General features: G+C 38.7%; 58 protein-coding genes, 1 tRNA gene and 1 rRNA gene (1 of these 60 only partly in view). 37 read left to right on the forward strand and 23 right to left on the reverse strand.

The window, feature by feature from the left end; all coding sequences use genetic code 11:
- Positions 1–555 precede the first annotated feature (555 nt).
- Both hepT and NSR00_RS16165 read left to right on the forward strand, forming a co-directional pair.
- A complete protein-coding gene (gene hepT / locus NSR00_RS16160; protein WP_063387088.1) occupies positions 556–993 on the forward strand; it encodes a type VII toxin-antitoxin system HepT family RNase toxin in 438 nt (145 codons plus the stop codon).
- 27 nt (positions 994–1,020) lie between these two features.
- Positions 1,021–1,788 (forward strand): TIGR01457 family HAD-type hydrolase, encoded by a 768-nt coding sequence (locus NSR00_RS16165; RefSeq protein ID WP_063387087.1) that lies wholly within the window; start codon positions 1,021–1,023, stop codon positions 1,786–1,788.
- A gap of 50 nt (positions 1,789–1,838) precedes the next feature.
- Here NSR00_RS16165 and NSR00_RS16170 read toward each other — a convergent pair whose 3' ends face one another.
- Positions 1,839–2,321, reverse strand: a complete 483-nt coding sequence (locus NSR00_RS16170) for a phosphatidylglycerophosphatase A family protein (protein ID WP_063387086.1) — start codon at positions 2,319–2,321, stop codon at positions 1,839–1,841.
- Positions 2,322–2,534: 213 nt separating this feature from the next.
- Here NSR00_RS16170 and yutH point away from each other — a divergent pair, with 213 nt between their 5' ends.
- The 5 genes from yutH (at position 2,535) to thrB (ending at position 8,037) form a co-directional block, all read left to right on the forward strand.
- Positions 2,535–3,518, forward strand: coding sequence for a spore coat putative kinase YutH (gene yutH / locus NSR00_RS16175; protein ID WP_066249218.1), 984 nt, complete (start codon positions 2,535–2,537; stop codon positions 3,516–3,518).
- A gap of 138 nt (positions 3,519–3,656) precedes the next feature.
- Complete coding sequence (locus NSR00_RS16180; protein WP_066249221.1) at positions 3,657–4,616, forward strand: 2-hydroxyacid dehydrogenase; 960 nt, start codon at positions 3,657–3,659, stop codon at positions 4,614–4,616.
- 147 nt (positions 4,617–4,763) lie between these two features.
- On the forward strand, positions 4,764–6,062 hold the full coding sequence (locus NSR00_RS16185) for a homoserine dehydrogenase (protein WP_186439305.1): 1,299 nt from the start codon (positions 4,764–4,766) through the stop codon (positions 6,060–6,062).
- Positions 6,059–7,120, forward strand: coding sequence for a threonine synthase (thrC, locus tag NSR00_RS16190; protein WP_063387082.1), 1,062 nt, complete (start codon positions 6,059–6,061; stop codon positions 7,118–7,120). Before NSR00_RS16185 ends, thrC begins: the two co-directional genes overlap by 4 nt.
- Positions 7,117–8,037 (forward strand): homoserine kinase, encoded by a 921-nt coding sequence (gene thrB, locus NSR00_RS16195; protein WP_063387081.1) that lies wholly within the window; start codon positions 7,117–7,119, stop codon positions 8,035–8,037. The genes thrC and thrB overlap by 4 nt, the downstream gene beginning before the upstream one ends.
- Before the next feature lie 33 nt (positions 8,038–8,070).
- On the opposite strand, the gene NSR00_RS16200 is transcribed toward thrB, so the two are convergent.
- Positions 8,071–8,334, reverse strand: coding sequence for a NifU family protein (locus NSR00_RS16200; RefSeq protein ID WP_375338782.1), 264 nt, complete (start codon positions 8,332–8,334; stop codon positions 8,071–8,073).
- Between the two features lie 121 nt (positions 8,335–8,455).
- On the opposite strand from NSR00_RS16200, the gene NSR00_RS16205 reads away from it, so the two are divergent.
- On the forward strand, positions 8,456–8,779 hold the full coding sequence (locus NSR00_RS16205) for a YuzD family protein (protein WP_340789787.1): 324 nt from the start codon (positions 8,456–8,458) through the stop codon (positions 8,777–8,779).
- A gap of 209 nt (positions 8,780–8,988) precedes the next feature.
- On the opposite strand, the gene NSR00_RS16210 is transcribed toward NSR00_RS16205, so the two are convergent.
- Positions 8,989–10,059 carry an NAD(P)/FAD-dependent oxidoreductase gene (locus NSR00_RS16210; protein ID WP_340789788.1) on the reverse strand — a complete coding sequence of 357 codons (1,071 nt, stop codon included), beginning with the start codon at positions 10,057–10,059 and terminating at the stop codon, positions 8,989–8,991.
- A gap of 223 nt (positions 10,060–10,282) precedes the next feature.
- Between NSR00_RS16210 and NSR00_RS16215 the strand changes: the two genes are divergently transcribed.
- Both NSR00_RS16215 and dapF read left to right on the forward strand, forming a co-directional pair.
- Positions 10,283–10,519 carry a YuzB family protein gene (locus NSR00_RS16215; protein WP_063387077.1) on the forward strand — a complete coding sequence of 79 codons (237 nt, stop codon included), beginning with the start codon at positions 10,283–10,285 and terminating at the stop codon, positions 10,517–10,519.
- A 350-nt stretch (positions 10,520–10,869) separates the two neighbouring features.
- Positions 10,870–11,742 (forward strand): diaminopimelate epimerase, encoded by an 873-nt coding sequence (gene dapF, locus NSR00_RS16220; protein ID WP_340789789.1) that lies wholly within the window; start codon positions 10,870–10,872, stop codon positions 11,740–11,742.
- A 203-nt stretch (positions 11,743–11,945) separates the two neighbouring features.
- Here the strand turns inward: dapF and NSR00_RS16225 are convergent, their stop codons facing one another.
- Positions 11,946–13,175 carry an IS110 family transposase gene (locus tag NSR00_RS16225; RefSeq protein ID WP_094244838.1) on the reverse strand — a complete coding sequence of 410 codons (1,230 nt, stop codon included), beginning with the start codon at positions 13,173–13,175 and terminating at the stop codon, positions 11,946–11,948.
- Positions 13,176–13,607: 432 nt separating this feature from the next.
- Between NSR00_RS16225 and NSR00_RS16230 the strand changes: the two genes are divergently transcribed.
- Both NSR00_RS16230 and ltrA read left to right on the forward strand, forming a co-directional pair.
- On the forward strand, positions 13,608–13,970 hold the full coding sequence (locus NSR00_RS16230; RefSeq protein WP_063387075.1) for a HesB/IscA family protein: 363 nt from the start codon (positions 13,608–13,610) through the stop codon (positions 13,968–13,970).
- A gap of 1,124 nt (positions 13,971–15,094) precedes the next feature.
- Positions 15,095–16,354, forward strand: coding sequence for a group II intron reverse transcriptase/maturase (gene ltrA / locus NSR00_RS16235; RefSeq protein WP_340786724.1), 1,260 nt, complete (start codon positions 15,095–15,097; stop codon positions 16,352–16,354).
- Between the two features lie 248 nt (positions 16,355–16,602).
- On the opposite strand, the gene NSR00_RS16240 is transcribed toward ltrA, so the two are convergent.
- Positions 16,603–17,595: an NAD(P)/FAD-dependent oxidoreductase gene (locus tag NSR00_RS16240; protein ID WP_340789790.1), complete on the reverse strand. Its 993-nt coding sequence runs from the start codon at positions 17,593–17,595 to the stop codon at positions 16,603–16,605.
- 285 nt (positions 17,596–17,880) lie between these two features.
- Here NSR00_RS16240 and NSR00_RS16245 point away from each other — a divergent pair, with 285 nt between their 5' ends.
- From NSR00_RS16245 to NSR00_RS16260, 4 genes are all read left to right on the forward strand, one after another.
- On the forward strand, positions 17,881–19,104 hold the full coding sequence (locus NSR00_RS16245) for an NAD(P)/FAD-dependent oxidoreductase (protein ID WP_327856005.1): 1,224 nt from the start codon (positions 17,881–17,883) through the stop codon (positions 19,102–19,104).
- 826 nt (positions 19,105–19,930) lie between these two features.
- The gene (locus NSR00_RS16250; protein WP_063387105.1) at positions 19,931–20,248 is read left to right on the forward strand and encodes a YuiB family protein; all 318 of its coding nucleotides are present in this window, start codon (positions 19,931–19,933) and stop codon (positions 20,246–20,248) included.
- Positions 20,249–20,467: 219 nt separating this feature from the next.
- Positions 20,468–21,085 (forward strand): 3D domain-containing protein, encoded by a 618-nt coding sequence (locus tag NSR00_RS16255; RefSeq protein WP_063387072.1) that lies wholly within the window; start codon positions 20,468–20,470, stop codon positions 21,083–21,085.
- Positions 21,086–21,175: 90 nt separating this feature from the next.
- Entirely contained in the window at positions 21,176–22,669 is a 1,494-nt protein-coding gene (locus NSR00_RS16260) for a leucyl aminopeptidase (protein WP_340789791.1), read from the forward strand.
- A 425-nt stretch (positions 22,670–23,094) separates the two neighbouring features.
- On the opposite strand, the gene ald is transcribed toward NSR00_RS16260, so the two are convergent.
- Positions 23,095–24,237, reverse strand: coding sequence for an alanine dehydrogenase (gene ald, locus NSR00_RS16265; RefSeq protein WP_340789792.1), 1,143 nt, complete (start codon positions 24,235–24,237; stop codon positions 23,095–23,097).
- A 278-nt stretch (positions 24,238–24,515) separates the two neighbouring features.
- Between ald and NSR00_RS16270 the strand changes: the two genes are divergently transcribed.
- The 3 genes from NSR00_RS16270 to NSR00_RS16280 all read left to right on the forward strand — a co-directional run bounded on the left by NSR00_RS16270 (position 24,516) and on the right by NSR00_RS16280 (position 25,655).
- The gene (locus tag NSR00_RS16270; protein ID WP_063387069.1) at positions 24,516–25,046 is read left to right on the forward strand and encodes an HD domain-containing protein; all 531 of its coding nucleotides are present in this window, start codon (positions 24,516–24,518) and stop codon (positions 25,044–25,046) included.
- Between the two features lie 63 nt (positions 25,047–25,109).
- Entirely contained in the window at positions 25,110–25,328 is a 219-nt protein-coding gene (locus tag NSR00_RS16275; RefSeq protein WP_340789793.1) for a spore germination protein, read from the forward strand.
- Positions 25,329–25,406: 78 nt separating this feature from the next.
- On the forward strand, positions 25,407–25,655 hold the full coding sequence (locus NSR00_RS16280; RefSeq protein ID WP_066249236.1) for a YueH family protein: 249 nt from the start codon (positions 25,407–25,409) through the stop codon (positions 25,653–25,655).
- A gap of 49 nt (positions 25,656–25,704) precedes the next feature.
- Here NSR00_RS16280 and NSR00_RS16285 read toward each other — a convergent pair whose 3' ends face one another.
- On the reverse strand, positions 25,705–25,944 hold the full coding sequence (locus NSR00_RS16285; protein ID WP_232515690.1) for a helix-turn-helix domain-containing protein: 240 nt from the start codon (positions 25,942–25,944) through the stop codon (positions 25,705–25,707).
- Positions 25,945–26,282: 338 nt separating this feature from the next.
- Here NSR00_RS16285 and NSR00_RS16290 point away from each other — a divergent pair, with 338 nt between their 5' ends.
- The 5 genes from NSR00_RS16290 (at position 26,283) to NSR00_RS16310 (ending at position 30,679) form a co-directional block, all read left to right on the forward strand.
- Positions 26,283–26,423, forward strand: coding sequence for a DegQ family regulator (locus NSR00_RS16290; RefSeq protein ID WP_340789795.1), 141 nt, complete (start codon positions 26,283–26,285; stop codon positions 26,421–26,423).
- A 115-nt stretch (positions 26,424–26,538) separates the two neighbouring features.
- Entirely contained in the window at positions 26,539–27,471 is a 933-nt protein-coding gene (locus NSR00_RS16295; RefSeq protein ID WP_340789796.1) for a polyprenyl synthetase family protein, read from the forward strand.
- A 16-nt stretch (positions 27,472–27,487) separates the two neighbouring features.
- On the forward strand, positions 27,488–27,649 hold the full coding sequence (gene comX, locus NSR00_RS16300; RefSeq protein ID WP_340789797.1) for a competence pheromone ComX: 162 nt from the start codon (positions 27,488–27,490) through the stop codon (positions 27,647–27,649).
- A 27-nt stretch (positions 27,650–27,676) separates the two neighbouring features.
- Entirely contained in the window at positions 27,677–29,974 is a 2,298-nt protein-coding gene (locus NSR00_RS16305) for a histidine kinase (RefSeq protein ID WP_340789800.1), read from the forward strand.
- 66 nt (positions 29,975–30,040) lie between these two features.
- Positions 30,041–30,679, forward strand: a complete 639-nt coding sequence (locus tag NSR00_RS16310) for a response regulator transcription factor (RefSeq protein ID WP_066249242.1) — start codon at positions 30,041–30,043, stop codon at positions 30,677–30,679.
- A gap of 42 nt (positions 30,680–30,721) precedes the next feature.
- Here NSR00_RS16310 and mnhG read toward each other — a convergent pair whose 3' ends face one another.
- From mnhG to NSR00_RS16345, 7 genes are read right to left on the reverse strand one after another with little or no spacing between them, the layout of a single operon-like run.
- On the reverse strand, positions 30,722–31,087 hold the full coding sequence (gene mnhG, locus NSR00_RS16315; protein ID WP_063387064.1) for a monovalent cation/H(+) antiporter subunit G: 366 nt from the start codon (positions 31,085–31,087) through the stop codon (positions 30,722–30,724).
- Positions 31,068–31,355, reverse strand: coding sequence for a Na(+)/H(+) antiporter subunit F1 (locus NSR00_RS16320; protein ID WP_063387063.1), 288 nt, complete (start codon positions 31,353–31,355; stop codon positions 31,068–31,070). The genes mnhG and NSR00_RS16320 overlap by 20 nt, the downstream gene beginning before the upstream one ends.
- Complete coding sequence (locus tag NSR00_RS16325) at positions 31,355–31,831, reverse strand: Na+/H+ antiporter subunit E (RefSeq protein WP_340789804.1); 477 nt, start codon at positions 31,829–31,831, stop codon at positions 31,355–31,357. Before NSR00_RS16325 ends, NSR00_RS16320 begins: the two co-directional genes overlap by 1 nt.
- A gap of 5 nt (positions 31,832–31,836) precedes the next feature.
- Positions 31,837–33,321, reverse strand: a complete 1,485-nt coding sequence (locus NSR00_RS16330) for a Na+/H+ antiporter subunit D (protein ID WP_340789806.1) — start codon at positions 33,319–33,321, stop codon at positions 31,837–31,839.
- 6 nt (positions 33,322–33,327) lie between these two features.
- On the reverse strand, positions 33,328–33,666 hold the full coding sequence (locus NSR00_RS16335) for a Na(+)/H(+) antiporter subunit C (RefSeq protein ID WP_340789808.1): 339 nt from the start codon (positions 33,664–33,666) through the stop codon (positions 33,328–33,330).
- On the reverse strand, positions 33,666–34,103 hold the full coding sequence (locus NSR00_RS16340; protein ID WP_340789809.1) for a Na(+)/H(+) antiporter subunit B: 438 nt from the start codon (positions 34,101–34,103) through the stop codon (positions 33,666–33,668). The genes NSR00_RS16335 and NSR00_RS16340 overlap by 1 nt, the downstream gene beginning before the upstream one ends.
- Positions 34,075–36,495: a Na+/H+ antiporter subunit A gene (locus NSR00_RS16345; RefSeq protein WP_340789810.1), complete on the reverse strand. Its 2,421-nt coding sequence runs from the start codon at positions 36,493–36,495 to the stop codon at positions 34,075–34,077. Before NSR00_RS16345 ends, NSR00_RS16340 begins: the two co-directional genes overlap by 29 nt.
- Positions 36,496–36,666: 171 nt before the next feature.
- Between NSR00_RS16345 and NSR00_RS16350 the strand changes: the two genes are divergently transcribed.
- On the forward strand, positions 36,667–36,858 hold the full coding sequence (locus NSR00_RS16350; protein WP_340789813.1) for a hypothetical protein: 192 nt from the start codon (positions 36,667–36,669) through the stop codon (positions 36,856–36,858).
- A 240-nt stretch (positions 36,859–37,098) separates the two neighbouring features.
- Here NSR00_RS16350 and NSR00_RS16355 read toward each other — a convergent pair whose 3' ends face one another.
- Complete coding sequence (locus tag NSR00_RS16355; RefSeq protein WP_340789814.1) at positions 37,099–37,497, reverse strand: thiol-disulfide oxidoreductase DCC family protein; 399 nt, start codon at positions 37,495–37,497, stop codon at positions 37,099–37,101.
- 145 nt (positions 37,498–37,642) lie between these two features.
- On the opposite strand from NSR00_RS16355, the gene kapD reads away from it, so the two are divergent.
- Positions 37,643–38,263 (forward strand): 3'-5' exonuclease KapD, encoded by a 621-nt coding sequence (kapD, locus tag NSR00_RS16360; RefSeq protein WP_340789816.1) that lies wholly within the window; start codon positions 37,643–37,645, stop codon positions 38,261–38,263.
- 31 nt (positions 38,264–38,294) lie between these two features.
- Here the strand turns inward: kapD and NSR00_RS16365 are convergent, their stop codons facing one another.
- Positions 38,295–38,675 (reverse strand): kinase-associated lipoprotein B, encoded by a 381-nt coding sequence (locus tag NSR00_RS16365; RefSeq protein WP_340789818.1) that lies wholly within the window; start codon positions 38,673–38,675, stop codon positions 38,295–38,297.
- Between the two features lie 128 nt (positions 38,676–38,803).
- On the opposite strand from NSR00_RS16365, the gene NSR00_RS16370 reads away from it, so the two are divergent.
- Positions 38,804–39,001, forward strand: a complete 198-nt coding sequence (locus tag NSR00_RS16370) for a hypothetical protein (protein ID WP_340789820.1) — start codon at positions 38,804–38,806, stop codon at positions 38,999–39,001.
- A 29-nt stretch (positions 39,002–39,030) separates the two neighbouring features.
- Here NSR00_RS16370 and NSR00_RS16375 read toward each other — a convergent pair whose 3' ends face one another.
- Positions 39,031–40,197, reverse strand: coding sequence for a MalY/PatB family protein (locus NSR00_RS16375; protein WP_340789821.1), 1,167 nt, complete (start codon positions 40,195–40,197; stop codon positions 39,031–39,033).
- 75 nt (positions 40,198–40,272) lie between these two features.
- On the opposite strand from NSR00_RS16375, the gene NSR00_RS16380 reads away from it, so the two are divergent.
- A complete protein-coding gene (locus NSR00_RS16380; protein WP_340789823.1) occupies positions 40,273–40,536 on the forward strand; it encodes a DUF1871 family protein in 264 nt (87 codons plus the stop codon).
- Between the two features lie 14 nt (positions 40,537–40,550).
- Here the strand turns inward: NSR00_RS16380 and NSR00_RS16385 are convergent, their stop codons facing one another.
- Positions 40,551–41,351: an alpha/beta fold hydrolase gene (locus NSR00_RS16385; protein ID WP_340789886.1), complete on the reverse strand. Its 801-nt coding sequence runs from the start codon at positions 41,349–41,351 to the stop codon at positions 40,551–40,553.
- A 159-nt stretch (positions 41,352–41,510) separates the two neighbouring features.
- Here NSR00_RS16385 and NSR00_RS16390 point away from each other — a divergent pair, with 159 nt between their 5' ends.
- The 3 genes from NSR00_RS16390 (at position 41,511) to yugI (ending at position 43,671) form a co-directional block, all read left to right on the forward strand.
- Positions 41,511–42,011 (forward strand): Lrp/AsnC family transcriptional regulator, encoded by a 501-nt coding sequence (locus NSR00_RS16390; RefSeq protein ID WP_063387051.1) that lies wholly within the window; start codon positions 41,511–41,513, stop codon positions 42,009–42,011.
- Complete coding sequence (locus tag NSR00_RS16395; RefSeq protein ID WP_340789825.1) at positions 42,008–43,177, forward strand: aminotransferase; 1,170 nt, start codon at positions 42,008–42,010, stop codon at positions 43,175–43,177. The genes NSR00_RS16390 and NSR00_RS16395 overlap by 4 nt, the downstream gene beginning before the upstream one ends.
- A 128-nt stretch (positions 43,178–43,305) precedes the next feature.
- Positions 43,306–43,671 (forward strand): S1 domain-containing post-transcriptional regulator GSP13, encoded by a 366-nt coding sequence (gene yugI, locus NSR00_RS16400; protein WP_340789827.1) that lies wholly within the window; start codon positions 43,306–43,308, stop codon positions 43,669–43,671.
- A gap of 337 nt (positions 43,672–44,008) precedes the next feature.
- On the opposite strand, the gene NSR00_RS16405 is transcribed toward yugI, so the two are convergent.
- Positions 44,009–44,242 (reverse strand): DUF378 domain-containing protein, encoded by a 234-nt coding sequence (locus NSR00_RS16405; RefSeq protein WP_063387049.1) that lies wholly within the window; start codon positions 44,240–44,242, stop codon positions 44,009–44,011.
- A gap of 179 nt (positions 44,243–44,421) precedes the next feature.
- On the opposite strand from NSR00_RS16405, the gene NSR00_RS16410 reads away from it, so the two are divergent.
- Positions 44,422–45,771 (forward strand): glucose-6-phosphate isomerase, encoded by a 1,350-nt coding sequence (locus NSR00_RS16410; RefSeq protein ID WP_063387048.1) that lies wholly within the window; start codon positions 44,422–44,424, stop codon positions 45,769–45,771.
- Positions 45,772–46,279: 508 nt separating this feature from the next.
- Positions 46,280–46,681: a YugN-like family protein gene (locus NSR00_RS16415; RefSeq protein ID WP_340789829.1), complete on the forward strand. Its 402-nt coding sequence runs from the start codon at positions 46,280–46,282 to the stop codon at positions 46,679–46,681.
- Here the strand turns inward: NSR00_RS16415 and NSR00_RS16420 are convergent.
- Both NSR00_RS16420 and NSR00_RS16425 read right to left on the reverse strand, forming a co-directional pair.
- Positions 46,678–47,673 (reverse strand): potassium channel family protein, encoded by a 996-nt coding sequence (locus tag NSR00_RS16420; RefSeq protein WP_340789830.1) that lies wholly within the window; start codon positions 47,671–47,673, stop codon positions 46,678–46,680. The genes NSR00_RS16415 and NSR00_RS16420 overlap by 4 nt on opposite strands.
- Entirely contained in the window at positions 47,670–47,924 is a 255-nt protein-coding gene (locus NSR00_RS16425; RefSeq protein WP_063387045.1) for a hypothetical protein, read from the reverse strand. The genes NSR00_RS16420 and NSR00_RS16425 overlap by 4 nt, the downstream gene beginning before the upstream one ends.
- A 263-nt stretch (positions 47,925–48,187) precedes the next feature.
- Between NSR00_RS16425 and NSR00_RS16430 the strand changes: the two genes are divergently transcribed.
- Together NSR00_RS16430 and NSR00_RS16435 are read left to right on the forward strand one after the other, a co-directional pair.
- Positions 48,188–48,871 (forward strand): zinc metallopeptidase, encoded by a 684-nt coding sequence (locus NSR00_RS16430; RefSeq protein WP_340789832.1) that lies wholly within the window; start codon positions 48,188–48,190, stop codon positions 48,869–48,871.
- A gap of 80 nt (positions 48,872–48,951) precedes the next feature.
- Positions 48,952–49,353, forward strand: a complete 402-nt coding sequence (locus NSR00_RS16435; RefSeq protein ID WP_340789834.1) for a secondary thiamine-phosphate synthase enzyme YjbQ — start codon at positions 48,952–48,954, stop codon at positions 49,351–49,353.
- A 7-nt stretch (positions 49,354–49,360) separates the two neighbouring features.
- Here the strand turns inward: NSR00_RS16435 and NSR00_RS16440 are convergent, their stop codons facing one another.
- Positions 49,361–50,164 carry a protein-glutamine gamma-glutamyltransferase gene (locus NSR00_RS16440; protein ID WP_340789836.1) on the reverse strand — a complete coding sequence of 268 codons (804 nt, stop codon included), beginning with the start codon at positions 50,162–50,164 and terminating at the stop codon, positions 49,361–49,363.
- Positions 50,165–50,367: 203 nt separating this feature from the next.
- Between NSR00_RS16440 and NSR00_RS16445 the strand changes: the two genes are divergently transcribed.
- Positions 50,368–50,440 (forward strand) — tRNA-Ala (locus NSR00_RS16445).
- Between the two features lie 136 nt (positions 50,441–50,576).
- On the opposite strand, the gene NSR00_RS16450 is transcribed toward NSR00_RS16445, so the two are convergent.
- Positions 50,577–50,765 (reverse strand): hypothetical protein, encoded by a 189-nt coding sequence (locus NSR00_RS16450; RefSeq protein WP_063387041.1) that lies wholly within the window; start codon positions 50,763–50,765, stop codon positions 50,577–50,579.
- Positions 50,766–51,421: 656 nt separating this feature from the next.
- Here NSR00_RS16450 and NSR00_RS16455 point away from each other — a divergent pair.
- A 16S ribosomal RNA gene (locus tag NSR00_RS16455) occupies positions 51,422–51,956 on the forward strand; it runs 1,019 nt beyond the window's last position.

Consider the following 51,956-nt stretch of genomic DNA (forward strand, 5'->3'; position numbering starts at 1 on the left):
CATTGTAGCATAAGATGATGCATTCACAACGATTTATCGCAAATTTGTGAGAAAACTTACCTCTGTTTCGATTCGCATAGCGATTTTTCTGTTGAAATAGAAGCAAAATAACACAATTTTTTTATCAGCTCGCACATCTGCTGCCAATCAGCCATGATTTCTGTATCGAATGGGAAGTTAATTGGAGAAACATATCATGAATCGGCACGAAAGTCATATTCAAAATCCTCCTCTGCTTGTCATGAAAAATCGTCATCTGTAAAAGCAATTTTTTGTGCGCGTTTAGGAATTTCTTTACTAAATTGAAAAAATCTAAGCGGATCCTACCCGGCATGCAAGATGTATCAAACCGCGGAAAGCTTGCGCCTGCTCAATCACGAAATCCAAATTTCAGAAACATCAGCTCTGTTTGCCAAAATCGATCCGTCTAACGAGAGGATTTTAGTGCTCTACTTTAAAAAACTTAAAAGTGTGTAAAGTAGTAGGTAGTTCAAATGGTCGAGTATGGTAAAATAAAAAACGGATACAAAAACCTTAAGAAAGGAAAGAAATCATATGTATTTTGTGGACAGAAAAAAGATTGAAGATACTGTAAAATTTGTAGAAGATCTTGTATCCATGTTTGAAGGACATCAACAGTGGGAGTCTGATGTTGAAAAAAAAGCGTTGGAGCGGATTGCCCAATTGTTGATTGAGGCGATTTTAGATATCGGAAACGGAATTATTGACGGTTTTATTATGCGGGATCCGGGAAGCTATGAAGACATTATTGACATTTTAGAAGATGAATCTGTCGTTGACAGCAGGGATGCGGAAGGATTAAAAAAATTAATTTCCTACAGAAAAATGCTCGTTCAAGATTATTTAAACATACGGCATGAAGAACTGTATGATTCAGTATCAACCCATTTACAAGTTTTGAGAAATTTTTGCCATCGTGTTCGAACCTACTTGGAAGATGAACTTGGACCAGTTACAGCTTTTAAGCCGTAATGGATTGATTGAAGGAGTGAAAAAAAATTGAAGAAATATAAAGGATATTTCATCGATTTAGACGGCACCATGTATCGGGGTACAGAAAAAATTGAAGAAGCTGAAGAATTTGTTAAAAAACTGAAGGAAAAAGGAATTTCGTACTTATTTATGACAAACAATTCTTCTAAAACCCCGAAGCAAGTAGCTGAAAAACTAATCAGTCTCGGCATTCCGGCGGAAGAGCATCAAATTTTAACTTCAAGCATTGCCACAGCCAATTTTATTTGGGAAAGAAAACAAAATGCTTCTATATATGTAATCGGTGAAGAGGGGCTGCGAAAGGCCTTGGAGGAAAAAGGTTTTCGCTTCGTCGATGAAAATCCGGATTTTGTCGTTGTGGGTATTGACCGAAACATCAATTATGAAAAGCTTGCCAAGGCCTGTTTAGCGGTTCGTGCAGGTGCAACATTTATTTCAACAAACGGGGATACTGCTCTGCCGACTGAGCGAGGACTGCTTCCAGGCAATGGCGCCATTACATCGGTCATTTCAGTATCTACAAATGTTCAGCCGATTTTTATCGGAAAACCTGAAAAAATTATTGTAGAGCAAGGGCTGAAAATGCTGAAAACGAAAAAAGAAGAAACGCTTCTTGTCGGAGATAATTACGAGACGGATATTAAGGCAGGTATCCAATCAGGGATGGACACCCTTCTTGTGCATACAGGCGTAACAACGAAAGAACACTTAAAACACAAAGAAATACAACCGACTTATACAGTGAATAACCTTTCGGAATGGCATGTGCTATGATGAAGCCTTTTTCTTTTCCAGCTGATTTCACAATAGGTGCTCCGCTGCCCCTACTGTGAATCAGTGGATCGATGGGCGAGCCGGCTTGAAGCTGCCGCTGCAATGGCTCCGACAATATCATCTAGAAAAGTATGACACTTACCTGTGCTTTTATCGTTTAAATGAGCAAGTATACCAGGCTTTTGTTTATCGATATAGCCATAGTTCGTAAACCCGATTGATCCGTAAATATTCACAATGGAAAATGCAAGAATTTCATCAATTCCATATAATCCTTCATCCGATTGGATGATCGATTGAAGAGGCTCCTGTAAACCCCCCTTTTCTGCTAGAACATCTAATTGAATTCCGGTTAAAATGGCATTTTGAACCTCTCTTTTCGAAAGAACTCTTTCCACGTTTTGTAAACAGTCTTCTTTTGTTAAGTTCGGATAATATTGCTGCTGTAAAAAATAGACGAGCTCTGCGATGTCATCCGGTGTAACTCCTCTATCTTTCAGCCATTTTCTTGCAGTTTGCTCTATTTTATCCATGTCGTTCACCCTATCTTTTACAAGTATATGAAAGTGCTGAAATCGGCTGTGACGCCGATTTCAATAAATTCTTGCTTAAATTTTCAAAAAGCATCAACATCTTTTTTATATTGTATACACAAAAGCTTTTCTACATGTTATAGTTTATGGCATTTTTTCATTATTTATATTGGGGTGTTTTTTTGAACAATGGATTTATAGGGGGAATTAGGAATGAAAGAGCTTTTAAAAAAGCATTATGGAATAGATGTACTCGACTTTTTTTCAATTGGTCAATGGCAGGGGTTTAAAACAAAAAGAAATATCGGTTTTATTGCTGCTGTTTCACATATTGACCATAAGGAGCTTTATGAACTGTATGAAATGAGTCGTTATCTCCTTATGACTAACGAGAGAAAAGCTGCTTCGTTTTTATTAACTGTAAATGGAGATCTTACGGCAGAACATAATGGAACGCGCTACGCTGTGTTTCAAATACCTCAACAAACAAAGCGGCTTAATATAACTTCTCTCGGAAAAGAGCTGTCATTTTTTCACGAAGTTGGCAGAAGGCTGCCTTTTACTCCCGTTCATTCGAATCGAATTGGGCAATGGAGAAATTTATGGGCAAGGCGGATCGATCAAATGGAGCAATTTTGGAGTATTCAAATTGCTTCAAAGCCTCATCACGCCTTTGACAAGCTATTTATTGAATCCTTTCCATATTATTTAGGCTTAGGCGAAAATGCCATCCAATATTTAGCGGATACTGAGCTTGATGATCGACCATTGCCGGTTGATTCCGGCACCATATGTCATCAACGTTTTACGAGAGAAACATGGGAAAACGCATTTTCATTGCCTGTTGATTTCGTTTTTGATCATGGAGGAAGAGATATTGCTGAATGTTTAAGGTATGATTTTCTGACAGGAAGGCAAACAATTGATGAGCTTTTTTTGGCAGAATACGACCGAGCGTCTCCGTTATCCTCTTTTTTTTGGCGGTTAGTTTTTAGCAGGCTTTTGTTTCCTGTTCATTATTTTGAATGTGTTGAAAACTATTATCTTGCAGAGGAAGAAGAAAGGGATTCTCTGCAATTTCAAATGGAAAAAATTTTGCAAACATCTTCGCAGTATGAGCAATTTTTATCTTCGTTTTCATCTATGATATATTTGAGGAAAAAGCAAATTGTATTGCCGGCTTTGACATGGTTATAAAAGGTTCAGTCGCATTTTGTTGTGGTATCATAAAAAAGAAAGCAGCTAAAATCTTGCAGCTGTTTCGAACAAAGCATTGATTTTGTCATATCAATTCAAAACAATAGCTATTTATTAGAAGAAGGAGAAGATGAATCAGTGACCCAATATATTTTTGTAACAAGAAAACTGCCAGAAAACCTATTGGATCCTCTTCGTTCCATCGGAGTTGTCGACATGTGGGAGCAGGATTCTCCATGTCCGAGGTCTGTATTATTGGAAAAGGCCAAAAAAGCTGATGCTCTGCTTACAATGCTGTCAGACCGGGTGGATGAAGAACTGCTTCAAAAAGCCAAAAAATTAAAAATCGTTGCTAATTTAGCAGTCGGGTATGACAATATCGATCTCGAAGCGTCGAAAAAGTACGGCGTGACTGTAACTAATACACCGGATGTACTAACAGATACGACTGCCGATTTAACCTTTGCTTTGTTAATGGCAGCGGCAAGAAGATTGGTTGAAGCTGCGGAGTATGTAAAAGAAGGAAAATGGACAGGGTGGTCTCCATTTTTGTTGGCAGGAAGCGATATCCATCATAAAACGATTGGGATCGTTGGCATGGGGAAAATTGGAGAAGCTGTTGCGAGACGGGCAAAAGGATTTGATATGGAAATTTTGTATCATAATCGTTCAAAGAAACCGGAAGTGGAAAAAGAGCTTGGAGCGAAATACTGCACATTTGATGAATTGCTAGAGAAAGCCGATTTTGTCGTTAATTTAACACCATTAACAAATGAAACGAAAAACTTGTTTGACGAGGAAGCCTTTAAAAAAATGAAAACAAGTGCAATATTTGTTAATGCTGGCAGAGGAGCATCTGTTGATGAAAACGCTTTGTATAATGCTCTAAAAACTGGTGAAATCGCTGGTTGTGGATTGGATGTGTTTAAAGAAGAACCGATTGATTCCAATCATCCGCTTTTATCATTGAAACAAGTTGTAGCACTTCCGCATATCGGCAGCGCGAGTCGGGAAACCCGCATAAAAATGATCGAACTTTGCGTCGAAAATATTCAACGTGTGTTAACGGGCGAGAAACCGAAAACAGCCGTTGTTTAAACGCCCAAAAAGCGTTTACATATGCGGATGATGAAAATTTCTCTTGTAAAATCAGTCATTGAAATTTATAATGTCTTATAAAACAGTTAATGTCTTTTTACGGCAGACAATTGTCTATTATAAATAAACATAAGGGAGATGAATTGGTTGGAATCAATCTCAGTAGGACTGCTCGGTTTAGGCACCGTTGGTAGCGGAGTAGTAAAAATCATTGAAGACCACCAGGATAAGCTCATTCATTTAATCGGGTGCCCGGTGAAAGTAAAAAAAATTCTTGTTCAAAATACAAATAAAAAAAGAGACGTTCATGTAGAACCTTCCCAATTAACGACAAATGTTCATGAGGTAATAGAAGATCCGGATATTGACGTCATTATTGAGGTCATGGGGGGAATTGAGCAGACACGGGAATATTTGCTTGAAGCATTAAATCGGAAGAAGCATGTTGTGACGGCAAATAAAGATTTGATGGCCGTGTACGGAACTGAGTTGCTCAAAAAAGCGACGGATAACGGCTGCGATCTTTTTTATGAAGCAAGTGTCGCAGGCGGCATCCCGATTCTGCGTACATTGGTAGATGGATTGGCGTCAGACCGGATTACAAAAATGATGGGGATTGTTAACGGAACGACAAACTTTATTTTAACGAAAATGTCAAAATACGGAACCCCTTATGAAGAAGTGCTGAAGGAAGCGCAAAGATTAGGATATGCAGAAGCTGATCCGACTTCTGATGTAGAAGGCTTGGATGCAGCGAGAAAGATGGCGATTTTGGCAAGACTTGGATTTTCTATGGAAGTAGATTTAGAAGATGTGGAAGTAAAAGGGATAACGGATATTACACAAGAGGATATTGATTACAGTAAACGGCTCGGCTATACGATGAAATTAATCGGCATCGCCCATCGAAGCGGTGATAAAATTGAAGTTAGTGTACAGCCTGCACTGCTGCCCGATCATCATCCGTTAGCTTCCGTCCAAGATGAATATAATGCGGTTTATGTGTACGGCGAAGCAGTAGGGGAAACAATGTTTTACGGTCCTGGCGCAGGAAGCTTGCCAACTGCAACCGCTGTTGTTTCGGATTTAGTAGGCGTATTGAAAAACATGCGTCTAGGTGTAAATGGAAGAAGCGCCGTAGCCCCGCAATATCAGAAACAATTGAAGGCACCTGAAGAAATTTTTGCCCAATACTTTTTACGAATTCACGTAGAAGATCAAGTTGGAGCTTTTTCAAAAATTACATCCCTCTTTTCAGACAGAGGTGTAAGCTTTGAGAAAATTCTCCAATTACCTCTGAAAAATAAAGATTTAGCGGAAATTGTCATCGTTACCCATAAAGCATCGAAAAAAGATTTTGAGGAAATTTTAATGGAGCTCCGAGATTTGCAAGTTGTTAAGGAAGTTAAAAGTACGTATCGAGTAGAAGGGAACGGCTTATTATGAAATGGAATGGACTAATTGCAAAATATAAAGAATTTTTGCCAGTAACGGACAAAACACCGATGCTGACATTGAACGAAGGTAATACTCCTCTCATTCATTTAGAAAAATTATCTGAAAAATTAGGCGTTGAGCTGTATGTGAAAACAGAAGGAGCGAATCCTACCGGTTCATTTAAAGACCGCGGTATGGTGATGGCAGTTGCAAAAGCGGTGGAAGAAGGAAGCACAACTATAATGTGCGCTTCAACTGGAAATACGTCTGCAGCTGCTTCCGCCTATGCGGCACGTGCAGGATTGCGTTCCATTGTTGTTATACCGAACGGAAAAATCGCTTTTGGAAAGCTTGCCCAAGCAGTTATGTACGGCGCAGAAATTTTTGCAATTGAAGGAAACTTCGATGATGCCTTAAAAATGGTTCGTGAAATTTGTGAAGAGCTGCCAATTACTCTTGTCAATTCTGTAAATCCTTACCGAATTGAAGGGCAAAAAACAGCGGCGTTTGAAATTTGTGAACAGCTGGGAAAAGCTCCGGATTATTTGGCGATTCCGGTTGGAAATGCTGGAAACATTACAGCATATTGGAAAGGATTTAAAGAGTTTAATGAGCGGCACCAAACAGGGCTTCCAAAAATGCACGGTTTTGAAGCGGAAGGCGCCGCAGCCATTGTAAAAAATCAAGTGATTGAAAATCCGGAAACAGTGGCAACTGCCATTCGAATTGGAAACCCAGCAAGCTGGGAATTTGCTGTCAATGCTGCCAATGAATCAGGCGGAAAGATCGATATGGTAACAGATGAAGAAATTTTGGATGCTTATCAATTAATTGCAAGAACGGAAGGCGTTTTTGCTGAACCTGCTTCAAGTGCATCTATTGCAGGAGTGATGAAAGATGTAAATTCGGGGAAAATCCCGAAAGGAAGCACAGTTGTAGCAGTATTGACCGGAAACGGATTAAAAGATCCGAATACTGCGATCGATGTGTCATCCATCCAGCCGATCGTGCTGCCTAATGAAAAGAAAGCTGTGATGGACCATCTCAAGGGAGATGGGCATGTATGAAAGAAGGAGACATGTTAAAAATTCAAGTTCCCGGAAGTACAGCCAATCTTGGCCCCGGTTTTGATTCTGTAGGGCTCGCTTTAAACCGCTATTTAACACTAGCCGTTACATTTGCGGAAAATTGGACATTTAAGCCGGTAAGTGAAGAAGTAGCAAACGTACCGGAAGGGAAAGAGAATTTAATTTATAAAGTCGCTTCCAAGCTAGCAGAAAAACATAGTGTTAATCTTCCTGCATGTTATGTGGAAATTTCAAGTGATATTCCGATGACAAGAGGACTCGGAAGCAGCGCGGCCGCCATTGCAGCAGGGATTGAGCTTTGCGATCGTGTTTGTAAACTGAATTTGAGCGATGAAGAAAAAATTCATTTTGCCAGCAAGTTTGAGGGACATCCGGATAATGCCGGAGCTTCTATAGTAGGCGGTCTAGTGGTCGGCTATTTAACAGATGACCACACATATTTTGTAAAAGTGGATAATCTGGATGTGGATATTATCGCGGTTATTCCGCCATATTATTTATATACGAAGGATTCTAGAGGCGTTTTGCCGAAGACATTTAAATTTCAGCAGTCGGTGAAAGCCAGTGCGATCAGCAATGTGCTTGTTGGGAGCATCATGAATAATAATTGGGAATTGGCAGGCCAAATGATGGAAATGGACATATTCCATCAACCGTATAGGGAAAGTCTAGTTCCTGAACTGTCAGCTGTTCGAAAGATCGGAAAAGAGCACGGTGTGTACGGGACTGTATTGAGCGGTGCAGGTCCAACGATATTGTGTTTTGCTCCAAAAGGCATGAGACACTCATTGCGTCCTAAACTAAAAGAGGCTTTTCCTCATTGTGAAGTAACACAGCTAGAAATTGATTATGAAGGGACTAAGTCTTGGTTTACTCATATTGAAAGCTTGATATAATGAAACAAACCGGCTTTTCGCCGGTTTGTTTCATTAAAATACTTGTTCTACTTCTACGATGCCTGGAACTTCTTCCAGCAGAGCCCGCTCAATACCTGCTTTCAAAGTAATGGTAGAACTTGGGCAGCTCCCGCACGCACCTAAAAGGCGCAATTTCACAATGCCCTCTTCAACATCAACTAATTCGCAGTCTCCGCCGTCACGAAGCAAAAACGGGCGCAGCTTATCTAAAACTTCCTGTACTTGTTCTTTTATTTGAACATCTGACATACTATCGACTCCTTTCTTATCCATCATTATATTCAAAATGAGCGATAAAATCTATTTGTAAGTTTCAAATTCATTGTATCACATTTTTTTTAAATCTAATATGGATAATCTAGGAGATCATCATTTTATTATATAGGAGAGAACAAACATGAGAAAACCGGTAGAAATTTGTGTTTATGGTGCAGAAACCTTATGTCCAAGCTGTGTAAATTCGCCTTCAGCAAAAGATACATTTGAATGGCTGGAAGCAGCACTGACTAGAAAATATCCAGATCAGCCATTTGACATCACATATATTGATATATATTGTCCTCCGGAAGATGAAGAGAAAAAGAAAATAGCCGATCAAATCGTGAAGGAAGAATATTTTTATCCCCTTGTGGTCATAAATGGAGTGGTAGTAGGAGAAGGTAATCCAAAGCTAAAAAGGATTTTTCAAGAGATGGAAAAACATGGTTACCAGCCTGTGTAAGAAAGAGTTTACTCGTCAATCCAGAACTGTGAAAGAAAAAGTGCATTGTCGATTTCTTCAAGCCAAAAGAACAGATCCGCTAAAAAAAACGCTGCTTCGTTTTTTTACATGCAAAATAATAGACAACTGTATTTCTCTTGATTTATATTTTCCAGTGAAAGAGTTCCGGAAAAAGAGAAGCCGGACGTACAAATGAACGCCCGGTTTTCTCATGCTCCACTATGATATTTATAAATCCAAAGAATTCCTGATTTTAAAAGACGTGGCACACGTCCAGTGAGTGCGCGATCTCCTACCATCCCAAAACCTGATTTTTTTCCGAGAGAACCGAGAACGCCTTTTAATTTGAACGGCGGCAGTTCCTCTGGAAGAGGTTCGTTGTTCCATTTTTTGAGCAATACTTGTACAATTTGTTCAGCCTGCGCTTCGGCAAGTTGAGCACTTGGTGCGTAAGGAAGGCTTGCACAGTCTCCAACAACATACACATGTTCATCTTGAGGAAGATGATGGTATTTTGTTAAAATAACCCGTCCTTGCCGGTCTTTTTCAACATTCAATTTCCTTACGACATAATTCGGTTGAATTCCTGCGGTCCAAACGACAACATCACAAGGAATCGGTTCATCATGGTTATAAACCATATTTGGCTCAACTTTTGTAATATTGGCGCTGTTGATTACTTCAACCCCGTGCTCTTCAAACCATGTTTGGACATATTTGCTTAATCGTTCCGGGAAGTTTGATAAGATCACTTTTCCGCGGTCAAACAGCTTGATTTTTAAATCGGATCTGCTTTCACGCAGTTCGCTTGCCAATTCAACGCCGCTCAATCCGGCTCCAACTATGCAGACTGTTGCACCTGCTCCTAAATTGTTCAGCTTTTGATACGTTTCACGTGATTGATCGATTGTTTGAATGCTGCAAGTATATTTATCAGCACCCGGAACATTATGATACTTGTCTTCACATCCTAATCCGATGACAAGATCGTCATACGTGATTGGAGATTGATCTTTTAAATGTACAAGCTTTTGTTCAAGGTCAATGTCCGTGACTTCACCGTAATGAACGTTCAATTTCGGGTGTTCTGGAAAGGCCACGCGCACATGCTGATCTGAAATCGTTCCCGCAGCCAAAGCATAGTATTCCGTTTTTAAACAATGATAAGGGTTTTTATCCACTAATGTTATTTCGACACCGTCCGGCAAGTTATTGGGAAGCAGCTTGTGAAGAATTCTCATGCCGCCATAGCCGCCTCCGAGGAGCAGTAACTTTCTCATCGCGATTCCCCTTTTCCCTGCAAATGTTTACCCCAAAACTGTGACAATCGTAACAAATGCCACTAAAAGTATAACGAATTTATGTATAAATCACAACATACTTAAGGAAAAATAGCACAATTGTTATGGCAAAATGTTAAATGAACCTTGAAGTTCAATGCTTTGACAATGAAGAAAAAAAGCATTATGATAGGCTACTGAGTATAGAAGGAGGACAATTCACATGAAACCCATTATAGAGTTTTGTGTCAGCAACTTAGCAAACGGTTCACAAAAAGCATTAGAACAATTAGAAAAAGATCCTAATTTAGATATAGTTGAATACAGCTGCCTAGGGTATTGCGGCCAATGCTACGAATCGCTTTTTGCCCTTGTAAACGGAGAAGCGGTAGAAGGGGAAACGGCAGAAGAGCTAGTGGAAAATATTTATCAATTTTTAGAAGAAAATCCAATGTTTTAATAGAAAATAAAAGTGAGTGATTAAATTAAAAGGGAGACAAGCTTTTGATTCTCCTGATTTTGATCCTGTCTCTAAATATTTCATTCGAGGTATGAGAGCATATTATAAAATGTAAGAATGAATCTCAATATTGTTTTTCAGTACGACGCTTGCCTTTGCGGATGAGTCTTTTTTTACGTATGAGCAAGGTGTTTGAAGCGGCAGGCTGATGATATAAAAAATAAAAGCCCCTCTTATATTTCCCGAGGAGCTTTTATTTATATATGAAAACGGGGGATATTTTTATTGTCAACAAATTTTGAACGTTTTATACTTATAAAAACAAATTTTTTGTTGTTTTGGAGGAAAAGATGGAAACTTTTCAATTTACAAAAATGCATGGATTAGGAAACAGTTATATTTATGTAAATGGATTCGAAGAAACGCTTCCGGAGCATCTCCTGCCAGATATTGCGCGAAAAGTTGCGAACGTTCATACCGGCATCGGTTCAGATGGGCTAATATTAATTCTTCCATCTGAACGTGCGAATGTGAAAATGAGAATTTTCAACAGTGACGGTTCAGAGGGAAAAAACTGCGGAAACGGTTTGCGCTGTGTCGCAAAATATGTTTATGAGCATAACATAGTAAAAGAGAAAAAGTTTTTGATCGAAACACTTTCTGGCTTGGTTGAAGCCGAAGTCCATGAAGAAAATGGACGAGTATCATGCGTCACAATTGATATGGGTCACCCTAAGCTGTTAAAAAAGGAAATACCGATGGCCGGAAACGGAGATGAAACAGCTATTGGTGAAATCATGGAATTTAACGGCTCGAAATATGAAGTCACAGCGGTTTCGATGGGAAATCCACACATCATCTTTTTTGTGGACGATATTGAGAAAGCTCCATTAACAACATTGGGGCCGGTTGTCGAAAAAGATGCAAGATTTCCAGAAGGGGTAAATGTAGAATTTGTCGAAATCGTCAATGACCATGAGCTTCATTTTCGAGTATGGGAAAGAGGTTCAGGTGTCACACAAGCTTGCGGCACCGGAGCATGTGCGGCAGTGGTCGCATCCGTATTAAACGAGCAAACAACAAGAGGCAAAGAAACAGTTGTCCATCTTGCCGGCGGCGATTTATTTATTAAATGGACTGACGAGGGGAACATTTTGATGAAAGGATCTGCTGAAACGGTTTGCACGGGGACCTATTATTATGAAGCCGATTCAGAAATTTGAGAGTTTTTTTCTGAAAAGGTATACTAAAAGTGACTCAAAAATTAATGAAAAGTCCTGCGGTAATATGTCAAGGTGAAAAATCATAGAAATTGGAAATTCCCTTGTCCGATGATCCGAAAAAAGGCAATACTGAAGAAACCCAGTATTAGTACATGTAATAAACTGGGTCTAAAGGTTGATATTGGTATACCAGATCGATCCTCTTATCGATCTTCCCCCTTTCTTGGCGTGTAGATTTGACCGTTGCGTAGCAGCGCATCGATCACACGCACGAGTTTTCTAGCGGTGAGGACGAGGGCTCGTTTATGTTGGTGTTTGGGCACTTCCTCATACTTCTTCCGGTAGTACGCACGAAACGTCGCATCATGCCGTTGTACCGAGTTGGCAGCCTCCACTAGGTAGTAACGGAGATAGCGATTGCCGGAACGAATGAGGGAGGTGTCCTCGGCTTGAAAACGGCCCGATTGGTGCTTGGACCATGTCAAGCCGGCATATTTTGCCAAGGCGGCCTGATTGTGAAACCGCTCGATTTGCCCGATTTCGGCCAGGATGCCTGCGGTATAAACCGGTCCGATGCCTGGGATGGTTTGCAGTGTGTTCGGAATGCCTTCAAGATGGCGGGTAATGGCTTTATCGAGCTCTTTGAGCTGCGATTGCAGGCTGCGGATTGATTGAATCGACAGCCCTAACAGCAAGTCGATGGAATCCTCGACACACTTGGACAACCGATACGACGAACGGGCCGCCTTTTGAATCGACTTGGCGATGCATTCCGGATCGGCAAAGCGATTGCGCCCTTTTTGGCGCAGGAAGTCGGCCAACTGCTTGACATCCATTTGGCAGATGTCATCGAGGCTCCACGACTCAAGCAGCAGTTCGAGAATGGCATGTCCGAAGATCGAACTGTCCACCTCTTGGGTAAAGGAACTGCATTTGTAAAACAAGTGCTGGAGAAAATACTGTTTCTCACGGGTTAACTGGTGGACGAGATGATATCGCATGCGTGTCAGTCGCTGAAGCGCGAGAAACTGCTCCTTGAGGACAGCCGTCATCTTCAGACGGCCGAAGCGAAGCCGATCCGCAATGATCCAAGCATCGATGTCATCCGTTTTCTCCAAGTCGACATAGGCTTCTTTAAACTTGCGAATGAGCTTTGGATTGATCGTAAACACCTTGACGTTCCAAGCCTGCAAGGTCTCCTGCTGGTGGAAAAACATAGCTGGATGCCAACTGTAGACCGAGGTGGCTTCCATCCCGATCAGAATTTCGGTTGGCTTTCGCTTGTTAGCCCACAGGAGGATTTGATCCCGAAGGAAGGTGGCGCCCAGAAGATGATTATCCACTTTGAAGCGTGCGCACGTATTTCCTTCATGATCCATAATGCAGGTGGCTAAGTCGCGTGAGCTCACGTCGATCCCGACGTAGAGTTTCATGAGATCACCTCCTATTGTTGTAGGATCGAGGGGTTGGACTCTTCGGGATGCCCCCGGATCGCGCCTGTTGACCAGTCACCCTCGCATATGAGAACTCACGTTGGACCATGGGCTGCCCTGGAAGCTGCTCCTTCCAGCATGGGGAAAACCAACGGGAACAGCCTGCGGGTTAGACGTCCAAACAGGGGCCGGGGAGACAGACTTTACAAGTAGTCGAAGCTACAGGAGTGAGAAGAGTATCCCCGATGATCCTAAGACCATTATCCAGGAACATTGCGAAAAGTCCAACCCCGGTACGCTGAACCCTTTGTGGGAGGGGCGCGCCCCTCCCACAAAGGTAACCACCCAAGATATGCGATTGTCAAGGAGCGTATCGGACTGGAAATTCGATAAAAAAACTTTCTGAAACTTAGTATACGAGGAGGATGGGTCATGTCTGAAATTGTTATGCTTACCGAAGCGGCAGCTTTTCAAATAAAAGATATGATGAGAGAAAATGAGGAAGAAGGCGCCTATTTGCGTATTGGTGTGAAAGGCGGCGGCTGCACTGGACTTTCATATGGCATCGGGTTTGAACAAGAAAAACAAGAAGATGATCACGAATTTGAACAATTCGGCATTCGAATTTTAGTGGATAAAGACAGCGCCCCTATATTAAAGGGAACAAAGATTGATTATAAACAATCGATGCTTGGTGGAGGATTCACAATAGACAACCCTAATGCGATTGCGTCTTGCGGCTGCGGCGCCTCCTTTAGAACTGCAACACACGCTGGAACACCGGAAGAGTGCTAAAAAAGATTCTTTCCTGAAGCCAAGCATAATGATCGCTTTATTCCTTAACTTTTTCTATACTCACAATAAAATATATCCTAATAAAGTGGAATCCAAAAAAAAGTCTGCTTTATTAGGATATTTTTATGGGAAAAACGGCTAAATGCAACTTATTAAAAGTGATAGAGAATTAAATGAGGATATTTACAGATCACAGATTTTCATCATGGAAGACCGTGCGAAAGACGATATGAATTACCGATGAAAGTTGAAAAAGATAGGGCTGTCCGATGAGTTTCTAAAATGAAGGATTTTGGAGCTACTTTGAAGGAGTTTGTAAATGTCCTTCATAGAGGCAATGAAGTCCAACAAGAAGCAATTGTATGTGCTGAATGTCCGTCATAAAACTTTTGAAGACTAATTCAGAAAGAGAGCATAAGAAAAGTCCTTCATAAAACTTCTGAAGGATGTAAACAAAGGAAAAATAGTCTGTCCGATTGATGCAGTCTGGTTTCTTTAGAAAAGTACTTGACAAAAAGGCTGTCTCAAAAGGTCATAAAAAATGACCTTTTACGAGACAGCCTTTATTCTTGTGCGCCCGGCATGGGTGTAATCTATAGGGTGAAAGTCCCGAGCTGCGAAGGCAGAAGTAGCAGTTAGCTTAACGCAAGGGTGTCCGTGGTGACGCGGAATCTGAAGGAAGCGAGCGGCAAACTTCCGGTCTGAGGAACACGAACTTCATATGAGGCTAGGTATCACTGGGTGAGTTTGCATGACAAAACAAAGCCCTTTCTGCCGAAGGTGATACAGAGTAAATGAAGCAGATGGATGGAAGGAAAGATTACACTCTTACCCGGGGAGGTCTGGCTGGCACGCCAAGTAACCTTGGTAACCTATCTAGTGATAGATAGCTGAACAGTCAGAAGTCAGCAGAGGTCATAGTACTCTTTCAAGCTCGAGATGGAAGAGGAAGGACTGAACAATTAAGGAGAACGAATCGCTAGGCGTTCATCTTCTGTGTTGAAGCAGACAATCCGATAGGACTTACTTGAAGGAGGAAGTGGTGAATCCCACGGGGGACTTCAAGAGGGTGGAGCAGAAGATGGCACAAATAGAAGGATTCGTTCACGTGGAGAGGATATCTAATGTTGATGGAACTGATTTTGTCACGGGAAAATCTCATAGCGGCATTTAAAAGAGTTTTACAGAACAAAGGAAGTCACGGAGTAGATGGCATGTCCGTAAAAGACCTACGAAGACACCTCTACGAAAATTGGGACTCCATTCGACAGTCGTTGAGAGAAGGAACCTACAAGCCCTTACCCGTCCGTCGAGTCGAAATCCCGAAACCGAACGGGGGAGTAAGGCTTCTAGGGATCCCTACCGTGACGGATCGTTTCATCCAACAAGCGATTGCCCAAGTGTTGACGAAAATCTTTGATCCGACCTTCTCGAACCATAGCTATGGTTTCCGCCCAGGTAGAAGGGGACATGATGCGGTTAGGGAAGCAAAGGGTTATATCAAAGAAGGATATCGTTGGGTAGTCGATATAGACCTAGAGAAATTCTTTGACAAGGTGAATCACGACAAACTGATGGGGATCTTGGCGAAAACGATCAAAGATCGAATTCTACTGAAGGTAATTCGCCGGTATCTTCAATCAGGCGTGATGATCAATGGAGTGGTAATGGAAACGGACATGGGAACGCCTCAAGGCGGCCCGCTTAGTCCACTTTTATCAAACATCATGCTTCATGAATTGGATAAAGAGCTTGAGAAACGTGGACATAAGTTTGTTCGGTATGCGGATGACTGTAACATCTATGTGAAAACAAAGAAAGCAGGAATTCGTGTCATGAACTCCATTACGAACTTTATAGAGAAGGAGTTAAAGCTCAAGGTAAATAAAGAGAAATCGGCGGTAGACCGTCCTTGGAAACGGAAGTTTCTCGGTTTCAGCTTCACACTCAATAAGACTCCAAAGGTACGGATTGCGAACGAAAGTGTGAAACGTTTGAAGAACAAGATCCGTGAAATTACATCAAGGTCGAAACCGTATCCAATGGAGAAAAGGATTGAGAAACTGAATAAGTATTTAATGGGATGGTGCGGATATTTTGCCTTGGCAGAAACACCAAGTAAGTTCAAAGAATTTGATGAATGGATTAGACGAAGGCTTCGGATGTGTTTGTGGAAAGAATGGAAAACCCCGAAAACAAGAATTCGGAAACTCAGAGGATTAGAAGTTCCAAGCCATAAAGCATTCGAATGGGGCAATACACGCAAGAAATATTGGCGGATTGCCTGCAGTCCCATTCTACACAAAACCCTCGACAACTCCTATTGGAAGCGTCGAGGGTTAAGAAGTCTATTCGAAAGATATCAAGCACTACGTCATACTTAATTGAACCGCCGTATACGGAACCGTACGTACGGTGGTGTGAGAGGACGGGAGTTAATCGCTCCCTCCTACTCGATTCCAATAAAATTTACTTTTGCTTATTATTCCCGCTGTAAGGGGGCTGTTCAGAAAGGCAGATCCCCATTGAAAAACAAAAAATCATAAGTCCTGATATTTCAACGTTTCTAAAACATGAAAGAGGGTGTCAAAAAGCCGAAAAAACGACTTATTAGACACCACATCTTTTTTCATCAATTAAACATACTTGTGCTGTGCATTGGCTGAACTTTTGCGCTTGGGTCAATATAGGCTTTGGCATTGTTTACAGCTGTTGGACCTTCGCCAAACCCAGTCGCAATTAATTTTATTTTTCCTTCATAAGTACAGATGTCTCCGGCAGCATAAATTCCCGGAATATTTGTTTCCATTTTTGAGTTAACAACAATCGAATTTTTCTCAATTTCCAGCCCCCAGTTTTTGATAGGGCCTAAAGAGGAAACGAAGCCAAAATTGACAATTACTTCATCTACATCAATAATCTCTTTCCGATCTCCTTTTGCTTCTTCGACTACGACTTGTTCAATTCGATCCTTGCCGATAAGCTCAACAGGAACAAAAGGTGTTAATATATTTGCTTTAGAATTTTTTAATTGATTTACGCTATGCTCGTGCGCGCGAAATTTATCTCTTCGATGGACAACCGTTACTTTTTCTGCAATAGGCTCAAGCATTAACGCCCAGTCAACAGCTGAGTCGCCGCCTCCAAACAGGACGACCTTTTTGTCTGCAAAATAGTTTAAATCTTCTACAAAATAGTGCAGGTTTTTCCCTTCAAATTGCTCAGCATTTTCCAGCTGAAGTTTACGTGGTTGAAATGCGCCGTTTCCGGCAGTGATGATAATCGTTTTTGAATAATGAATTTCTGAATTTGTCGTTAACTTAAATGTCCCGTCACTTTGTTTTTCAACTTCCTGAACTTCCTGTTCAAGGCAGACGGTTGGATTGAATAAGGCAATTTGTTCTTTTAAATTATTGACTAATTCTTGAGCTCTAATTTTTGGAAACCCCGCTACATCATATATGTATTTTTCAGGATAAAGCGCTGTCAATTGCCCTCCTAATTGTGGAAGGCTTTCAATAATTTTAACGGAAGCCTGCCTCATTCCTCCGTAAAAAGCTGTGAACATCCCGACAGGTCCCCCGCCAATAATCGTTATATCGTAGACTTTGCTGTCCTCTTTCACAGACGATTCCCCCTCTTGTTAATCTTTTATTAATCATATCATAAAAAAAAGATTGTAAAAATACAAAAATTCTGTCATTTAAAGATTTATAAAGTTGATCATTTAGCTTAAAAATAAACTTGAAAAGTTGGACACAAACGGATATCATGACTATAGGTAAAAAGATGTTAAATTTTATTGACAATTTTGCCCTTATAATTTTTTGTCCAAGAACGTGAATATTTTCACAAATTATGTGAAAAGTGAGTCTAGAATTGACCGCTTTAAAAATTACGGAAAAGGTTGGTGTGTCTTGTGAGAAATCCTAAAGTTGTTATTTTAGGTGCCGGTTATGGAGGATTAATGACCGTAACACGTCTACAAAAAATGGTGAGTGTGAACGAGGCTGATATTACACTTGTCAATAAGCATGATTATCATTATGAAACAACATGGCTGCATGAAGCATCTGCAGGCACCCTTCATCATGACCGATGCCGCTATCCAATTAAAGATGTAATTGACACAAACAAAGTAAACTTTGTGCAAGATTCTGTAAAATTAATTAAAACAGATGAGAAAAAAGTCATTCTTGAAAATGGCGAGCTTAACTATGATTACTTAGTAGTTGCTCTTGGGGCTCATCCGGAAACGTTTGGAATCCAAGGGTTAAAAGAATACGCTTTCACAATTTCCAACATTAATTCTGCTAGACAAATTAGAGAGCATATTGAATATCAATTTGCTACATACAATACGGAAGAAGAAAAAGATGATACACGTCTAACCATTGTAGTCGGAGGTGCAGGATTCACTGGAATTGAGTTTTTAGGCGAACTTGCCAACCGTGTTCCTGAGCTTTGCCGAGAGTATGATATTGACCCTAAAAAAGTCCGTATTATTTGTGTGGAAGCAGCACCGACAGCACTTCCAGGTTTCGATCCTGAACTTGTGGAGTACGCAGTCAATCAACTGCAGCGCAAAGGTGTTGAGTTTAGAATCGGCACAGCGATAAAAGAATGTACTGAACAAGGAATTATTGTTGGGAAAGACGATCAAACGGAAGAAATAAAAGCAGGCACTGTTATTTGGGCGGCTGGTGTGCGCGGAAACAGTGTAATTGAAGAATCTGGTTTTGAGGCAATGCGGGGCCGCGTAAAAGTGGAGAAAGACTTGCGCGCACCAGGATATGATGATGTGTTTATTATTGGAGACTGTTCATTAATTATTAATGAGGAAATCAATCGTCCATATCCGCCGACAGCGCAAATTGCAATGCAGCAGGGAGAAGTTTGCGCGAGAAATTTAGCTGCATTAATTCGCGGGAAAAAAGAACTCGAACCATTTAAGCCAGATATTAAAGGAACTGTTGCTTCTCTAGGAGAAGATGATGCAGTAGGTATTGCGTTAGGCAAAAAAATGGTCGGTACAAAAGCATCCTTCATGAAGAAAATGATTGATAACCGCGCGCTATATATGGTTGGCGGAGCAGGTCTCGTGTTGAAAAAAGGAAAATTCAAATTTTTTTAAGCTGAAGAAAAGAGCAAAGGCTTAAGGGCTTTTGCTCTTTTAAAATAATGTTTTATAAACATGAACAGCTTTTGTAATTTCTTTTAAAGCAGGAAAGTAAAATGTTTGGAGAAGGAGCCGCTCTGTATTTATTGAATTTTCGTAGTAATAAGCTTTTAAACAAATTAAATTAAAGAGCTCGCTATGCTGATTGCGATTAGAGGGTTCGATTCAGCATAAAATCGCCATGCTGATCTGCAATTATATAGTAGCCTGATGTAATTGGTCTGTAGGACAGCTATACCCGATATTTCCTTCAAAGTTCTTCGTTTTATTCTCAAGTTCTTGTGCTTCTTTTGTTTGTTTACACCGTCTTTTTTGTGCTTGAAGGAATGAAAGTTCTCTCTTAAATGTTGAAGCCAAATCCCTCTTTTTATGGTACTAGCACAAAAGCATCTCACATGAGTAAAAAACAGACAAAGGACTGTACATTAGGACAATCTTTCTTATAGGTGATTTTTGGAATTTTAAAACATTTGGGGAAACTTCCAGTTTTTTGTATAAATTTTGAACTGCTCAAAGGTTGGAGAGCCTACTGAGAACCTTTTTGTGTGCATGTCAAACTAGCTTTGCCGATTTATGCCATTAAATGAAATCTTGTACTTGATATATTGGAATAAATAGGTTAATAATTAAGGTAACAATTTATCGATTTGCTGCTTTAAAGATTTGGCACATGTAAGAAGATCTGGCAAATTAACAAAGGCTGGTCAAGTTTTTTTCTTATTAAACCACATAAAAACTTTTAATAATAATACGACAGTTTTTTGAGGGTGAGGACACGATGATGAACATACCGGTGCTGTTGATTTCCATGCTGCTGTTCTTAGTTTTATTTTTTGGAATCGGTTTTTTATTAAATATGCTTTTAAGAATGTCATGGATAATGGCGATACTTTATCCGTTAGTATGTATTTTTTTAATTGATGAAGTGAATTTTTTTGATTATTTCAAATCACCTAGCCGATCATTTTCTCTGTTGGGTGAAAAAATCGCCTCTCTTGCCGTAGCAGACATTCTCATTTTAGGAAGCGGGATGGTAGGCGCGATTCTATCAGGGATTGTCATTCGAATGCTTCGAGCAAGAGGATATCAAATGTTTTAAGCTTTTCCGTATAATCGGAAGGCTTATTTTTATGTAAAAAAAACGCTTTTTTGTTAAAACAATGTTATTTGAGTGCCTACATTTTATTTTTAATTTATTGGAAAATTTATACATGTCGGAACGTATTGAAAAATACACTCCTTTCAAAAGCTCCTCCAACGTATATTTTGTTTGCGATTTGGAAACAAATAGACGGTGAGAGGAGTGAAATTAGAAAAAATGAAGAGTATAAAAATGTGGACTAGAAGAATTATGATGAGTCTGTTGTTTATTGGGGCGTTTTTAACAACTTTTGAAACCATTTCAGGTGTGAAAGCAGATGAACTGACAAAATGGGTGATCAAACAATATAATCAAAGAGAAAATTCCCAACAAGCCGTTGCAAAAAATATTAATCATGCAAATCAAGGACAGACGATGGAAAAATCCATTGATTTATCAAAGTATCCAAAAAAAACAGTTGTGGCTACCGGATATACAGCCGGATATGAGTCGACAGGAAAACATCCTGGTCACCCTGAATATGGAATTACTTATTCAGGTGTTAAAGTAAAAAGGGATCATTTTTCCACTATAGCAGCAGATTTAAACGTTTTTCCGATCGGAACGATACTTTATGTACCCGGATATGGCTACGGAGTTGTTGCAGATAAAGGTGCTGCGATTAAAGGCAATCGGCTTGATTTGTATTATGAAACAGTAGAAGATGTTTACAATCAGTGGGGAAAGAAAAAAGTGGATGTTTATTTAGTTAAAAAAGGAAACGGAACGTTAACAGAAGAGGAATTAAAAAAATTAAACGAAAATAAAACGATGGAAGTTTTTAGACAACGGTAGCTTATCCCACAGGGATGGGCTTTATTTTTTGGTTTGAAAATAAAGCAAAGTTCTACTCGACCTCGTATAATAATTGAAGGAGGTGGAAAAATGTTTAAAGTACTAGACGGTTTAGAAGGGGAAAGTTTAATTGTTGGCCTTTTTAAGCAAAACGGAAATTTGTCAAAAGCTTTGCAGGAGCTGGATAAAAAATTGAACAATCGACTCACCAAGCTTATAAAATCAGGTGAAATTTCTTCTGCGAAAAACAGTGTCGCAAAACTATATACATTCGATGCTGAAAACGTAAAACGAATTTATTTTGTCGGGCTTGGGAAAGAAAAAGAATTCACGTTCCAAAAGGCAATGGAAGCTTTTGGGCATGCGTTTCAAGCTGTTCAACAAGATCAGAAAAAGATTGTAAGCGTACAGCTTTCTACCTTTATTGGAGGAGATGTGGAAGAGGTAGATGTAGCTCATGCACTAGCGGAAGCGTTTGCCCTTTCTACATACAAAATAAAAAACTATAAACAACGATCAAGCAGCAGCGAATCAAGCATTGAAGCTGTTCATGTTTTGACAGATTCAGATAAAGCGAAAATAAACGCAGCCTTAACTGCCGGTTATGTTTATGGAAGAGGAACAAATTCGGCAAGAACTCTTGTGAACATGCCTTCAAATTTATTAACTGCGACAGAACTCGCGAATTATTCCATCGAACTGGCCAAAAAATATTCTTTTGAGATCGAAATCCTTGAAAAAAAGGATATGGAGGAAATGGGCATGGGGGGGATATTGGCGGTAAATAAAGGCTCCAGTGACCCCCCTAAAATGATTGTGTTAAAATACCAAGGAAAAAAGATTTGGGACGATGCGATTGGTTTAGTCGGCAAGGGAATTACTTACGATACTGGGGGCTACTCGTTAAAACCTAGAGATGGGTTAGTAAACATGAAGACTGATATGGCAGGAGCAGCAGCCGTTTTAGGAGCGATGGAAATTATCGGTGAAATAAAACCGAAACAAAATGTTGTAGCTGTTATTCCGGCTACTGACAACATGATTGGCAGCGGAGCGATGAAACCGGATGATGTCATCGTGTCATTAAGCGGGAAAACAATTGAAATTTTAAATACAGATGCTGAAGGGCGTTTAGCTCTTGCAGATGGCATCACTTATGCAAAGCAGCATGGAGCGAAATACATTATCGATGTTGCCACTTTAACCGGTGGAGTTATTGTTGCTCTCGGAAAGCACACAACAGGTGCGATGACGAACAATGAAAAACTGTATGATCAGCTTTGGAAAGCGTCTGTTGAATGTAATGAAAGAATATGGAGATTGCCAATTTTTGAAGATGACCGCGAGCGGGTAAAAAACAGTAAAATGGCGGATTTGAATAATTCCCCTGGCCGGGAAGGACATGCGATAATGGGCGGTGCTTTTTTAGCAGAATTTGCTGAAGATACGCCGTGGGTTCATTTAGACATTGCCGGGACATCCACTACTGCTAAGAAAGGCCCTCTAGGACCTGAAGGAGCAACTGGTGTGATGACTCGAACATTGGCGGCCTTTGTGGAAAAATTCGTGCCGATTAAATCATGATGGAGTCATCCATCATTCGGTTGAACTATTGCAGATTAGGCTTTATGTCAGAAATGTTATTGCTGTTTCAATTTTTCGGCAGGAGCCGCAATTCAATATAGGAGAGAGACGGAATCTATTTTGTAAAAAAGATGACCCATTCAGTATGCTTGAAAATCGTGGATTGATTTCTTTCTGACATGTATGTTGTCGGAAGCAACACCAAATTAGGATAATGTGTCGGCACATTCTGACTTAACAAATTGCTGCACATTTATCCTGATTTGGTCTGTATTGTGCACGATTAGCCCAGTACTTAACATGTCTATAAGTGCGCATTTTTTATTGCTTTTCAAAAGAGAGCGAAGGCTTTTTTTGCATTTTTGATAATAGATTCGCGGAGAACTGTTTTCCTTCTTGTAAGGTAAGTCGAAAATATATGTGTATTATGTGGCAGAATTCATATTTGCGAACTCTTTTTCAAAAACTTTTTCTACAGGAACATAATTGTACCCAAGATCGCGGGCGACTGTCTCATACGTTATTTCTTTGTTGGCAATGTTGACACCTAATTTGATCGCTTCGTTTTTGGCGATTACTTCTACTAACCCTTTGTTGGCTATTTGCAATGCATATGGAATGGTCGAATTAGTAAGGGCGAACGTAGATGTTCTCGGAACTGCTCCCGGCATATTCGCAACTGCGTAATGAAGGACTCCGTGCTTTACATATGTCGGATTGTCATGAGTGGTGACATGATCGCTCGTTTCAAAAATCCCGCCCTGGTCAATGGCAACATCAACGATGACTGATCCAGGTTTCATCGATTTTACCATTTCTTCAGTCACAAGCTTTGGCGCTTTTGCACCGGGGATTAAGACAGCACCGATGACTAAATCCGCTTCTTTTACTGCTTCGAAAATATTATAGGAGTTAGACATGAGCGTTTGAATGTCGTTGCCAAAAAGATCATCTAATTCCCGAAGACGCTTAGGACTTACGTCAAGGATCGTTACATGAGCTCCTAAACCGATAGCCATTTTTGCAGCATTTGTACCGACTACCCCGCCGCCGATGATGACGACCTTGCCGCGTTCAACGCCTGGAACACCGGATAATAGAATACCTTTTCCGCCGTACGGTTTTTGTAAAAATTGCGTTCCAACCAGTGTTGCCATACGACCGGCCACTTCGCTCATCGGTGTTAACAGGGGTAACGAATGACCGTCAGAAACTGTTTCGTAAGCGACCGCAATCACACCGGATTCCTTCAACTCTTTTGTCAGCTCAGGATTAGCTGCAAGGTGCAGGTAAGTAAACAGAATAAGACCATCATGGAAATATTTATATTCTTCTTGAAGCGGCTCCTTGACCTTCAACACCATATCTGCTTCCCAAACCTTACTTGTATCATGAAGAATTTCGGCGCCTGCTTGAATATATTCTTCATCATGAATTCCGCTTCCAAGACCTGCACTTTCTTCTACAAGTACACGGTGACCTGCCTTGACTAATGAAACAACTCCAGCTGGTGTAATGGCTACACGATTTTCGTTATTTTTAATTTCCCGCGGTACACCAATTATCATTGCAGTCCCTCCTGTATAGTATAATTTCGTTTTAATATTCCATATGTACCAACAATGAGTCGGAATTTTCATGTACCTGTCCATTTTATTGTTTCTTTTCCTGCTGGCAATCATTCATTGAATTTTTTGTTTTTATATCATATGCCAATCGGTGTATGTTTGTCTGCAGCTTTCAGCGAAACCGCCAGTATATTTGCATAAATTTATAAAATCCACTTCCGTTGCGAAAATTTCGAACATATGGTATCTTATACAGAAATATTTAGGAGGGATGAGCTGTGAAAAGGGTCACTTTAATGGAAGTCTTCACTCATCCAATTACACAAAAATATTTAAAACGATCTGGCATCGCTCACGCGATTAAAACGGCTGATCACGCTTTTCGTCTTGCGATAGCATTCAATGTAAATCCCGATCTTGCGACAAAGGCGGCGCTGTTGCATGATATTGGCCATTATGAATGGTACACGGACGGTAAATGGGATTATGAAAAATATCGAAAAAATGATATTCATGCAATAAAAGGAGCGAACAGGGCGCATAAACTGCTGATAAGGCTTGGGGAAAAGCCTGAAGCAGCCAAGCAAATTGCTTTAGCTATTCTCCTTCATACGGATTCGTATTTGCCTGATGGTAATTTAAAGCAAAATCCTCTTCAGCGTATAGTTCGGCTTGCTGATGAATTGGATGAAGAACCAGGCGGAATGCATCATTACCGTCAAATTGACGAAAAGCTGGCTTTAAAGAAAATTAGGACTCTAGATAAAAAAGTTGAAAAGTACTATTCTCAGTTAAAATCCATTGTATAAGCGAACAATTTAGGCGTTTGATCATACAATACTATAAACAAACAATGGAAGTGGTGGTTTCGTTTGCCTTCTTTTGTAGGTCCAATTGAGATTAATGAAGTCGACTCAGGAACCATAAAAGTGGGTGACAGCTTTTCTATTTCTCCTAAGGCGAGTTTAAAATCTGCGCTTGGTTCAGGAGCTTTAAATGTTGGAGACTATGTAAAAACATTTGACGTTCGCAGCAAAACGAATGAACATTCGAAAAGTTTCTTTGATCAACCGATAATAGGGAATAGGTAAAATATTTTGCAAAACCTGAGATTGATTTTTCTTTCAACTCAGGTATTTTTTATATAGAGGGAAAAAAGGAGTGAAACAATGAAAGTACGAAAAGCAAATATAATACATAACGGTGAAGAGATCAGAAACGTCTATATTTATGAAAACAAAAAAGAGGAGTATATATTAGTTGCTGTACCGCAGCTTGAATGGTCCAAGATCATTAAATATGAAGAAATCAATGACAAAACAAGAGAACATTTACAAAATTCTATTGCAAAAAGATCGAATGAGAACATTGCCATTTCACTTTCTTCGAAAATTACTCAATGGATACAAGAAATGTAAATTTTCAAGAGGATTTGAGAAATATGTAACCTCTGCTGTCAGACGGAGGTTACATTAGATTGCTTTCTTTTCTCTCTACTAATTCTATGACATCATGTATGTCGACTTGTAATACGGAGCAAATTTTTGCAAGCTTATCTAGAGGAAGGCGCTTCGTTTTGTTGTGGCACATTTCCCATACAAGCGTATGGCGAATATCAGCTTGACGGGCAAGTTCTCGTTTGGTCATTCTTTTTTGTTTCAATAAATTGTCCAATTTAATATGTATAACATATTCTTTTTTTTCCACTATGTTCACCCTTATTTCTCATATCTTCTCGGGATTTTGAAAATATTCTATCAATGTTCTTTCGTTCATTCAACCCTCTTTTATCAAAATTTTCCTTCTTTTTATATGAATTTAACAAATGGGGGAAAGAAGGAGTCCTTCTGTTATAAAAATCATGATCATGCAATCTTTATAACAAGTTTGCCATACATCGCAAAAAGACACATACAATCACATTGCGTGTTTTTCGGTATCACGCATAAAACTTCAAATTAGTTTTTCGGTGAAAAATGATCGAAAATTCTATAAAATAAATATGAAAGATCGAAAAAAGGATCTTTTCAAGGGAGTGTGATACTTTGAATCATCAAGAAATCGAAAAAATCAACAAGATCTTCTTATTGCTTGAAAGGGAGTTAGACGAAACGAAAAAGGCGCTTGATAATATCAATAAGAGCATTGACAAATACGATAAATATCAATATACGAAAATTGTATAATGAGGCGACGACCAAATTTGGTCGCCTTTTTTATGATAATATATAATTTATAGTATAATAATTGCAAAACATCCATAGATTTCAAGCTGAATATAAATCAGATCAAAAGGAGGGGATGGCATTAAAAAGTGAGTTATTATTAAACAAAGTTCAAGTGGCAATGTTTATGAAGGATGCGGTCGAAAGGTCTGTAGACTGGCTTTATTTGCGGAATCTTTTGCATCGTTTTATCGAATCTAAACAAACATTTCCTTTTGCAGAGCTTTGTTATTTGCATGCGAACGTATTCAACAGCGAAAATGATGAAGAAGAATTGTACAAGCTTATGGCAGCTGTTGAATTGCTCGTCCTAGCTTTTGATATGTTTGATGATTTGGAGGATCTGGACAACTTTACAGAACCGTGGATGGATATTGATAGAGGGGAAGCGATTAACAGCTCATCCTTTCTTTATACGTTAAGTTTATCGCATATCCATTCGCTGTCATCACCTTATCGTTCTGAGATCCTTGGTCTGTTTCTTGAATATGCTTTGCAGGCTATGAAAGGCCAGCATATTGATTTGGCAAATGCCGTGAAGACAGAAAAAGAATGTTTGCAAATGATAAGATGGAAATCAGGTTCCCTTACAGCTCTTGCAGCTGAAGCGGGTGTCATGTTTGCATGCGGGAAAAGATACGAGGAAGTTAAGGAATACGGGCACCAAGTAGGGATTGCCGGCCAGATTGAGAATGATTATAAAGGATTGTTTACTCAGCATAAACAGGACAGGAAGTTTTTGAAGCCGTCACTGGCATTACTTTATTTGCAAAGGAAATTTAATCAAACAAGCGTGGATATTTTACAATATGTGCACAGCGGAAAAGACTTCGACGAATACTTTGGAAGCATTGTAGCTTTTAAAGAAAAGCTGTTGGAAGCGGGAGTCACCCAATATTTAAATGTGATGAAACACATCGCGCTTAAGAAGGCTGAAACTTATATAAAAAAACTTCCGCTGCCTGCTGAAAAATTGGATGAACTATTAACAAATTTAATCAAAAAATAAAAAAGGAGAGATCAATATGCAAGAAATCGTAAATTTCTTAATCGAAAACCCTGATGTTTTGGAGAAAGTCGTGAATGGACAAGCTAGTTTGATTGGAGTTAAATTGGAAGAATTATTGGGTATAATTGATGGGTTTGTAGATACGCTTTCTGCAAATTACAGCTATTGGTTATCATAATTTTAAAACGTTAAGCGGTGGGTAGTGTTGATTGAAAAGTTTAAAATAATGGATCGATTTTATAAATCATTAGTCATCATTAGTGTTTTCATTGTTTCTCATTCATTATATGTATTTTTTAAAGCTCCATATATTGGAGCTAATCTTAAATTAAATGAGAAAGGTCAAGTTGAAATCGTTGATTTAGATCCTGCTGCTTGGGCGAGCAAAGCGGGGATGAAAAAGGGGGATATATTATTAGAACTTAATGGAGAAAGAATTCAAGGTATAAATATTCAACTTCAACAAGACAGTATTTTAAAGATTAAATCTCAAGATGGAATTAAAGTATTAAAGGTAGAAAATTTAATTTTTTCTGAACATTCCTTGTACATGCTCATTATTCCATTAATTATTTATTTTCTTTGTTTGTTTTGCAGCTATTTTATATATAAATCAAATGAAAAAATAAATAGTATTTCTCCATATTTTTTAAACATTTTTTTATTGTTTATTTCTTTAGCTTATTTAAGCGGCAGTGCTTCGGCACGTGGTGATCATGTTTCACAATACTTAGTGCTCTTATTTTTTATTAGTGTTCCAGTCATTTATTTACATTTTTTATATTATTATTTTCTTGAATTTGGAAACGTATTGTTCAACAAAAAACTGATATATGCAGGGTATATTATCGTTTTCCTCAATATAGTTGCGAGAATCATTGAAGATTTTTATAATCATTTAAGTTTATTCACAAAATTTTTTAGTTTATTTTCTTTTTTAGTTGTCTTTTTTATAAGCTTTGTTACCAAAATTGTTGGTTTAAGTAAAGTTAAATTTTCTGAAATTGAATATCCGGTCAAAGTACTAATCGTTACAAACGTTATTGCTTTTTCACCGTTTATTGTTCTATATGTCATCCCTTATTTGTTTTTGGAACAAGCAATTTTTTCGCCTGCCCTTTTAGCGTCATTTTTGTTATTAGTACCTTTTTCCCTTGTGTATCAGTTTCTATCATCAAAGATATATGATATTGAGTTTATTCTAGGCAGAGTCAAATATTATGCTCTCCTTTCCATTTTGCCGACTATCTTTTTAGTGGCTTTTATCATACTGCTGAAAGAACATAATCCCAAAATTTACCCTATTCAACTTTCAATTATTATATATATATTAATGATATTTGTTTTTTATTTTAAAGAAATTGTTGACTTCCGCTTCCGGTTTAAGCGGTTTTCGGAAAAATATAATTATCAGGACAGCATTTTGAAGTATACGTCAAGGATCCGGAAAGCAGGCAGTTTAAAACAGATGATGGCTGAGTTAAAATCGACCATTTTAGAGGTTTTGAAGGTCAGCCGTGCATATTGCCTTGTTGTTCATGAGAGTGGACGGATCGAAATGGTTGATGATGATGGGGACGGCGGTCTTTTAGAAATTGCCCCATACGAAAAAGATATTTTAAATGCTGTGACAGAAATAGGGAAAATTGTTGAACTTGATAAAGGGTTTGTGTTAACTGTCGGTGAAACGAATAGACGGAAATATGTTATTATTTTCCTTTCTGTCATTAAAACGCCTAAACTGACCCGTGATGAAATTTCTTGGCTGAATTCCCTTGCTTTTTATACGAATGTAACTGTAGAAAACTTTTTGAAAATAGAAGAATTGATGGAAAGGCTTGAAAAAGCGGAAGAGGGAAACAGCAATCCTGCATGGCTCAAAAAACTGCTGTTTGCAATTGAAGAAAAGCAGCGCTCCAATTTGGCGAAAGATTTGCATGATTCTGTGCTGCAAGATTTGATTTCGTTAAAAAGGCAATGCGAATTGGTTCTGGAGGAATCTGGACAATATCCTGCTGCTACGATCGAAAAAATTCAGAGCATGAATCAAAACATTCTTGATATCATTCATATGACGAGGGAAACGTGTCAAGAGCTGCGTCCGCAAATTTTATATGACTTGGGACTCGTCAAGGCGGTATCAAAGCTAGTAGCGCAATACGAAGAACAGTGTAATTTTCAAATCCGCTTTAATACGGGGAATTTTAACAAGCAGCTTGATATAAACATGCAGCTTAATTTGTACCGGATCATTCAGGAGCTTTTATCAAATGCGCGCAAGCATTCGAATGCGAAGCAAATATTAATTATGCTCGTCAATATAAGAGAAAAAATTGTATTGCACTATGAAGATGATGGCGTAGGCATCGATGAAGAACTGTTGTATGCGAAAACAGAAAGCATGGGATTGTCCGGAATTAGAGAGAGGGTAAAAGCTTTGGATGGTGAAATGAAGATTGAGACTTCTCCGGGAAATGGATTTCGGGTCTTAATTGAAATTTAATCACATTCTTGACTTGGCTTTTGCCAAGTCATTTTACTGTAGATTTTGTCTAAAGAGGTGGAAAACATGATTCGTATTTTAGTGATTGACGATCATCCTGCTGTGAGAGAAGGGACAAAAGCGATATTGGAAACGGATTCTGAAGTTGAAGTGGATTGTCTGGAGCCTCCTTATACGGCTGAACTTATGAAGAAAATCGATTTTTTGCAATATGATGCAGTTCTTATGGATATGAATTTAGGTGACGTCAACGGGATTGAACTGGCAAAGCAAATAACATCCCAAGAACACCAATGCAAAGTCCTTCTTTATACTGGATATGATGTCAATGATTATATGGAAGAAGCGATTTCCTTAGGCATTCATGGAGTAATCAGCAAGACGGAGTCAAAAGAGAAAATATTATCGCACATTCGCCATGCGTTGCTTGGTGAGATTATTCTATCATTTGATTACGTAAAAAAATTGATTGAACGACAGACATTAAAGTCGCCATCTATGAAAGAAGCAAATGAGCCTTTAACAGATCGGGAAAAAATGATTTTAATGGAAGTCGAAAGAGGGTTAACAAATCAAGAAATAGCAGATAAGCTGCATTTAAGCAAAAGATCGATTGAATATAGTCTGACTTCCATTTTTAATAAGCTGCACGTCAGTTCTCGGACAGAAGCCGTATTAATTGCGAAGTCAGAAGGCATTCTTTAAATAAGAAGTCCCGTCCAATTTGATTGTTAAAAAAGATAAGGCTCATGAATGAACCTTATCCTTTGCTTTCTTTTTTTCTTTTAACTCATCAATTTTGCTGTTTTCCCATAGTTTCACTTTTGTATGGTAAGCAGCGCGGCTGATTAAATGTCCTGCTACAGGCGATGTTAAAAATATAAACAGGATTCCCAGCAAAACTCTTCCATTCATATGGTCTTCAAGCACCCAAAAATATAAGAACACCCCTAGTAAAATAGAGAGCACACCTAATGTCGCGCTTTTGGAAGCCGCATGGTTTCTCGTATATACATCTGGTAGCCTCAACACACCAATGGCGGAAATTAGGCTGAAAAAGGCTCCTTGGAGAATGAGATATCCGATCACAAACTTACTGATTGTTTCGATCATTTTCGATAATTTCTCCTTTCTCCAAGAATTTAGCAATCGATACTGTGCCGATAAAAGCTAAAATTCCAATTAATAAAATAATGTCCAAAAAAGCGCTTGTATCTAAAACAATCGACATGATCGCTGTGATCCCGACTAAGTTAATGCCGATCGCATCTAATGATATGGCGCGGTCTGGAACGGATGGGCCTTTGATGAGCCGAATCATCAATAAGAAAGAGGAAGAAGCGATAAGAGCCAAAGAAATCCAAATAATTAATTCAAACATTAACGGCTCACCTCCTTAATAGCTTTCTCAAAACTGCTTTTTATATCTTTTCTTGCTTGTTCGACATTCGCTATATCCACAGAATGGATATAAAGCGTTTTATTATCATCGGAAATATCAATAACAAATGTTCCTGGTGTTAAAGTAATGAGATTGGATAGAATTGTTATTTCCCAATCTTTTTCCAATTCTGTTTCAAAGGCAAAAATTCCAGGCTTCATTTTCAATTTTGGCGACAAAACGATTTTTAAAACAGCAATATTTGCAAGGACAAGCTCCTTCAAAAAGATGAACATGAGCTTTATGACAGCGGCAATATTGTACAGATAAAATCGTCTTGGAAAAAAACGGCGCAGCGCGAAAAGAATGATAATACCTAAAAGATATCCGATAAAAAATGTGATGAATGAGTAGTCATCCTGCAAAAGCATCCATGTAATGGCAATTATAAAATTTAACAGTATTTGAAAGGCCATGTGATCTACTCCTTTAATACGGCTTCAATATAAAGATCAGGAGAAAGAAGAACCTGTTCTGCCTGTTTGATGTATGAAGAGATAAATTCTGTGCCAAGCCCGTAAAATAATGAGAGAGCAAGTAAGAAAGCAGCTGGAACGTAAAGACTTTTTACTTGACTGGTTTCCCGAACTTGCGGAATTTTTTCCTCTCCCCAAAAACCGTTAATAAATATTTTCATCACAGAATATAGGACTAAAAGGCTTGAAAGCAAGACTACGAAAGCTAATACAAATTCACCTTGCTCAAATCCCCCTTGGACTATTTTTAGTTTCCCGATAAAACCGCTTAATGGTGGAATGCCGGCTAAAGCTAATGCGGCGATAAAAAACATCCACCCAAGTGTTGGGTATTTTTTTATTAGTCCACTGAATTTTTCAAGGTTTGTTGTTCCAGTGATCGAAAAGACGATTCCGACCAAAAGGAACAGCAACCCTTTAATAATCATATCATGGATCATGTAATAAACAGATCCCTCTAAACCTGATTTGGTCATTGTGGACACTCCGAATAAAATGACACCAACGCCTGTCAAAATGTTGTATATCACGATCTGTTTAATATCCGAGAAGCTAATGGCGCCAATAACGCCAAATATGATCGTAAGTACCGCCAGCCATGCGATAAACGTATGAGTAAATGCAATGTCCTGCAAAAAAATAAGCGTAAACACTCTTGTGATCGAATAGACTCCAACTTTTGTCAAAAGAGCACCAAACAGGGCCGTAACAGCTGCTGGCGGAGCCTGATAGGAGCCGGGCATCCAGAAAAAAAGCGGGAAAATGGCTCCTTTTAATCCGAATACAATTAAATACATGATGGAGATGGCCGCGATGATGCCGGATGAGCCTAATTCTGCGACTCGCAGGCTCAAGTCAGCCATGTTTAATGTACCTGTTACAGCATATAGAAATGCAACGGATATGACAAATAAAGCGGATGAAATAACATTTACTAAAATGTATTTAATAGTTTCTCTTAATTGCGGCTTTGAATTTCCGTGAACAATTAAAAAATAAGAAGACATGAGCATAACTTCATAAAACACAAACAGATTGAAAAGATCTCCTGTCAGAAAAGCACCGGACACTCCGGTCAATAAAAACATGACGCCGGAATAGTAGAAAAATTTGCTTCGATGATAATCTACTATTTTGTAGGAAAATAGCAAACAGGCAAAAACAATAATGTTTGCCGTTAAAACAAGCAGAATCGCGTACATATCGGCTACAAGAACAATCCCAAACGGCGCTTTCCAATCCCCGACTTCAAGGGAAATGATTCCGTTTGTATGAACATAGTGAACAAGGAAAACGGAAATGCCGATATTTATAACGGAAGAAACAGCGCTTAAATATTTTTGCACTTTTTCTTGTTTATTGAAAAAAATAAGCAATACTGCAGTTATCATAGGAATAATAATCGGTAAAATTATGATATTGTTATTCATTTCTGATCATTTCCCCTCATTTCCCCTCATTTGATCCATATCGTCTGTTCCAAGTTCTTGATAAGATCTGTAGGCTAACACTAAAAAGAAGGCTGTTACTCCAAAGCTAATGACAATTGCAGTTAATATAAGTGCTTGCGGCAAAGGGTCTACATAAGAAGCTGCGTGTTCATCTAGCAGCGGAACAGTTCCTTTTTTCAGTCCCCCCATCGTTAAAATGAGGAGATGAGCTCCGTGACTCAATAGACCTGTTCCAATAATGATCCGCAATAAACTTTTTGAAAGCATTAAATATGTAGCTGTCATAAACAAAATTCCTGCAACAATGGAAGTTACAATCTCCATTATTCCGTCTCCCCAATCGTTTGAATAATCGTCATTGTCACACCAACAACAACAAAATATACACCGAGATCAAAAATGACAGCAGTCGCAAGATGCGTATCGCCTAAAAGCGGTATGTGAACGTGGCCATGTGTATGGGAAAGGAACGGAACTCCAAAAAGAAAGGAGCCGATCCCCGATAAAATCGCAATCAATAATCCGAACGCCGCCACTTTAAGATAATTAATGGGCAAAATCGATTTCACGGTTTTGACATCAAAAGCGATCAATAATAAAACGATTGCTCCTGACGTGATGAGCCCGCCGATAAACCCGCCTCCAGGGGCATTATGGCCAGCGAAAAATAAATGGAACGAAAAAATGATCACGATAAAAAGCACGATTTTTGTAATTGTTTGCAAAATAAGATCATTCGTTTTTAAACCCGTTTTCTTCAACGTCTTTCCCTCCTGTGCGAAGGCGAATCATACTGTAGACAGCAAGCGCTGCGATTGCCAAAACAGTTATTTCAAACAGCGTGTCAAAGCCGCGGAAATCAACTAGTATAACGTTGACGACATTGTATCCGCCGCCCAAGCTATAGCTCGTTTCCAGAAAGTATTCCGCGATCGTTTTTCCAGTGCGCTCGCTGCTTGCGGAAATGGCCAGCAGCGTTACAATCCCCCCGACACCTGCTGAAATTATAAAATTCACCAGGCGGAATCTTCGAGTTTTATCTTTTTTCTGCAGCTCAGGTAAGAAATAAAAAGCAAGCAAAAACAAGGCAGTTGATATCGTTTCAATAACTAGCTGCGTTAAGGCTAAATCCGGCGCTCTAAATAGAACGAAAAACAGTGCGAGTGAATACCCGACGGAGCTAAGCGCAATAATGGCTGTCAATCTGGATCTTGCCAAAACAGCTGTGATAGAACCGGCGATCATAACAATCGACAGGATCAATTCATAAATTCCGACAGGTGCAGCATCATCCGCAGCAAAAGAGATCGATTGCTTGATGATCATTGTCGCTCCAACTGCCATGATCATAAATGCAAAAATATAGACGAGATAGTCGCGAATAAATCCAGTCATATAAAAGCTTGTCAGCCGGTTGGAAGTTTTGCCTGCCGTTTTTAAAGAATGATCATATAATTGATTGAGCGTCATCCATTTCGGCTGCAGATCGTAAACTCTTTTCCATTTTGACGCTGTCAAGTATAGGAATATTCCAAGTATCACTACGCCAACTGTCATCCAAAATTCCGCAGTAAAGCCGTGCCAATGTGAAATATGGATGTGAAAATGTTCCCCATCCTTCAACACGCTAGGCATGACAGATTTCATTGCCGGTTCGATTAAGCTGTAAGCAAGCAAGTTTGGAAAAAATCCAAAAATAACAACAAGGGATGCCAGCACAATAGGCGGAATCAGCATTCCGATCGGCGCCTCGTGGGGTTTTTTAGGCAGATTTTCCAGCTGCAATTTTCCAGCAAATGTTTTAAAAACAAACATCATGCTGTAAATAAATGTAAAAACACTGCCGATCCATGCGAGCACTGGAAGTAAAAACCCCCATGTTTCTGTTTGAAATACATCCATGTTCAATACTCGAATCATACCGGTAAAAAACATTTCCTTGCTTAAAAATCCATTAAATGGTGGAAGACCTGCCATAGAAAACGCGCCGATTAAACCGATCGTAAAGGTAATGGGCATAAGGGACATGAGTCCGCCAAGCTTTCTAATATCTCGAGTACCTGTCTCATGATCAACAATGCCTGCAACCATAAATAGGCTGCCTTTAAATGTCGCATGGTTAATCAAATGGAAAATCGCTGCTAAAATCGCAACTGAATAAAATTCAAAATGATCAAACAAGAGGGCGGCGGAGCCGACACCTAAAAGGGACATAATCATGCCGAGCTGGCTGACAGTTGAAAAGGCTAACATCGCTTTTAAATCTGTTTGTTTCACCGCATGGAAGGATCCCCAGAATAAGGTGAAAATTCCGAAAAGTGAAACGATCCAAAACCATTCGGCACTTCCTGCAAATACAGGTGTGAATCGAGCAACTAAATAAATGCCTGCTTTCACCATCGTTGCTGAGTGGAGATACGCACTGACTGGCGTTGGCGCTTCCATCGCATCAGGCAGCCAAATGTAAAAAGGAAATTGGGCAGATTTAGTAAATGCTCCCAATAAGAGCAGAATAAGGGCTGGGATAAATAATCCATTGTCGGCGATACTGCTGCTTTGGACAATTGTTTCACGAATGCTGAATGTTCCAGTCATGATGTAGAGCAAGATAAATCCGCCAAGCATGGAAAGTCCGCCAAAAACAGTAATAAGCATCGATTTTAGCGCCCCGTAACGTGATCTTTCCCGATAATGCCAATAGCCAATTAATAGAAAAGAAGAAAAGCTGGTAATTTCCCAAAAAGTATATAAAACAATAGTATTATCAGTTAAGACTACTCCAAGCATTGACCCCATAAACATCAACAAATAAACGTAAAACGCATTCAGCTGTTCTTTTTCCTTCGACAAATAGTAGATCGAATAAAGAACAACGAGAGAGCCGATACCGGTAATGAGCAAAGCAAACAGAAGGCTGAGTCCGTCCACATAAACAGCAAAATCAATTCCTAATGATGGAATCCATTTAACAGTTTGTACGATACCTTCTTTATATTTAACTCCCGGCAAAAATTGAAGAAAAAATATGAATAAACATATAGGAAGGGGAAGCACAAACCATCCAGTATGTATTTTCCGAAATGTCTTATATAGGAATGGTACCATGAAAGCAAATAGAAATGGAAATAATATAGCCCAATGCAGAAATGTCATGTAAACCCTCCTCACCCAATGTTTTGGACTCTGTATTTTATTGTTCTCAATATTTTTTGCATATATAGCTTTTTAAATTTCAAGTTCATATGACCACAAATATCGTATCAAAAAAATCATAAAATGTATATTTTTTTGTGAAATTTCCCACCTTGAAAATGAGGTGGTATGATGACAAAAAAGGTAATGACAGCCGTTTTAATTTTTATCTTTTTATTCAGCATTTCATGGTATTTGCATGAACAAACGAAACAGACATATGTACATCCAACATATGAGTGGACGCCAATCAATACTTTTTCCAAAAATATGAAGGAAGAAAAGTTTGCACCAAGAGAATACATTCGTGTCATCAATTACTAAGAATGAAATGCAAAAATATTTAAGCAAATACAAGTAAAATCGAGTTTTTTAAAAGAAATTGGCGATTGTCCAGTTTCGGGGCTGTCTAATAAGTCGATTTTCCGGCTTATAGACGCCCCGTTAATGTTTTAGAAATGTTGATATATCAAATGTTTATGATGTTTCGTTTTCAATGGATTTTGACTTTCTAAGACAGCCCCAATTTATGAGATGAACAGGAAGTTTTAAAATTTCCTCGGATTATTGTAAAAAACGTTTTTTTATGTTTTCACTAGGAAGACTGCATTTTTTTTGACCGAACCATTTATATCGGTTTTTAGCAATGATCTGATAAAAAAAATCGCGAATTGGTTTCGGGATGATGATGAATCCGTAAAATATTTTCAAAAACCCGCTTAAGTGTTTGGCGATATGTAAAGCAGCAGTGGATTTTGTATAACAGCGATTCCCATCCAATAATACGAGCGAATCAAAAGATTCAGTCGAAAGGCCGAATTGCTGTAATAATTCCTTTCCCTTGCTTGATTGCAGCGGTGCGAATATAAAAATTTCATCTGGATCGTGCGAAATGATGAAATTTACGGTCGAATCGCAAAAATTGCACATGCCGTCGAAAAGAATGATTTTTTTTGGCTTCATCGATATTCACTCCTCTTCTATTTTATAATAAAAAATTCATAAAAAATTTTTTATTTTCCGAAATGGAAGATATTTATTCTTGTTAAATGATATAATGAAGTAACGGTGTTTTCGGAGCAGTGATTCATAAGGGGGGAGGATGAACGTGGAGGCCAGGAAGCAGTTATTTATTGATTTTGAATTTACAATGGCTGAGAATAAAATGAATCCAGAAGGTTTTTTTCCGGAAATTATCGAGGCGGGTGTCGTAAAGGTAGAAAGGGGAAAAATTAAAGAAACGTTTTCCACATTTGTAAAACCTAGATTTTTCCCAAAATTAACAGAACGATGTAAGCGTTTTTTAGAAATTACTCAGGAACAGGTTGATAACGGTCTATCATTTTCTGAATTGGTTCATCTTCTTCGTAAGCTTTCCCAAGGGGAAGAAACAATGATCGTGACATGGGGCAACATGGACATGAAAGTTCTTCGCCATAATTGCAAAGAGCATGGACTGCCATTTCCAATAGCAGGTACGGAGATCGATTTATCAATGGAATATAAAAAATTTTTTGGCGACCGCAATCAAACCGGTTTGTGGAAAGCTGTGGAGGAATACGGCAAAAAAGGAATCGGCAAGCATCATCGTGCACTTGACGATGCGTTAACAACTTTTAATATTTTTAAGCTGATTGAAAAAGATAAGCAATATCTTCTGAAACCAAAGCCGCTGACAATTGGTGAACGAATAGATTTAACAAAATTATGGCAAAAGCAAGCGACATGAAAAGGCCAGCTGCAATTTGTAGTGGCCTTTTTCATGATTTAAAATACTCCTTCTCTAATCGGCTCAGGTTTTCAAGAGAACGCAATGCCCATTCGCTTCCATCTTCCTCAAGCTCCTTCTTTAAAGCAGCGGCAGCTTCTTTTAAAGAAGTTTCGTATTCAGGAATTTCCCCGTTATAATGGTGAACCATTTTTTTTGGAATATTTGCTTGTTCATTGAAGGAAAGTGCTTTACGTTCATGAAAGAACGGAACATCAGCTTGTTTCGGCTGGTGCAAATCCCCTTGCATCGGGTGCTTTAAAACCGCTTTTACTCTTACTAAATAATGATTTGCCCGAATTTCGGTAACTTCCCCGATATATTTCCCGGTTTTATAAATGCCTGTAACAATATCCCCGACTTTTATATCCAAAGTTTATCCCTCCATCAATTGTCATGTTTTCAACTATTGTACACTTTTATTGTTCAGAGCAGATGGCATTAACAAGCAAAATTTTGCTATAGTAAAAGATAGAATTGATTTGAAAGGTCGTGATGATCATGGAATGGCTTTTAAATTTTATTCTATATTTTCCGGAAAATAAAATTGAATATTTATATGGTTTTTTGCAAATGGTTCCTTTTATCATTTTAGCTGTAGTTGCGGTCATTTTTTTTAAAAAAATATCCCGCAAGGAAGAAGAAAAAGCGAATGAGCTGCTGAAAAAGATTTCAGAGAATGAGAAAGAAAGAAGCTGAAACCGGGAGGCGATGCCTCCCAACGAATATTAAGAAAGAGCCGTTTTTAGCCTCTTTAATCCATCTAGGACCATCTGCCGAGGACAGCCGATATTCATCCGCACAAAACCTTCTCCAGCCTTGCCGTATTTGCTGCCCATTTCCAAAGCTAATTTTCCTTTTTCAAGCAGCCGTTTTTTCAATTGTTGTTCAGTCATATTTAATGAACGGCAATCGAGCCAAATTAAATATGTAGATTCAGGATGGATTACGTTTATGCTTTTTAAATGCTCCCCAATAAATTGTTCGACAAGTTTTACGTTTTCTTCAAGGTAAAGAAGAAGTGCATCCAGCCATTCATGTCCGTTATTGTAGGCTGCTTCCATTGCCGCAATGCCAAAAATATTTAAAGAAAAATGCCCCTGCTTCCTTTTTACTTGTTTAAATTTTCCTAATATTTCCCTGTTGGGGATGATCACTGTTGAAGCTTGAAGGCCAGCAAGATTAAATGTTTTGCTTGGTGCAATAGCTGTAATGGAATTTTGGGCAAATGATTCACTGATGGAAGCAAAAGGAGTGTGTTTATTGCCGAACAGCAAAATATCTGAATGAATTTCATCTGAAAAAACATAGACATCGTTTGCTAAGCACAATTCACCGATTTTCGCAAGCTCCTCTTTAGTCCATACTCTTCCGCTCGGGTTTTGCGGATTGCAAAGAATCAGCATTTTGACGGATGGATCTTTCAGTTTTTCCGCCAAATCTTCAAAATCGATAGAATAACGCCCGTCTTTTAAAAGTAATTCATTCTCCACCACAATGCGGTTATTTAACTTCACCATGTCAAAAAAAGGCTTGTATACCGGGGGCTGAATTACAATCCGGTCCCCCTCTTCCGTTAATGCTTGGATAGCTATGCTCATTGCTTCTACAACGCCTGAACAGAAGTCAAGTGAAGCGGTTGAAATTTCCCATCCATGTCTTGTTTTTAGCCAATTTTGAACCGATTTTTTTGTTTTGGAGGTGACGCCAGTATAGCCGTACACACCGTGTTCGACTCGTTCTTTCAAAGCCGCTATGACCGCATCGGGAGATTTGAAATCCATATCAGCTACCCACATTGGCAAAACATCTTCATGTCCGAACACTTCTTTTGTGAAATCCCATTTGTAAGATTGTGTTCCTTTTCTTTTTATTACTTGATCAAAATCACTCATCTTCTCACCTCAATACCAATGTATATGTGCTAAAATACAATTGCAAACATTTTGTACCAATTTGGGGGAAGCGATATGGAACAAAAAGAGGCAAATTTATTTATGATTGAACTGTTAAGTGAATGGGATCCGCTCCAACTGGGCAATGATGCTTACGAAATGGAAATAATTGATTGCATTCAAGCTGTTCATACAATTGATCACCCTTTACAGTTGGCTAGGAAGATTCAGTCAATTTACGAATTCTCTTTTGATGAGGTTATACCTTTAAAGGAATGTGAAAAAATCGCCAAAAAATTATTGGCGATTAAAAAAAATGTGTCATGTCAACTATTGTAAAAACACTTGCCTATTTAGCCGAAACAAAAATCAAAAATGTGACTACTAACATGATATGGCCGCTCTTCAGGCACTAAATGGCCTGTTTGTTTAAAGGAGACAAAACGAGAGATGGGCAAATCTTTCTGAAGCTGGTATCCGACTTCGATTGGAACGATTTTATCTTCTTCCCCCCATACTAATAAGCACGGGATTTCAATCGTTTTTAAGTCTTGTGAGGAAAGATCACCTTCCCGTTCACGAATCATTCGGGTCAATGCTCTGAAAATTTTATCGTCATAAAACGGTTCGCTGTAACCGTATATCATGTCTTCGTTAATGAGCGATTGGTCGTGCACGACACTGCATAAGCTTTTCCATACGCCTTGCCTGATAAATTGTCTTTTAACGTAAAGGTAAAAATACGGGAGATATGAACAAAAGATGAGAGTGAAAGGCATCTTTTGCATATAACCAGAGCTGCAAATGAGCACAATTTTTTTAAACAAATCTGGCTTTTGCTTAGCTGCATATAAAGAAATTTGTCCGCCCATGGAATGGCCGACAATTACAGCCTGTTTGATTTGCAAACGTTCTAAAAGCTCTATAACCGCTTTTGCCATGTTGTGATAGGAATAGAAAAACTTCGTTGCTTTTTCGGATTTCCCAAATGGGGGAAGATCAATGGCTATAATGGAAAAGTGCTTTTTTAATAAAGGGATTAATTTTCTGTAGCTGAAGGTGGAGGATAAAAATCCATGAATCAGCACGATCGTATCTGTTTGTTGTGGATGATGATAATATTCGTAATATATATTTGTTCCTAATATTTTCATCTTGTGATGGATTTCCTTTAGCAATGCTTATTTCTCCTTTCAGTAATTTTGTACCGTTAGTTTATCCATCAATTTAAAAAATTTTCTGGCATAGTGATGTAAAAATTCTGGAACGTGATATAATTATCTGAAGATTCCATTTTAGGGGGATTTACAAAAATGAAATTGACTGAAAAGGAAACAGAAATTTTAGAAATTTTGGAGGAAGACAGCCGATTAACACCTGAAACAATTGCGAAAATGATTGGACTTTCTGAGGAAGAGACAAAGAAATTGATTTCAGGTTTAGAAGAGAAAAAAATCATCGTGAATTATGCGACAACCATTGATTGGAAAAAGGTAGACGGACATGAAGGCGTAACAGCCATGATCGATGTAAAGGTGGCTCCAAAAAGAGGCGTAGGGTTTGATGAAATTGCCGAACGCATTTATCGATTTAACGAGGTTAAATCGGTTTATTTAATGTCAGGCGCTTATGATCTTTCTGTCGTGATTGAAGGAAAAACAATGAATGATATAGCCCGTTTTGTATCGGAGAAGCTGTCAACGCTTGAATCCGTTTTATCTACAACAACACATTTTATTTTGAAAAAATATAAACATGACGGAATCATTTTTGATCACGAAGATAAAGATAAAAGAATCGTGGTGTCACCATGAAAATGAAGACGTTACATTCATATTTGTCAGAAACTGTCATAAATATGAAGCCATCAGGCATCCGCAAGTTTTTTGACCTGGCTGCCAATATGGAAGGCGTTATTTCACTTGGTGTAGGAGAGCCTGATTTTGTCACTCCATGGAATGTACGCGAAGCCTGCATTCTTTCCTTGGAACAAGGATTTACGTCTTATACAGCAAACGCTGGATTGTATGAGCTTCGCGAAAAAATCAGCGAGTATTTGTTCAAACGTTTTGATTTACAGTACGATCCGGCTGAAGAAATTATTGTAACAGTTGGTGCGAGTCAAGCGATCGATATAGCTTTCCGGTCTATTATTAATAGCGGGGATGAAGTATTAATAATAGAACCTTGCTTTGTTTCATATGCGCCTCTGGTCACTCTCGCGGGAGGGAAGCCTGTCAGCGTATCTACCTTTGGAGAAGAAGAATTTAAAGTCAATCCGGAAATTTTGGAAAAATATATTACAAGTAAGACAAAAGCCATTATGATTTGTACGCCAAACAACCCGACAGGAACGGTTTTATCGAAGAAAGAGCTGGAAGCAGTTGCACAAATTGCTAAGCGATATGACTTGCTGGTAGTGGCTGATGAGATTTATGCTGAGCTCTGTTATGAAGATGAATATGTAAGCATGCCGAGTATTGAAGGTATGAAGGAACGGACAATTCTTATTTCCGGCTTTTCTAAAGGCTTTGCCATGACAGGATGGCGGCTTGGGTATATAGCTGCTGACCGAGTTTTTGCGCGTGCAATGTTGAAGGTTCATCAATATTCGATCATGTGCGCGCCGACAATGGCCCAATACGCTGCATTAGAAGCATTGGAAAATGATGAAGATGTTTTATACATGCGGAAAAGCTATCAAAGAAGAAGAAACTACATTGTTCAGTCGTTAAATGAAGCCGGTTTATTTTGCCATATGCCGGGCGGTGCCTTTTATGCTTTTCCAAGCATTAAAAGCACCGGATTGTCTTCCGAGGAATTTGCGGAGAGATTGCTTTTAGAAGAAAAAGTAGCAGTAGTCCCCGGCAATGTTTTTGGCCAAAGCGGAGAAGGATATATTCGTTGTTCATACGCATCATCTATGGAGCAGCTTCAAGAAGCGATGAAAAGGATCAAACGATTTGTACAATCTTTATAATGCTTTTATTGCCTGGCCTAATATGAGGCCAGGTTTTTTTATTTATTTTTGCTCAAATGAGTACATTGTGTTATAATTGATCACCGCATATTCGTTTTAAGCAGAAATTATGAATTAGGAGTGTTTAAATGGCTAATCAATATCCTATCGGGGCTGTTTTAGTTGGTAAAGTGACAGGAATCCAGCCGTACGGTGCATTTGTAGCATTGGATGAAGAAACGCAAGGTCTAGTGCATATTTCGGAAATTGCCCACGGATATGTAAAAGATGTCCGGGATTACTTAAAGGTCGGCGATGAAGTAAATGTAAAAATTCTTTCGGTTGATCATGAATCGGGAAAGATCAGCTTATCCATTAAGGCAGTGGAAGAAAAATCAAAACCAATTGCTAAACAAAAAACAGAAAGCGAAGCGTCAAGAGGCTTTAATACATTGCGTGAAAAGCTGCAGGAATGGATTGAACAATCAAAACACGAAAATATTATAAAAAAATAAAGACATACGCATCGCTGTCATGGCGGAATTTTACGGAAACGTTATTGTAGAACACGAATTTGCTTTTTAATACTTATTCGTGTTACAAAGACTGCTATCGAACTTTGCCCGGACATTCTTTTAAAGATTTATCGAATGTATATCGGTTATAGAAGTTCGAAAAGCGGCAATCCTTCAAGCTGCGCTAATGAAAAAAACCGGCAATTATGCCGGTTTATTTGAACCCTACTTTTCGGTTCTGTCGATTTTAGAAAAAAATTATAGAAGATTTTTTTACAGAAAATTATGTCGATTTTTTAAGCTCCGAATTTTGATCTCATTGAAATGCTTGTTGTCTTTATCTTGTTTCCGTCTTAGGCTCATTACGGGCAAATTCTGCATCAGGTTTAAATAAGAGAGCAAGATTAATGAGACCGGCAATACCGACTATACCATAAATGATTCTAGATAAAGCAGCATTTTGGCCGCCAAAAATAGCTGCCACAAGATCAAATTGAAAAAATCCGATAAGACCCCAGTTCAGGGCTCCGATTATTGTAAAAAGCAGTGCAATCCGCTGTAAAGTGCTCATGTTGCTACCTCCTTTAAGTTGAATTTTTCCTTATTAACTTGTATCAAAATGAAAAATTTATACATCTGATAGCAGGAATAATGAGCCTGTTCTGTTTATTGTTTTCTTGATTTCGACAAATATTTTCGATAAAGTGGAAGACATGGCAGATAAATTTTTAGAGATGGAGGAATTGGCTTATGGCACATGTACGTTTTGATTACTCTAAAGCTTTATCTTTTTTTAGTGAGCAAGAATTTACATATTATCAAGATTTTGTAAAGGTTGCCCATCATTCCTTGCATGAAAAATCAGGTCAAGGAAGTGATTTTTTAGGCTGGATCGATTTGCCGCAAGATTATGACAAGGAGGAATTTGCACGGATTCAACAATGTGCCGAAAAAATCCGTTCGGATTCTGATGTATTGCTTGTCATCGGAATCGGAGGTTCTTATTTAGGTGCTCGAGCTGCAATTGAAATGTTGAACCATTCATTTTTTAATGCTCTTTCAAAAAGCCAAAGAAAAGCGCCGCAAATTATTTTTGTCGGAAACAATATAAGTTCTACATATATCCAAGATGTTATTGATTTTATAAAAGAAAAAGATTTTTCCATTAATGTCATTTCTAAATCTGGAACAACGACAGAACCAGCGATAGCGTTCCGAATTTTCCGCAAATTATTAGAGGATAAATATGGAAGAGAAGAAGCGAAAAAACGTATTTATGCTACGACAGATAAAGCGCGCGGAGCCCTCAAAACACTCGCAAATGAAGAAGGATATGAATCATTTATTATCCCGGATGATGTCGGCGGCCGATATTCTGTTCTAACTGCTGTCGGGCTTCTTCCGATTGCGGTAAGCGGAGTGGATATTGAAGAGATTATGAAGGGCGCTCAAGATGCAAGAAGAGATTTTTCTTCTTCTGAGCTAATGGAGAATCCAGCTTACCAGTATGCCGTTGCGCGCAATATTCTTTATAATAAAGGGAAAACAATTGAAATGCTCATCAATTATGAGCCGGCTCTTCAATATTTTGCGGAATGGTGGAAGCAGCTTTTCGGGGAAAGTGAAGGAAAAGATTTGAAAGGTATTTTCCCTGCTTCAGCCAACTTTTCGACAGATCTGCATTCGTTAGGACAATATGTGCAAGAAGGGCGCCGGGACATATTTGAAACGATCTTACATGTAGAGAAGGTACGGCATGACATAACGATTGAAGAAGATGAAAGCAACCTGGACGGATTAAATTATTTAGCCGGAAAATCTGTTGATTTTGTCAATAAAAAAGCATTTGAAGGGACTCTCTTAGCTCATACTGACGGGGGCGTACCGAACCTCATTGTTTCCATTCCTGAATTAAACGCTTATACATTCGGATATCTCGTTTATTTCTTTGAAAAAGCTTGTGCAATGAGCGGTTATTTACTTGGCGTTAACCCGTTTGACCAGCCAGGCGTAGAAGCATACAAAATCAACATGTTCGCTCTTTTAGGCAAACCGGGCTTTGAAGAGAAAAAAGCTGAGCTTGAAAAACGCTTGAAATAAAGGGAATCATGTAAAAAAGAACGGCAATTGCTAAATTTTCCTTTGCCAAGCAGACAGAATTTGATTAAACAGCAGCTGTAGCTATTTCAAGCTACAGCTGTTTTATTTTTGTCTATCTGCTGCCCGCTTCCGACAATTGGAATGCAATGTTGCTCTTTTATTCCTTTATTTAGAAAAATAAATACACAATTTGCTCTTCATCGCAATATTTTTGACTGTCACGTTATATCCCTTCCATTAACAGAAGCCCTTTAACTTTTATCTGTCCGCTGTAAGAGCGTGGAGCATATTATTGGGAAGAGGGATCCGCATAGTTTGAGCAAAATTCGAAATAATAAACCAATTTTTTAACTTAAAATAATGACTTTCCATCAAACGAACAATTCGCTCGAATATTTCCCGAATGCAAAAATCGCCATTTTCCATAAAGCTTGAAGAGCATCTTTCATGACTACTTTTTCACCATTGGGTAAACATAATAAAAAATGAGCAGGAAGGTGTTTAAGTTATGATTGAAATTTCTTCATCTTTGGAAGGAAAACAATATCCTTTATACGATTTAGAACTGGAATTAAAACAGTTAGGATACACAATTGGAGGGAATTGGGATTATGATCACGGTTATTTTGATTATCTGATGGATGATGACGACGGATACCACTTTTTAAGAATACCGTTTCGTGCTGTCGACGGACAATTGGATGCACATAATGCAACGGTAAGACTCGGCCGGCCTTTTATTTTAACCCACAAATATAAAGAGGGACTTGACGATCATGCGGTGATTGGAAACTTCCAAGCCTCCTTTAATCAGTTTTCCGAACCGGCGGAAAAAGATGCCGATGTTTCAGAGCCCTATGTTCAATTAGGAGAGACACTAATTCAAGAGCTTGAAAGAAGATTAAATTAGTTTTTTAAAGCTATTAAACAATCGTGTTGAACGACTGTAAAATTGTGGGGAGGGTTTAGAAAAATCTCTTCCCCTCTTTTGATGCCAAAAAGAATGATGCCATTGGAAAACAGGTCATTATGTAATTGCTGAAAATTTTTCCCGATGTCCTGGTCTGTTGGAGATTCAATTGTTAAGCGGGCGCCGTATACTTTCCCGAGCTCTAATATAACATTCGAAAATCCATTCTGAAATAAGAAGCTGTTTAAAAAGACTTGACCAACCACCTGGAAAGATTGAATAATCTCATCAGCTCCCGCCCGTTTGGCATTCAATGTTTGTGTTTTTGTCATCATTTCGCAAATGGTGTACACGGACGGATTTGACGCTTTTACCGTAATTAATACTAAAATCGTGAGCATGTCGGCTTCCAATTCGTTTCTATGTTGATCAGCTGTTATGAAGACAGCTTTTGCCTCTTTAATGTTTGCTTTATTTAAAATTTGATCATCGGCAGGATTTCCTTTAATAAAGTGTATGTTTTCATCAATATAAGGTGCCTCAGATAATGTTTGGTCGATAAGAACAATAGGGCAGTAAAATTTTATAATACGCAGTGTTTCAATAATCTCCTTTGTTTTTTCATTCCAGCCAATTAATAAAAAATGGTTTTTCCCTTTGAAAGGAATTTCCCCGTCAATATAGGCATTTTGCCTTTTTACAGCAGCAGCTGATAAATTCGTAAAATAGGATGTTAAAAATGTTACTCCGGTCAAAATTAGTATCATTCCGAATGTACGTCCCAAAAAAGTTTTTGGAACGAAATCGCCATAACCGGTTGTAGACATTGTTACAAGAGCCCACCATATGCCTTCAAAAGGTGTAGGAAACTCCTTCGGTTCTATGTAAGAAATCATCGTGCCAAACAAAATTAAAATCATTAACACAATAACAGACATTCGGATAAAAACCGGCCACCTTAAATATTGAATCCAAAGCTTTGTCGATTTCATGATTTACTTCCTTTCGTTTCGGCAAGAAAAGAGAAAATTTCTGTAATAATTGTATTGATTTTTTTGGAAACGGCCTCTTTTCCGTATGCATCGACCGCGCGTTTAATCGCCTTGATGGTTTGATCTTCAAATTCTATAATGCTTACATCTTCTTCTGATTCATTGTACAGCTCGATAAAAACATCTAACGCATCGTTCATGTTATCAATTGCGGTACTCAGTTGTTTTTTCTCTTCATTATTAAGTTTCATCTCAACACCCCTGTATTAGTATGTGCAAATTCTTTTTTGAAAATGAAACTTTTCGTATACAAATGCGTATGAATATGTTGGACAGCTGAATTCATAATTATGGGGTGATTTTACAGTAAAGCTGAATGAAATGGTTCATGTCATCGTAGAATAGTAAAGACATGTGTCAGTTCTTTTACATTGATACAAAATTCTGTACAAATTCCTTCAAAAATTGTTATATTATTGTTAACTATAAAAAATAGAACGGGAGGTTTTTCAAAATGCTTTTTCATCCGATGGACATTCTGGTGTTCATTGCCTTCGGAATATCTATTTGGGCGCAATTCCGTGTGAAAGGGAATTTTGCTAAGTATTCCGATGTGATCGCTTCGAGTCATTTAACAGGGGCAGAAGTTGCGCGGAGAATTTTGGATCAAAACGGACTTTATGACGTTCCAGTCGAGCCTGTTCACGGGCATCTGACAGACCACTACGATCCAATTCATCGGGTTGTGCGGTTATCAGAGCCGGTTTATTACGGAAATTCGATTGCGGCCGTCTCCGTCGCGGCGCATGAGTGCGGACACGCAATTCAACATAAAGAACGGTATGGTGCTCTTGTGTTAAGACATAAAATGTTTCCAGTTGTCAATCTTACATCGGGAATTGCTCCGATTTTGCTTATTGCCGGGTTTTTATTACAAAGCTTAAACTTGTTAGGGCTTGGGATTATCTTTTTCTCCGCTGCAGTTGCATTTCAGTTGATCACATTGCCTGTTGAGTTTAATGCGAGCTCTAGAGCAAAAGCTATTTTAGTAAGCGACGGCTTTATCCGAAACGAAGAAGAGCACGGAGTCAATAAAGTATTAAATGCAGCGGCTTTAACGTATGTTGCGGCAGCTTTAATATCTCTATTTGAACTTCTGAAATTCGTGATGATTTTCTTCCAATCTCAAGAAGAATAAAAATTGGAAAAGGGGCTTATTCGTATAATAGGCCCCTTGTCATTTTAGAAAAAGCGCAAGGCTAAGAGGCGGTGTTTATCATGTTAAAAAAATTTATATTACAGACGAGCCGGCGTGATGAAATGATAGACATTACAATGTCAATTCAACAGTTTGTGCATGAATCAGCCGTTTCAGAAGGGATAGTTGTGGTATACTGTCCGCACACGACAGCAGGCATTACGATCAATGAAAATGCTGATCCTGACGTAAAGCGGGATATGATTCGCCGTTTCGATGAGCTGTACCCATGGGAGAATCCGCTTGACCGGCATTTTGAAGGGAATACTGCTGCTCATATGAAAGCAAGTACTGTCGGAGCATCCCAGCACGTTATCATCTTGGAAGGAAATTTGCTGCTTGGGACATGGCAAGGCATTTATTTTTGCGAGTTTGACGGACCTAGAAAACGGACATATTATACAAAAATTTTAAAAGGATAGGTTTTAGTTAAAATGTATAAAAAGTTTGCCCGATTCTAGCCGAAATTCGTTTATTTTTATTTTCACGAATATTGTTTTGATAAGTTGATAGGTACTTGTAATTCGGTCTTGTAACTTGATCTTTTAAATAAGCCGATTCAACCGCTTGTCTTTTTCGATATCGATTTAACGTTTCGATGACGCCTTTTGCGTCACGAATTCCGATTCCGTGACCGTAATACAGATTATTGCCGAGATGAATCGCATTTACCCCCCGCCACTGTGGTGTTTCCGGGTTAAAATCCGGGTTGTTGAAATAAACGCAGTCTCCTGGGACAAAATCAGTCGTAACGATCGTTCGGACTCCGAGGTCTTTGTCGTAATGCCAGTCATATAAAACAAGATCTGCAAATAAATAATTAAAAGCTTTTTCTCCTATTGAATCAAGAGCAGCTTTATAGAACACAATGACTATAGCTGTTGCACATTCAAATGCATATTTATTTCCATTTATAAAAATGTCCTCTATTCCTTTTGCCGGAGTCACATCTTTTTTTAACAAAAACGCCCCTTTACTGCTCAGCTGCCAGAAGCGATCATGACAGTATGAATTTTCAAATGTCGCAAATTGCGCTTTGCTTTTTAAAAGGTCGAGCGAAGCTTCGATCGTTTTTCTCCTGAATAAAATTTCAAACTTTAATTCATTTAAGGATTCATAGCGATAAACTTTGTGGCTGTTTGCCATCCAATCAATAATTTCCCGATCTTTTGCATCTGAAAAAAATTCTTTTAATTCATTAGCTGTAATAGGCCTATTTTGAATTGCAATCATTTATCGTTCCCCCCTCTGTAACCATCGTATGATTTTGATAAGTAATTGGTCCATGTAAATTCTGATATATCTTTGAAAAGAGCGTTACCGCATCAACTTTTTACAGGAGAAAAACCTCTTATGAAATTTCGTCATTTGTATAAATTTATACTTGTATTGGAAAAATCATCACGCTATAATATTGTCTGTGACAAATGAAAAATGGGGCATTAGCTCAGTTGGGAGAGCGTCGTGCTGGCAGCGCGAAGGTCAGGGGTTCGAGCCCCCTATGCTCCATTTAAAAAACCCTTGTTGACCAAGGGTTTTATTATTTCTTCATAAAAAATGAGTTTTTTGTGATAATATTCGTGTTCAATGAAAAGATGAAGGAAAAAGCTTTTCCGTAAAGATTGTATAAATCTACTGATTGAATTTATAAATATATTTTGTGATAAAAAAAGTTTGTAAAAAATGCAAATATAAATCCGAGTGGAAACGAAAAAATGACGGACCAACCGTTCACTTTTCCGTTTTCTTCGCTTATTCTTATAGCTTCTTTATATCCATATGCAAAATGGAAAATGGATAAAAAATAAGCAATAATTAAGAAAGCCAGATCCATTTTTATCCCTCCCGCTTTTGTCTCTCTAAATTTTATATATTCATGCTTGTCCATTTTTAATACAAAAAAATAAATGCTATGGCTGCATCAGCATTCTGGTTTTATTTGTACTTGGCTGCATCGCGTCTTTTTTTAAGTTGAGGAAACTATTGTCTCGATCGATAAATTGCTTCACAGTGTCATGTTTCAATCCGGTGAAATCGGGTTTATGAAAACGGTGATGCTGACAAATGCTTGACATCGATTTTCCTTTGGCTCGTTAGATAGAAATTTTAGCGGATCACAAACAGTAAGAGGTGCTTAACAATGCGTTTGTTTGTGGTAAAATATGTTCTAACAGATAATTATTTGAATGAGTATGCTTTCGTCTACTAAATCAATTTTTGTCTAACGACTATCAAAAATAAATCTTTTTTTATAAAAATTTATATTGCAATTAGTGGTTAATGGTGGTATAATATCAAATGTCGTTAAGATCAATGAGACATTAGTCATGAATAAAAAATTACTTTTTAAAAAAACTCTTGACATTTTGCTCTGAATAGTTGTATATTGAAAAAGTCGCTGTAAAAATACAGCGGAAAATGATCTTTGAAAACTGAACAAAACGAAAAGCGTGCCTGTTGATTCTGACAAGAGCATTTGGTGATAAACTTTTTTTGGAGAGTTTGATCCTGGCTCAGGACGAACGCTGGCGGCGTGCCTAATACATGCAAGTCGAGCGGACCGAAGGGAGCTTGCTCCTTTAGGTTAGCGGCGGACGGGTGAGTAACACGTGGGCAACCTGCCCTGCAGACTGGGATAACTTCGGGAAACCGGAGCTAATACCGGATAACACCGAAAACCGCATGGTTTTCGGTTGAAAGGCGGCTTTTAGCTGTCACTGCAGGATGGGCCCGCGGCGCATTAGCTAGTTGGTGAGGTAACGGCTCACCAAGGCGACGATGCGTAGCCGACCTGAGAGGGTGACCGGCCACACTGGGACTGAGACACGGCCCAGACTCCTACGGGAGGCAGCAGTAGGGAATCTTCCGCAATGGACGAAAGTCTGACGGAGCAACGCCGCGTGAGCGAAGAAGGTCTTCGGATCGTAAAGCTCTGTTGTCAGGGAAGAACAAGTGCCGTTCGAACAGGGCGGTACCTTGACGGTACCTGACGAGGAAGCCACGGCTAACTACGTGCCAGCAGCCG

This window comes from Aeribacillus sp. FSL K6-8394 (assembly GCF_038008865.1).
Lineage (GTDB): Bacteria > Bacillota > Bacilli > Bacillales > Aeribacillaceae > Aeribacillus > Aeribacillus composti.

Excerpts from the sequence above, each read along its gene's own strand:
- NSR00_RS16200 (WP_375338782.1), bottom strand. The coding sequence starts at position 8,334 with ATGATGGATAAGAAAGGAGTCGATAGTATGTCAGATGTTCAAATAAAA.
- NSR00_RS16250 (WP_063387105.1), top strand. The coding sequence starts at position 19,931 with ATGAACATACCGGTGCTGTTGATTTCCATGCTGCTGTTCTTAGTTTTA.
- NSR00_RS16415 (WP_340789829.1), top strand. The coding sequence starts at position 46,280 with ATGATTGAAATTTCTTCATCTTTGGAAGGAAAACAATATCCTTTATAC.
- NSR00_RS16430 (WP_340789832.1), top strand. The coding sequence starts at position 48,188 with ATGCTTTTTCATCCGATGGACATTCTGGTGTTCATTGCCTTCGGAATA.
- NSR00_RS16440 (WP_340789836.1), bottom strand. The coding sequence starts at position 50,164 with ATGATTGCAATTCAAAATAGGCCTATTACAGCTAATGAATTAAAAGAA.
- NSR00_RS16385 (WP_340789886.1), bottom strand. The coding sequence starts at position 41,351 with ATGAAAATATTAGGAACAAATATATATTACGAATATTATCATCATCCA.
- NSR00_RS16325 (WP_340789804.1), bottom strand. The coding sequence starts at position 31,831 with ATGGCCTTTCAAATACTGTTAAATTTTATAATTGCCATTACATGGATG.
- NSR00_RS16355 (WP_340789814.1), bottom strand. The coding sequence starts at position 37,497 with ATGAAGCCAAAAAAAATCATTCTTTTCGACGGCATGTGCAATTTTTGC.
- NSR00_RS16320 (WP_063387063.1), bottom strand. The coding sequence starts at position 31,355 with ATGTTTGAATTAATTATTTGGATTTCTTTGGCTCTTATCGCTTCTTCC.
- NSR00_RS16255 (WP_063387072.1), top strand. The coding sequence starts at position 20,468 with ATGAAGAGTATAAAAATGTGGACTAGAAGAATTATGATGAGTCTGTTG.
- thrB (WP_063387081.1), top strand. The coding sequence starts at position 7,117 with ATGAAAGAAGGAGACATGTTAAAAATTCAAGTTCCCGGAAGTACAGCC.
- NSR00_RS16215 (WP_063387077.1), top strand. The coding sequence starts at position 10,283 with ATGAAACCCATTATAGAGTTTTGTGTCAGCAACTTAGCAAACGGTTCA.
- thrC (WP_063387082.1), top strand. The coding sequence starts at position 6,059 with ATGAAATGGAATGGACTAATTGCAAAATATAAAGAATTTTTGCCAGTA.
- NSR00_RS16380 (WP_340789823.1), top strand. The coding sequence starts at position 40,273 with ATGGAACAAAAAGAGGCAAATTTATTTATGATTGAACTGTTAAGTGAA.
- NSR00_RS16225 (WP_094244838.1), bottom strand. The coding sequence starts at position 13,175 with ATGAAACTCTACGTCGGGATCGACGTGAGCTCACGCGACTTAGCCACC.
- NSR00_RS16205 (WP_340789787.1), top strand. The coding sequence starts at position 8,456 with ATGAGAAAACCGGTAGAAATTTGTGTTTATGGTGCAGAAACCTTATGT.
- comX (WP_340789797.1), top strand. The coding sequence starts at position 27,488 with ATGCAAGAAATCGTAAATTTCTTAATCGAAAACCCTGATGTTTTGGAG.
- NSR00_RS16435 (WP_340789834.1), top strand. The coding sequence starts at position 48,952 with ATGTTAAAAAAATTTATATTACAGACGAGCCGGCGTGATGAAATGATA.
- NSR00_RS16230 (WP_063387075.1), top strand. The coding sequence starts at position 13,608 with ATGTCTGAAATTGTTATGCTTACCGAAGCGGCAGCTTTTCAAATAAAA.
- NSR00_RS16350 (WP_340789813.1), top strand. The coding sequence starts at position 36,667 with ATGACAAAAAAGGTAATGACAGCCGTTTTAATTTTTATCTTTTTATTC.
- mnhG (WP_063387064.1), bottom strand. The coding sequence starts at position 31,087 with ATGATCGAAACAATCAGTAAGTTTGTGATCGGATATCTCATTCTCCAA.
- hepT (WP_063387088.1), top strand. The coding sequence starts at position 556 with ATGTATTTTGTGGACAGAAAAAAGATTGAAGATACTGTAAAATTTGTA.
- NSR00_RS16395 (WP_340789825.1), top strand. The coding sequence starts at position 42,008 with ATGAAAATGAAGACGTTACATTCATATTTGTCAGAAACTGTCATAAAT.
- yugI (WP_340789827.1), top strand. The coding sequence starts at position 43,306 with ATGGCTAATCAATATCCTATCGGGGCTGTTTTAGTTGGTAAAGTGACA.
- NSR00_RS16295 (WP_340789796.1), top strand. The coding sequence starts at position 26,539 with ATGGCATTAAAAAGTGAGTTATTATTAAACAAAGTTCAAGTGGCAATG.
- NSR00_RS16330 (WP_340789806.1), bottom strand. The coding sequence starts at position 33,321 with ATGAATAACAATATCATAATTTTACCGATTATTATTCCTATGATAACT.
- NSR00_RS16425 (WP_063387045.1), bottom strand. The coding sequence starts at position 47,924 with ATGAAACTTAATAATGAAGAGAAAAAACAACTGAGTACCGCAATTGAT.
- NSR00_RS16210 (WP_340789788.1), bottom strand. The coding sequence starts at position 10,059 with ATGAGAAAGTTACTGCTCCTCGGAGGCGGCTATGGCGGCATGAGAATT.
- NSR00_RS16335 (WP_340789808.1), bottom strand. The coding sequence starts at position 33,666 with ATGGAGATTGTAACTTCCATTGTTGCAGGAATTTTGTTTATGACAGCT.
- NSR00_RS16410 (WP_063387048.1), top strand. The coding sequence starts at position 44,422 with ATGGCACATGTACGTTTTGATTACTCTAAAGCTTTATCTTTTTTTAGT.
- NSR00_RS16420 (WP_340789830.1), bottom strand. The coding sequence starts at position 47,673 with ATGAAATCGACAAAGCTTTGGATTCAATATTTAAGGTGGCCGGTTTTT.
- ald (WP_340789792.1), bottom strand. The coding sequence starts at position 24,237 with ATGATAATTGGTGTACCGCGGGAAATTAAAAATAACGAAAATCGTGTA.
- NSR00_RS16370 (WP_340789820.1), top strand. The coding sequence starts at position 38,804 with ATGGAATGGCTTTTAAATTTTATTCTATATTTTCCGGAAAATAAAATT.
- NSR00_RS16405 (WP_063387049.1), bottom strand. The coding sequence starts at position 44,242 with ATGAGCACTTTACAGCGGATTGCACTGCTTTTTACAATAATCGGAGCC.
- NSR00_RS16280 (WP_066249236.1), top strand. The coding sequence starts at position 25,407 with ATGAAAGTACGAAAAGCAAATATAATACATAACGGTGAAGAGATCAGA.
- NSR00_RS16170 (WP_063387086.1), bottom strand. The coding sequence starts at position 2,321 with ATGGATAAAATAGAGCAAACTGCAAGAAAATGGCTGAAAGATAGAGGA.
- ltrA (WP_340786724.1), top strand. The coding sequence starts at position 15,095 with ATGTTGATGGAACTGATTTTGTCACGGGAAAATCTCATAGCGGCATTT.
- NSR00_RS16390 (WP_063387051.1), top strand. The coding sequence starts at position 41,511 with ATGAAATTGACTGAAAAGGAAACAGAAATTTTAGAAATTTTGGAGGAA.
- NSR00_RS16310 (WP_066249242.1), top strand. The coding sequence starts at position 30,041 with ATGATTCGTATTTTAGTGATTGACGATCATCCTGCTGTGAGAGAAGGG.
- yutH (WP_066249218.1), top strand. The coding sequence starts at position 2,535 with ATGAAAGAGCTTTTAAAAAAGCATTATGGAATAGATGTACTCGACTTT.
- NSR00_RS16260 (WP_340789791.1), top strand. The coding sequence starts at position 21,176 with ATGTTTAAAGTACTAGACGGTTTAGAAGGGGAAAGTTTAATTGTTGGC.
- NSR00_RS16345 (WP_340789810.1), bottom strand. The coding sequence starts at position 36,495 with ATGACATTTCTGCATTGGGCTATATTATTTCCATTTCTATTTGCTTTC.
- NSR00_RS16375 (WP_340789821.1), bottom strand. The coding sequence starts at position 40,197 with ATGAGTGATTTTGATCAAGTAATAAAAAGAAAAGGAACACAATCTTAC.
- dapF (WP_340789789.1), top strand. The coding sequence starts at position 10,870 with ATGGAAACTTTTCAATTTACAAAAATGCATGGATTAGGAAACAGTTAT.
- NSR00_RS16450 (WP_063387041.1), bottom strand. The coding sequence starts at position 50,765 with ATGGATCTGGCTTTCTTAATTATTGCTTATTTTTTATCCATTTTCCAT.